Origin of the sequence: Dankookia sp. P2, from assembly GCF_050632255.1 — a bacterium.
In the GTDB taxonomy this organism is placed as follows: domain Bacteria; phylum Pseudomonadota; class Alphaproteobacteria; order Acetobacterales; family Acetobacteraceae; genus Paracraurococcus.
The window spans coordinates 1,465,685-1,517,596 of sequence record NZ_CP192581.1 but is presented as its reverse complement, the minus strand read 5'-3'; the positions used below and the strand labels follow the sequence as shown (position 1 = coordinate 1,517,596).

Sequence of the window (51,912 nt, the reverse complement as noted above, 5' to 3'; positions counted from 1 at the left end):
CTGGACTGCAACGCCACCTGCACCAGCTGCGCCGATGCCTACCTGGCCGAGTCGATGGTGGCGGACCTCGTGCCCTGCATCCGGCTGGACCTGGACTGCGCCGATATCTGCGGCGCGACCGGCCGGGTCATCGGCCGCCTGACCAAGCCGAACAAGGCGGCGACCGCCGCCGTGCTGCAGGCCTGCATCGCCGCCTGCGAGGCCTGCGCCGCCGAATGCAGCAAGCATGCCGGGATGCATGCCCACTGCCGCATCTGCGCCGAGGCCTGCCGCGAGTGCGCCGAGGCCTGCCAGGCGCTGCTCGACGTGATGCCGTAACGGGAGGCGAGGATGGCGAAGGAGACCAAGGCGCAGCGCGAGACGGTCGAGCGCGTCATGCGCGAGTGGAAGGAAGGGAGCTGGAGACCAGCCGGGGCACCCCGGTGAAGTCCCAGCGCCAAGCGGTGGCGATCGCGCTGCACGAGGCCGGCGCGTCCCGCGACGAGACGCCGGCGAAGAACCGCAGGAACCTGCGGGTGACCAAGGCGCGCGAGCGGAAGTCGGAGGAGACGCGGGCGTCGCTTTATGCCGAGGCGACGCAGCGCGGCGATCGCCGGACGGTCACGCATGACCAAGGCGGAGCTGGTACGGGCGCTGCGGCCGCACTAAAGCGCGGCCGCAACCTGCCGGGTCAGCCGCGGGCGATCCAGGGCATCTTGGACGCGGCGATGGTGACGAACTGAATGTTCGCGTCCAGCGGCAGGTTCGCCATCATGACGATGGTGTTGCCGACATGGGCGACGTCGAAGGTGGGCTCCACCTTCATCTCGCCGTTGGCCTGCTTGACCCCCTTCGCCATGCGGGCGGTCATTGGCGTCGCGGCATTGCCGATATCGACCTGGCCGGAGACGATGTCGAACTCCCGCCCGTCCAGCGCCAGGGTCTTGGTCAAGCCGGTGATGGCGTGCTTCGTGCTGGTATAGGCGACGCTGTTCGGCCGCGGCACATGCGCGCTGATGCTGCCGTTGTTGACGATGCGGCCGCCGATCGGCGACTGGTTCTTCATGATTCGGAACGCCGCCTGGGCGCAGAGGAAGGAGCCGGTCAGGTTCACCTGCACCACCCGCGCCCAATCCTCGTATTTCAGGTCCTCGATCGGCCCGGCCGGGACATTGCCCCCGGCATTGTTGAACAGGAAGTCGAGCCGACCCCAGTCGGCCTTCAGCTTGTCGAAGAGCGCATTGACCGAGGCGGGGTCGCCCACATCGGTCGACACCGGGACGGCGCGCGGCCCGGCATTGCCGGCGAGGCCCACGGTCTCGGCCAGCGCATCGGCGCGGCGGCCGGCCAGCGCCACGGTCCAGCCATCGGCGAGGAGCGCGAGGGCGGCGGCGCGGCCGACGCCGGAACCGGCGCCGGTGACAACGGCATATTTGGTCATCGAGAAGTCTCCTTCAGGAATTCGGCCCGCGACCCATGCCGATGGGCTGCCAGCGGCGCAAGGCGGTATCCTGCAGCACGGCGGGGTTGACGCAGCTCATCGGCCATTTGCCGGACAGCACCAGGGCGAGCTCGTGGCCGACTCGGCGCTTCCGCGCCTCGTCGAACCGGGCGGAGGCGCTGGCGACATGCGCCGTGAGGGTTACGTTGTCCATTCGCAGCAGCGGGTTGTTGTGGCTGGGCGGCTCGACTTCCAGCACGTCCAGCGCGGCATGGGCGATCCAGCCTTCCTGCAGCGCCTTGATCAGCGACTCCTCGTGCACGGTCGGGCCGCGGCCGACATTGACGAAGATGCTGCTGGGCTTCATCAGCCGGAAGTGCTCTTCCCGCAACATATGCGTGCATTCGGGGCGCGCGGGCGCGTGCATGGAGACGAAGTCGGACTGCGACATCACCTCGTTCAGGGTCGCCGGCAGCACGCCGTGGTCGGAGATGGTCATCTCCTCGACGAAGGGGTCGTAGGCGATCATCCGCAGGCCGAAGGGGGCGGCACGCTTGGCGACGGCGCGGGCGACGCGGCCGAAGGATATGAAGCCGAGCGTCATCCCCATCAGCCGAGGGATCTTCAGCAGCGCCGGGCGGCCTTCCTTCCAGCGGCCCTCGCGCACCATGCGGTCCTGCTCCAGCAGGCGGCGGAAGCCGGCCAGCAGCAGCATCATCGCGTGGTCGGCGACCTCCTCGATGAAGGTGTCCGGCACGTTGGTCACCGGGATGCCGCGTGCTGTCGCCGCCTTCACGTCGACGCTGTCGACGCCGACGGAGCCGAGGGAGATGACCTTGCAGTTCTCCAGCGCGTCGATGATCTCCTTGGTGATGGCGATGCCCTTGCCGTAGATCGCATCGGCGGTCCTCGCCGCGGCGATGAAGCCGGCGGTGTCGGTCGGCGCCTCGACGATCTCGGCATCCATGCCGGCCAGCGCCTCGCTTTCCAGCGCATAGCCGCCGCCGGCCGTGGTGAAGCTGGCGCCGGCGGGCGTGACGATCCTGTACTTGGCCATGGTTGGACCTTCCCTCTTACTTCTACTTCGGCGGCCGCGCGCGGATCGCGGCCTCGTTGACCTCGACACCCCAGCCCGGCCCGGTCGGCATGACCAGTTCGCCATTCTCGATCACCGGCGGGGGCGTGAACTCGTCCCGCCACGCGACGCTGTCGATATCGATCTCCATGACCCGGAAATTCGGGATGCAGGCGGAGAAGGTGGCGCTGATTGCGCTGCACAGGTTGCCGTAGAAATTGTGCGGCGCGCAGTTGACCTCGTAGACGTCGCAGAGTGAGGCGATCTTCATCGATTCGCCCAGCCCGTTCCAGATGACGTCGACGATGCCGACATCTATCGAGTACTGCTCGAGATAGGGCCGGAAGTCGCGCCTTCCGTGCAGCGTCTCGGCCGAGGCGATCGGGCAAGGGGCCATGCGCTTGATGGTGCCGAGCGCCTGCGGGTCGTGAATGTCGATCTCCAGCCAGGTCAGGTCGAAGGGCGCGACCGCCTCCGCCACCCGCTGGAAGCCCTCGGTCTTGAAGTGGAAATTGGTGTCGAGGTGTATGCCCATCTCCGGCCCGACCGCATCGCGGATGCTGCGGAGATGCGCGCGCAGTTCGGCCAGCAGCCGGTTGTCCCAGTTCAGCTCGGGCCAGCCGGCATGGCGGCCGAAGCCGGGGAATACTGGAACAGGTTGCCGTCCGGCCCAGGCACCAGGATGTTGGTCTTCAGCGCCTTGAAGCCGCGATCCTTCACCTCCGCCGCGTGACGGGCGACATCGGCGCGGCTGCGGACAGCGGGCACGCCGATATGCGCCGCGTTGCGGACGCGGTAGCTGGCGAAGTGCGACCAATAGACCGGGATGCGCTCCCGGATCGGCCCGCCGAACAGGGCGGCGACCGAGATGCCGCGGGCCCGGGCGGCGATGTCGAGCAGCGCATTCTCGATCGCCGCGATCGCCTGCTGGTTCAGCCCGCCGCGCGACTGCCGGGTCATCACCTGCAGCCAGGCCGTCACCTCCTCCCACCGCGTCGGGTCGCGGCCGATGATGAGCGGCGAGAGCGCGTCGATGACCGAGGAGAGGCCGGCAGAGCCGAAGCTCTCGCTGTATTCCGACCAGCCGACCAGCCCGTCATCGGTGGTGACCTTGAGGAAGGAGAACAGCCGCCAGCCGGCGTCCGCGCGCAGCGTCTCCACCCGGGCGATCTTCATCGCTTCCTCCGTCCGTTTCCCGGTCGGAAACCAAGCATGCCGTCCGCCTATCCACAAGCCGCCGCAAGGGCGGTACCGTTCCCCGGCACGCATAGGAGGGGACCATGGGGGAAGCTGGACGGCAAGATCGCCTGGGTGACGGGCGCCGGCAGCGGCATCGGCGAGGCGGTGGCGGAACGCTTCGGCGCCGAGGGGGCGACGGTGGTGGTGACCGGCCGCCGGCAGGACCGGCTGGAGCAGGTGGCGCAGCGCATCCGCGCCAAGGGCGGCACCGCGCATGTGCAGGCGGCCGACCTGATGCAGGCGACCGAGGTACAGCGGGTGGCCGACTGGATCGGCGCGACGCTGAAGCGGCTGGACGTGCTGGTCAGCAATGCCGGGTTGAACGTGACCGAGCGTCGCTGGGACAACCTGACCCCGGAGGGCATCGACCAACTGATCCAGTGGCAACCTGTCCTCGGCCTTCTATGTCGCGCGGTCGGTGCTGCCGATCATGCGGGCGCAAGGTGGCGGGGTGATGATCCACACCGCGTCCATGGCCGGGCGGAATGTCGGGCCGATGAGCGGCGCCGGCTACAACGCCGCAAAGCACGGCGTCGTGGCGATGAGCCACAGCCTCAACATGGAGGAATGCGTCAACAACATCCGCAGCACCGCCTTCTGCCCGGGCGAGGTCAACACCGAGATCCTGAAGAAGCGGCCGAACCCGCTGAGCCAGGCGGACCTGGACCGGATGCTGCAGCCGGAGGATTGCGCCGAGCTGATCCTCTATGCGGCGACGCTGCCGGCGAGCGTCACGATGAACGAGGTCTGGCTGACGCCGACCCACAACCGCGCCTATGTCGCGGCGCTGGGGCGGAAGCTGTAGCTTCCGCCCCGACCGGGGTGGCCTATTCCTTGACCGCCCCGGTCAGCGAGGAGACGTAGTAGTCGACGAAGAACGAATAGAAGATCGCCACCGGCAGGCTGCCCAGCAAGCTGCCGGCCATCAGCGCGCCCCACTGGTAGACGTCGCCCGAGACGAGCTCGGTCAGGATCGCCACCGGCACCGTCTTGCTCTCGCTGCTCTGGATGAAGGCCAGGGCGTAGATGAACTCGTTCCAGGACAGGGTGAAGCTGAAGATGCCGGCCGAGATCAGGCCGGGGACGGCCAGCGGCAGGGTGATCTTCATTAGGATCTGGATGCGGGTGGCGCCGTCGATCAGCGCGCATTCCTCGAGCTCATAGGGGATCGACTTGAAGTAGCCGATCAGCAGCCAGGTGCAGAAGGGGATCAGGAAGGTCGGGTAGGTCAGGATCAGCGCCATCGGTGTGTCGAACAGCCCGAGCTGGAACACCATCGTCGCCAAGGGAATGAACAGGATGCTGGGCGGCACCAGGTAGGCCAGGTAGATCGCCAGCCCGACATACTGGCTGCCGCGGAAGCGCAGGCGCTGGATCGCATAGGCCGCCAGCGTGCTGGCGAACAGCGACAGCACGGTGGCGCAGATCGACACCGTCATCGTCGTTACCAGCCAGCGTGGATAGGCGGTGTTGAACAGCAGGTGCTTGATGTGGTCGAGCGTCGGCGAGCCGATCCAGAACGGGTTGTAGGTCTTGTAGTCGTAGAGCTCGGCATTGGGTTTGAAGGCGGTGATTGCCATCCAGTAGAAGGGAAACAGCAGGATCAGCACGAAGCAGGCCAACGGCACGTACAGCATGACCAGGCGGCGGGTCTTGCTGTCCCATGACATCGCCTCGGGCTGCGCGGTCGCGGCATTCCCCTGGATCAGGGCGACGGTGGCGGCGGCATCAGTCATTGGACTCTCCCTGCTGCCACTTGCGCCGGGCGAGGGCGAAATAGCTGAACAGCGTGGCGGCGACGAGGAAGGGGATCATGGAGACCGCGATTGCGGCGCCCTCGCCAAGCTGGCCGCCGGGGATGCCACGCTGGAAGGCCAGCGTCGCCAGCAGGTGGGTGGAGTTCACCGGCCCGCCGCGGGTGATGGCATAGACCAGCTGGAAGTCGGTGAAGGTGAAGATGATGCTGAAGGTCATGACGATCGCCAGGATCGGCAGCAGCATGGGGAAGGTGATGAAGCGGAAGCGCTGCCAGGCGGTCGAGCCGTCGAGCAGCGCGGCCTCATAGAGGCTGGGCGAGATGGTCTGCAGCCCGGCCAGCAGCGAGATCGCCACGAAGGGTATGCCGCGCCAGATATTCGCGGCGATGAGCGAGAAGCGAGCCGGCCAGGCGCTGCCGATGAAGTCGATATTGGTGGTGCGCCAGCCCAGCACGTCCACGAACAGGTAGGAGATGATGCTGAACTGCGGGTCGTAGATCCACCAGAAGGCAATCGCCGACAGCACGGTGGGCACAATCCAGGGCAGCAGGATGATGGCCCGCAGCAACGACTTGAAGGGCACGTGGTTGTTCAGCAGCAGCGCCAGCCATAGCCCGAGGCCGAATTTCCCGATCGTGGCGACGGCCGTGTAGAATATGCTGAAGAAGACCGCGTTCCACCAGAGCTTGTCCTCCAGCAGGTATTCGAAGTTCTCGAGCCCCACCCAGACGCCGCTGCGGCCGATGGTGGTGTCGGTGAAGGCCAGGTAGATGCCGAGACCCAGGGGGTAGGTCAGGAATACCAGCAGCAGCCCCACCGCCGGCAGCAGGCAGGCGAAGACGAGAAAGGGCTTGTAGTCGAACAGCCGGGCGAGCCAGTTCGGCTCGGCGCGGCGGCGGACCCAGTCCGAGGCGGTCGTGACGGACATGCGGTGTTCCTTGGCTGCGGCGGCGCCTTTGGCGGGCGCCGCCGGTCGGCGTCAGCGGCGGAAGATGCGGCGGGCGCGGCGCTCGGCCTCGCGTGCCGCTTCCTGCGGCGTCGATTGTCCGGACGCGACGGCGGCGTACATTTGCACCGTCACGTATTCCGCGCTCGCCTGGCCGGAGGCTTCCGAGATCGGCCCCTTGTAGCCGTTCCAGAACTTGTTGTTCATGCTGTCGCGGAAGATGGCGATCTTCGGATCGCTGGTCCACACCGCGGCGTCCCGGTAGGCCGCCAGCGGATGCGCCCAGTAGCCGAGATTGGCGTTCAGCCAGGGCTCGTACTGCTCCTGCTCCAGCATGAACTGCAGGAAAGCCTTCGACGCATTGGGGTAGCGGCTGTGCTTGAACACCATGGCGTTCAGCGTCAGCGGCGCGCTCGGCCAGCTGCCGGCGAGCCCTGCCGGCATCGGCGTGTGCTCGGTATCGGCCGCGATCGCCGACGTCGCCGGGTCGTTCTTCAGCGAGAAGTACAAGGAGACGCCGTTCGAGGTGACGGACAGCTCGTTCGCCGCATAGGCGCGGTTGTTGCTGATGTCGCCCCAGGCCAGCGTGCCGGGCACGAAGGTCGGGTACAGCTCCTTCAGATAGGCCAGCGAGGCGACCGTCTGCGGGCTGTTGATCGAGACCTTGCCCTCCTCGTCGATGATCGAGCCGCCATGCGACCAGAGCAGCCAATTGGCGGTGCCGTTGCCGTCGCCCACCGCATTGCCGAGCGCGAAGCCGGCCGGTTTGCCCGCCGCCTTCAGCTTCTTGCACATATCGAGGAAGCCCGGCAGGTCGGAGGGCGGCGTCTCGTAGCCGACCGCGTTCACCGCCGACTTGCGCCAGACCAGCGGGCCGGCGGTGCCGCCGAAGGGCAGGCCGATCCAATTGTTGGTACCGTGCCGCTTGCCGTACTTCTCGCCGACGAACATCCAGCCGCCATACTTCTTGCCGAGGTACTCGGCGACATCGGACAACTCGACCAGCTTGTCGGCATAGATGTGCGGCGCGTCGCCGAAGCCGATGATCATGTCCGGGCCAGCGCCGGTATTGGCGGTGACCGCGGTCTGCTGGGTGATGTCCTCCCAGCCGACGAAGTCGACGCGGACCTCGACCCCGGTCGCCTTGGTGAAGGCGGCAGCACCGGCGCGGAAGATGTCCTCGTCCGGCTGCACGAAGCGTACCGGGCGCAGCATGCGCAGCGTGGCGCCTTTCTCGATCGGCAGGCTTGGCGGGGTGGCGCTGGCAGCGGTGACGCGGCTCTGGGCAAAGGCACCGGTGGCGGACAGCGCCGCGGCGCCGACGCCGAGCTGGAGCGCGTTGCGGCGGGTGATGAGGGTCATTCCTTGGTCTCCCGGAGGATCGTGGGCCTTATTGGCTGATGCGGCGGCCGCTGCCGCCGTCGAACAGGTGCACCAGCGGGATGTCGGGCATGATGCGGATGGTGTCGCCCGGCCCGGCGGTGACGCGCTCGCGGAAGGTGCAGTGGATCGGCGTGTCGCCCAGCCGTGCCATCACCTGGGTCTCCGACCCGGTCGGCTCGACCAGCGTCACCGTCGCCTCCAGCCCGCCATTCGGCGTCAGCATGATGTGCTCCGGCCGGATGCCGTAGACGCCGGCATTGCCGCCCGCGCCGGGCGGCAGCGGCAGCAGCGCGCCGCCCTCCGCCTCGAAACCCCTGTGCCGATGCGGCCGCGGATGAGGTTCATCGCCGGGCTGCCGATGAAGCCGGCGACGAAGAGGTTGGCCGGGCGGTCATAGAGCTCGAGCGGCGGGCCGGCCTGTTCCACGTTGCCGCCGTTCATCACCACGATCTTGTCGGCCATGGTCATGGCCTCGATCTGGTCGTGGGTGACGTAGACGGTGGTCACCTTCAACCGTTGGTGCAGCTCCTTGATCTCGGCCCGCATCTGCACCCGCAGCTTGGCGTCGAGGTTGGAGAGCGGCTCGTCGAACAGGAAGACCTGCGGATGGCGGACGATGGCGCGGCCCATCGCCACGCGCTGGCGCTGGCCGCCGGAGAGCTGCCGCGGATAGCGGTCGAGCAGCTCGCCGAGGCCGAGGATGGCGGCGGCGCGCTGCACCTCGCCTTCCATTACCGCGGCCGGGGCCTTGGCCAGCTTCATGGAGAAGGCCATATTCTGCCGCACGGTCATATGCGGGTAGAGCGCGTAGTTCTGGAAGACCATGGCGATGTCGCGGTCCTTCGGCGGGACCAGGTTCACCACCCGGCCGCCGATCGCGATCTCGCCCGCGCTGATGTTCTCGAGCCCCGCCAGCATCCGCAGCAGGGTCGACTTCCCGCAGCCCGACGGCCCCACCAGCACCACGAACTCGCCGTCCGAGATGTCGACGCTCACCCCATGCAGCACTTCGAAATTGCCGAAGGACTTGCGGACATTCCGGATGTCGACCGTCGCCATTCTGCCTCCCTGATCGGGCGCGCCGCATCGGCCGCCCGTCCTGCCTGTCGTGTTGACCGTCGCGGCTAGAGGCGCGAGACGGCGGTTTCCTTGGAGGTGATGAACTCCAGCAGCACCGGGATGCCCGCCTTGGTCTTCTCGATCCCGCGCCGGATGGCGGGGATGATCTCGGCCGGGTCGGTCACCCGCTCGCCATGGCCGCCGAAGGCGCGTGCCATGGCGGCATAGTCGCCGGAGATGTCGGTGCTGCGGTATTTCTCCGTGCTGACCGGCATGACCTTCAGCTCGATCGCCATGGAGAAATTGTTCAGCAGGATGGACATGATCGGGATGCGCTCGCGCACGCAGGTCTCGAAGTCCATGCCGGTGAAGCCGATGGCCGCGTCGCCCCAGACATTGATGCAGAGCTTGTCCGGCGCGGCGAGCTTGGCCCCCATGGCAAGGCCGAGCCCGTAGCCGAGCTGCGTTGTCTTGCCCCAGCCGAGATAGGATAGCGGGGTCGTCGCCTTCCAGAAGGGCGAGAAGCTGGTCGCGCGGGCTGCCGGCATCATGGGTGATGATGGTGTTGTCGCGATCCACCGTGTGCTGCAGGTCCCAGAGCACGCGATAGGGATTGATCGGCGCATCCTTGCTGGTCAGCTTCGGCATCCACTGCGCCAGCCAGGGCTCCCGCTGTGCCTGGATCTCGGCCGCAACCGGCGCCGCATCGCGCGGCGTCGGCACCAGTGCGGCAAGCTCGGCCAGCAGCGCATCCAGCGTCAGCGCCGCGTCGCCGATCAGGCCGAGCTCGGCCCGGACGTCCTTGTTCAGGTGCATCGGGTCGAGCGTGGCGTGGATGATCTTCGGGCCTTTCGGCATCTTCACGCCGAAATTTGTTTCGGTGAAGCTGCAGCCGATCCCGAAGATCACATCGGCCTTGTCGAGGAAGTGCCGCACAGGCTGCGGGATGGCGAGGCCGCCGGAGCCGAGGCTGAGCGGATGGTCCTCATTGAAGGACGACTTGCCGCCGAGGCTGGTGGTGACCGGCGCCGCCAGCAGCTCGGCCAGCGCCTTCAGCTGTGGCCATGCCTGCGACCAGTGGATGCCGGTGCCGGCATAGATCACCGGCCGCTTGGCCGCAGCCAGCATCGCCGCGGCGCGCTTCACCTCCGCCGGGTCGGGGCCGTAGCGCGTCGCCATGACGGGCACGTAGTCGAGCGGCTCCGGCACCTCCTCGTTCCACATGTCGGTCGGGATCTCGACCAGCACGGGGCCGCCGCGGCCGTTGCGCAGCCGCGTGAAGGCGCGGCGCAGGATATTCGGCACCTCGGCCGCCAGCACGATCGGCTCGGCTGACTTCGTGATGCCGCGCATCGCGATGGTCGAGTTGAAATTCGGGTCGATATGGGCGATGCGCCGGGCATAGCCCATCGGCAGGACCAGGATCGGCACGCTCTCGCCATAGGCCTGGGCCACGCCGCCATAGGCATTCTCGCTGCCCGGCCCGTGCTGCATGCAGAAGGCGCCGATCTTGCGGCCGGAGGTGACGCGGGAGATCGCGTCGGCCATGTGCAGGCCGATGCGTTCCTGCCGTACCATCACGGGCCGAATGTCGGCGGCGGCGGCATGCTCGATGAGATGGTTCACCGGATAGCCGGTGAGGATCTCGATGCCCTCGCGCTTCATGATCTCAGCGATGGCTTCGCCCAGTTTCATGGATTGCTTTCCCCGCCCGGGCTTTGCGCGCCCGATTGCATGCAGCCGGCTGGCCCGGTCCGCATCCGTTTCCATCTCCAGCCTACCCTTCGTCGCGCATCGCACGCAACCGGGCGGCTTTCCGCGGCTTCCCGGCGCGGCAGATCCCTCCATACTGCGCTGCATCATCCGCCGATGGGGAATGCGATGCCGCCCGAGACCACCCGAGACGAGTTCGACGCGCTGGTCGCGCGTGCCGGCATCCCGCTCTCCCCGGCGCAACGGGCGGGCATCCATGCCGCCTGGGGCGGCGTCGAGGCGATGCAGCGCCTGGTGCGCTCCCCTGCGCCGGCGCCCGAGGCGGAGCCGGCCACCACCTTCTCGACGGAAGCCAACCGGTGAGCGCGATCCCGACCATCGCCGAGGCCGCCGCCGCCATCGCCGCGAAGGCCCTCTCGCCGGTCGAGCTGACCGAGGCCTGCCTGGCCCGGACCGAGGCGATGGACAGCACCCTGCACGCCTTCATCCGGCTGGATGCCGAAGGCGCCCGTGCCCAGGCCAGGGCGGCCGAGGCGCGCATCATGCGTGACGGTCCGCGCGGCCCGCTGGACGGCATCCCCTTCGCCCACAAGGATATCTACTGCACCGCCGGGGTCCCCACCACGGCGCATTCCAGGGTCTTGCAGGATCATGTGCCGACGGAGGACGCCACAACCGTCCGCCTGCTGGCCGAGGCCGGCGTGGTCATGCTCGGCAAGCTCGCCACCCACGAATTCGCCTTCGGGGGCCCAAGCTTCGACCTGCCCTGGCCGCCGGCGCGCAACCCCTGGAACCCCGACCACTTCCCCGCCGGGTCCTCGAGCGGCACGGGGGCTGCCGTCGCCTCTGGCATGGTGCTCGGCGGCACGGGCTCCGATACCGGCGGATCGATCCGCGGCCCGGCGGCGCTCTGCGGCATCACCGGCATCAAGCCGACCTATGGGCGATGCTCGCGCGCCGGGGTGCTGCCGCTGGCGCAATCGCTCGACCATACCGGGCCGATGGCCTGGACGGTTGAGGACTGCGCCATCCTGCTGCAGGCGATGGCGGGGCACGACCGGGCCGACCCGGCCAGCGCCGATGTCTCGGTGCCGGATTTCCGCGCCAGGCTGGGCCGCGGCGTGAAGGGACTCCGCATCGGCCTGGTCCGCCACTTCCACGAGGTGGACAACCCGGTCAGCCCGGCGACCCTGGCGGGCATCGAGGCCGCCGTCGCCTTCTACCAGGCCGAGGGGCGGAGGTCCGCGACGTGACCCTGCCCTCGCTGGCCGAATACAACGCCCCCGGCTGGCTGATCCTGCTGGCCGAGGCCTGGTCGGTGCACGAGCGATGGATGCGCCGCGACCCAGGCCTCTACGGCAAGCTGCTGCGCGACCGGCTGGTGGCGGGCGGGCTGCTCTCGGCCGGCGACTACCTGGCAGCGCAGAAGATGCGGCGACGGCTGATCGCCGCGACCGAGGCGGCGACCGCCGGTTTCGACCTCCTGCTGACCGCCTCGGCGCAGGGCGAGGCGCCGCGGATCGACGCCGTGCCGAAATGGGCCTTCCTGGAGAAGCCGACCTTCACCATGCCCTTCAACGTCACCGGCTGGCCGGCCATTACGCTCTGCACCGGCTTCGGCGAGGGTGGGCTGCCTGTGGCCATGCAACTGGTGGCCAAGCCCTTCGCCGAGCCGCTGCTGTTCGGCGCGGCGGCGGCCTACGAGGCCGCGCATGGCTGGCGTTCGAAACGGCCCGCCCTCGTGGCATAAGGCGGCCCATGGCGGGGCAGGGGGAGTGGGAGGCCTGGATGGTCGCGGCGCAGGCCGGCGACGCCCGCGCCTATGACGCCCTGCTGCGCGCTGCCCTGCCCTTGCTGCGCGGCGTCGCCCGCCGCCGCATTCGCGACGCGGCGGAGGCCGAGGATGCGGTGCAGGACGCGCTCCTGACCATCCACCAGCTGCGCCATACCTATGACCCGGCGCGGCCGATCCGCCCCTGGCTGGTGGCGATCTGCGAGCGCCGCGCGATCGACCGGCTGCGCCGCAGCGGTCGCCGCCAGGGCCGCGAGACGCCGATCGACGATTTCGGTGAAACCTTGGCGGCGCCCGGGACGAACCAGGGGAGGCGAGGGTGGCCTCGGCCAGGTGCGGGCTGCGGTCGCCGAAGCTGCCGCAGGCGCAGCGCACCGCGCTCGGCTTGGCGAAGCTGGAGGACCTGCCCTTGGCGGAGGCGAGCGCGCGGTCCGGCATGTCGGTCGGGGCGCTGAAGGTGGCGACCCACCGGGCGGTGAAGGCCTTGCGGAAACGCCTGGGCGCGGAGGACTGAGTGGAGAGCGAGCAGCTGATCGACCGGCTGGCGACCGGGCTGCCCCCGGTCCGCCGCCTGCCGCCGCCCGGGCTGCAGGCGCTGCTGTGGTGCGCGTTGGCGGTGCTGCTGATCGGCTTGGCGGTGGCGGTGGAAGGGCTGCGGCATGATCTGGCCCAGCGCATGGCCCTGCCGCAGGAGTTGGCGCAGTTCCTCGCATCCATCGCCACCGGCCTGGCCGCGGCGCTGGCGGCGGCGATGCTGGCGCGGCCGGATCGCGCGGCGGCCTGGGCGCTGCTGCCCGTCGTGCCGCTGGTGCTCTGGCTGGGCGGGCTCGGCTGGGGCTGCTTCGCCGACCTCGGGCGGATGGGACCGGAGGCCTGGGCGATGGGCACCAGCTGGGGCTGCGTGCGGTTCATCCTGCTGATGGGCACGCCGCTGACCCTGGCGCTCTACCTGCTGCTGCGCCATGCCGGGCCGGTGCGGCCGCTGCCGGTGCTGCTGCTGGGCGGGCTGGCGTCAGCGGCGCTGTGCTCGGCAGGGCTGAGCCTGTTCCACCACCTGGATGCCATGCTGATGATCCTGGTCTGGCATGGCGGCGCGGTGGTGGTGCTGGTGGTGCTGGGCTGGGCGCTGGGGCGGCCGCTGCTGCTGCGGGCGCCCGCCCTCCGCCGCTGAAGCGGATCGCGGTAGGGCGTGAACGCCCGGACGCGTACATCTGCTCCGAAGATATTGCGCTACAGCGCGCCGAGCAGCAGCCGCCAAGCCGTCAGAGTGGCGAAGGACAGCGGCGTCCCGGTTCCGACCATGAGGTTGATCAGGGGCGGGTTGAGCCCGTGCTGGGTGGCGATGATGGAAGCGCCAATCTGCAGCGCCATCGCCGCCTCGAACAAGGTGACCTGCAGTGTCTCCGCTGCATGACCCAGCACGCCGGCATAGATCATCCTCCCTGTCGGCGCACTCGGCGGTAGGCGCCGTGGCGGCGGATGCGGCATAGCCGGGACATGAGGATCGCAGACCGCATCGCCGCGCTCGACTGGGCGCGCGTCCCGACCGAGCTGGACGGCTTCGGCGCCGCCACCACCGGCCCGCTGCTGACGCCGGCGGAATGCGCTGGCCTCGCCGCCCTTTATGGGCGGGAGGACGGCTTCCGCAGCCGCGTGGTCATGGCCCGGCACGGCTTCGGGCGCGGCGAGTACCGCTACTTCGCCTACCCGCTCCCCGCCTTGGTCGCGGGGCTGCGGGAGGCACTCTATGCGCGCCTGGCGCCGGTGGCGAATGGCTGGAATGCCAGGATGGGCCTGCCGCGCCGCTTCCCGCCCGAGCTGGCCGCCTTCACCTCGGAATGCCATGCCGCCGGCCAGCCTCGGCCGACGCCGCTGCTGCTGCGCTACGGCCCGGGCGACTACAACTGCCTGCACCAGGACCTCTACGGCGAGCAGGTCTTCCCGCTGCAGGTCGCCATCCTGCTGTCCGAGCCCGGCCGCGACTTCGCCGGCGGCGAATTCGTCCTGACCGAGCAGCGCCCGCGCATGCAGTCCCGCGCCGAGGTGGTGCCGCTGCGGCAGGGGGAGGCAGTGGTCTTCGCCGTGCACCACCGGCCCGTTCAGGGTGCCCGCGGGGTTTACCGGGTCATGCTGCGGCACGGCGTCAGCCGGATCCGGTCGGGCGAGCGTCTCACCCTCGGGGTGATCTTCCACGACGCGGCATGAGCGCGCCGCCCGTCAGCAGCCGGTGATCCGGCCCGAGGCTATGCAGTCCTGGTAGCTCATCGACCGCTGCAGCAGCGGGAACAGGAGATAGGCCCCGGCCAGCAGGCCGAGGATGACCGCGAGGCCGATGAGCCCGACCAGGTCCGGGCCGCGGCGCTTCTGTCTGTCCGGCACCCGTCCCCCTCGGCTGCGACGATCGCGGCATCATAGGTGTCCGGCCCGGCCCGGGCAAAGCCCGCCATCCCCGGCTTCCCCCTCCCGCCCGCGGTGCTACCCTCCCGCGAAACGCCGAGAGGGAACGCAATGCCGGATCACGCCGGACAGACCACCAACGCCACCGTGGCCCTTCGTCTCGCCGAGGCCTTCCGCCGCCATGGCGTGACGCTGACCTTCGGCCAATCCCTGCCCAGCGCCTTTCATTTGGCCTCGCCGCATGTCGGCATCGACCAGAAGGTCTACCGGCAGGAGAATGCCGGCGGGACCATGGCGGATGGCTATGCCCGGATCTCCCGCAAGGTCGGCGTGGTCACCGCGCAGAACGGCCCGGCCGCGACGCTGTTGGTGCCGCCGCTGGCGGAGGCGCTGAAGGCCAGTATCCCGGTCCTCGCCCTGGTGCAGGAGGTCACCCGCGACAGCTCCGACCGCAATGCCTTCCAGGAGTTGGACCACCTCAACATGTTCGCCCCGGTTGCGAAATGGGTGCGGCGGATCGACCGCGCCGACCGGCTGGACGACTATGTGGACATGGCCTTCACCGCCGCGACCTCCGGCCGGCCAGGCCCCGCCGTGCTGCTGGTGCCGGCCGACCTGCTGACCGATCCGGCCGCCTCGCTTTCCTCCCTGCTGCGGCCGCGGGCCATGTCGCTCGGCCAGGTGCCGCTCGACCGGGTGGTGGCCGACCCTGCCGCCATCGCCGCGGCGGCGGACATGCTGGCCGCGGCGCGGCACCCGCTGGTGGTCGCCGGCGGCGGCATCCACCTCTCGGGCGCCGCGGCCGGATTGGCCGCGCTGCAGGAAGCGGCGCACCTGCCCGTCGGCACCACCGTCATGGGCAAGGGCGGGGTGGATGAGACGCATCCGCTCAGCCTCGGCGTCATCGGCTATGTCATGGGGCAGGGGTCCCGCACCGGCGAGATGCGGCCGATCGTCGACCGCGCCGATGTCGTGCTGCTGGTCGGCAATCGCACCAACCAGAACGGCACGGACAGTTGGAAGCTGTTCTCGCCCAATACCCGCTTCATCCATCTCGACGCCGATCCGATGGAGGTCGGCCGCAATCATGAGGCGATGCGGCTGGTGGGCGATGCGAAGCTGACCCTGGCCGCGCTGGGCGAGGCCTTGAAGGCCCGCGACCTCTCGACCCGCGCCGCCGCCCGTCCCGGCCTCGAGGCCGAGATCGCCAGCGCCATCACGGGCTGGCGACGCACCATCGCCGACATCACCACCCGCGACGCGAAGCTGCCGCGGCCGGAGCGGCTGATGGCCGAGCTCGACGCGCTGCTTCGGCCGGAGGACATCGTCGTCGCCGATGCCTCCTATTCCTCGATCTGGATCGCCAACTACCTGACCGCGAAGCGGCCGGGCCAGCGCTTCCTGACCCCGCGCGGCATCGCCGGCCTCGGCTGGGGCCTGCCCATGGCGATCGGCGCCCGCATCGCGGCGGAGGAGGCAGGCTCCGGCGGCCGCGTCGTCTGCCTCTGCGGCGATGGCGGCTTCGGCCATTCCTGGGCCGAGCTCGAGACGCTGCGGCGGCTCGAGCTGCCGATCGTCACCATCGTCCTGAACAACGGCATCCTCGGCTATCAGAAGCATGCCGAGGAGGTGAAATCCGGCGAGCACACCAAGGCGGTGAACTTCACCGCCGTCGACCACGCCGCCATCGCCCGGGCCTGCGGCGTGCTCGGCGTGCGGCTGGAGCATAGCGGCGAGATCCGCGGCGCGCTGGAGACGGCGCTGGCCGCGGACCACCCGACGCTGATCGACATGGTGACCGACCCCGACGCCAAGCCGCCGATCTCCTTCTATGCCGGCCACTATCCGGAGCCCTTCTGATGCTGGCGCTGCGCAAGACGGCGGCCGCCTTCGGCCTCGAATTCCAGGACATCCCCGAGCCGCCGCCGCCCGGCCCGGCCGAGGTGGTGCTGCGGGTCGACGCGGTCGGCGTCTGCGGCTCCGACGTCCATGCCTATGAGTGGACCGCGGGCTACGACTTCATGGTCCCGCACCTGCCGCTGACCATGGGCCACGAATTCTGCGGCACCGTCATCCGCAACGGCACCGGCTCGGGCTTCGCCGAGGGCGATAGGGTCGCCGTCATCCCCTTCGTCTTCTGCGGCCATTGCGCCAATTGCCGGGCCGGCGACACGCGCAACTGCCTAAACCGCCAGGGCATCGGCCTGACGCGGGACGGCGGCTTCCAGGCCGAGGTCCGGGTGCCGTCGCGCTGCTGCGTCGCCCTGCCGAAGGGGCTGGACGCCGAGCTGGCGGCGCTGACCGAGCCGCTCGGCGTCGGCGCCGAGGCGGTGCTGACCGGCGAGGTCGGTCTCGGCGACACCGTGCTGGTGCTCGGCCCCGGGACCATCGGCCAGGCCATCGCCCTGTTCGCCCGGCTGGCCGGCGCCGCCCGGGTCATCGTCGCCGGCCGCGCCGATGCGCCGCGCTTCGACGTGCTGCGGGCGCTCGGCTTCACCGAGCTGGTCGATGTCGCGGAGGGCGCCCTGAAGGACCAGGTGATGGCGCTGACCGGCGGCCGCGCCGTCGACGTGGTGCTGGAGGCGACCGGCGTGCCGCAGACCCTTGTCGAGGGCATGTCCGTGCTGAAGAAGGGCGGCGTGATCGTCGCCGCCGGCATCCACGCCGCGCCGCTGACCCTGCCGCTGACCGACTTCGTCCGCATGCGCCACCAGCTCCGTGCCTCCCATGGCGCCGAGCGCCGCACCTGGGACCGCGTGCTGGCCCACCTCTCGCGCGACCCGGAGGGCTTCCGGCCGATGATCACCCACCGCATGTCGCTGGATCGTGGCATCGAGGGGTTCGAACTCGCCCGCCAGCGCGCCGCCAGCAAGGTGATCCTGACGCCATGAACGCCCCAGAGGACCGTCTCGCCCTCGTCACCGGCGCCGCCCGCGGCATCGGTGCCGGCATCGCCGCGAAACTTGCGGCGAACGGCCACCCCGTGGTGCTGGCCGACGTGATCGACGAGGTGGAGGCGACCGCCGCCGCGCTCCGGGCCCAGGGGCACGAGGCCCGCGCCATCCGGCTCGACGTGGCGGACGAGCAGGCGGTGGCCGCACTGCCGATTGCCCTCGGCGAGGATTGGCAACGGCTCGGCATCGTCGTGAACAATGCCGGCATCTCCCCCAAGGCGACGGATGGCCGGGCGCGGAAGATCCGCGACATGCCGGCCGAGGAATGGCGCCGGGTGCTGGCGGTGAACCTGACGGGGGCCTTCCTGGTCTCCCAGGCCTGCCTGCCGCCGCTGCGGGCCCGGCGCTGGGGCCGGATCATCATGCTGACCAGTCAGGCGGCGCGGGCCAAGAGCCAGATCGCCGGCGCCCATTACGCGGCGGCCAAGACCGGGCTGATGGGCTTCGCCCGCAGCCTCGCGGTCGAATGCGGCCCGGACGGGATCACGGTGAACTGCATCGCCCCCGGCCGGATCGACACGCCGATGGCGCGCGGCACCACCGACGCGGCCAATGCCGCCTTCCTGGCGCAGGTGCCGGTGGGCCGGGTCGGCACGCCGGCCGATGTGGCGGAGGTCGCCGCCTTCCTCGCCTCGGATGCCGCCGCCTACCTGACCGGCGGCACCATCGATGTCGGTGGCGGCAGCTTCATGCCGTGAGCGTAGCGGGATGCCCGAAACGGTCGGTTTCTTGACACCCTACCCCCCGGCAGGCTTCATCCCGGCGCCTGACGCGCCGACCCTGCCCGGGGACCGCCCCGCGGGCGCCCAACCCTGCGGTGGTTTCCTTGAGCACATCCATGGCGAAGAAGAAGTCCGGCGGCTGGCTGGAGAGCGTCAAGACGATGCTCTATGCCGGCTTGATCGCCATCGGCATCCGGACCATTGCTTTCGAACCGTTCAACATCCCGTCCGGCTCCATGATCCCGACCCTGCTGGTCGGCGACTATCTCTTCGTCTCAAAATACTCCTACGGCTATTCGCGCTACTCGATGCCCTTTGGGCCGAACCTGTTCTCCGGGCGGATCTTCGGGTCGCTGCCGAAGCGCGGCGACGTCGCCGTCTTCAAGCTGCCGCGCGACCCCAGCCAGGACTATATCAAGCGCATCGTCGGCCTGCCGGGCGACCGTATCCAGGTCCGCGGGGGCATCCTGCATGTCAACGGCCAGCCGGTGAAGCGGGAGCTGGTGGGCGATTCCGAGCTCGACCGCTGCTACCGCGAGCCGGCCAAGTATTACCGCGAAACGCTGCCTGAGGGCCGGGTGCACGGCATCCTCGAATGCACCGACCAGGGCAGCGCCGACAACACGATCGAATTCCGCATCCCCCCCAACCATGTCTTCGGCATGGGCGACAACCAGGACAACAGCCAGGACAGCCGCTACCTGGACGCGGTCGGTTTCATCCCGGTGGAGAACCTGGTGGGCCGGGCTGGATTCATCTTCTTTTCGCTCGACGGATCGCAGGCCAGCCTGTGGAAGCCCTGGACCTGGCCCATGGCCATCCGCTGGAACCGGCTGTTCTCCGGCGTCCGATGAGCCGGCCGTCATGAGCGACGAGGCGGGCCATGCCGCCCTTGCGGCCAGGCTCGGCCACGCCTTCGCGCGGCCGGAGCTGCTGCGGCAGGCGCTGACCCATTCCTCCGCCACCCAGGGGTCACGGCTGAGCTCGAACGAGCGGCTGGAATTCATCGGCGACCGGGTGCTCGGCCTGCTTATTGCCGAATGGCTGATCGAGCGCTTCCCGACCGAGCGCGAGGGCGACCTCGGCAAGCGGCTGTCCTTCCTGATATCGGCCGAAACGCTGGCCGGCATCGCCGAGCGGCTGGAGATCGCTGCGGCGCTGAAGATGCCGGAGAGCTACCGGCAGCAGGGCTTCCGCACCTGGGTGAACATCCTGTCGGATGCGCTGGAAGCGGTGCTCGGCGCGCTCTACCTGGATGCCGGGCTGGAGGCGGCGCGCAAGCTGGTGCGACAGGAATGGCTTGGCCTGCTGGAAGGCCACCACAAGCCGCCGCTTCCGGCAAAGAGCCGGCTGCAGGAATGGACGCTCGGACGTGGGCTCGGCCTGCCGGCCTATACCCTGACCTCGACCGAGGGGCCGCCGCACAGCCCGGTCTTCAAGGTAACCGTCGCGGCGGCGGGCCGGGACGCCGAGGGCACGGGGGCGACCAAGCGGGCCGCCGAGCAGGCGGCGGCGGAGGCCTGGCTTTTGGGGCTGCAACGGACATGAACGAGGACCAGGACCTGCCCCACCCTCCCGAGGAAAGCCGCCCGGCGCCGGTGGCCGGCCGCACGCGCTGCGGCCTGGTGGCCGTGGTCGGCGCGCCGAATGCCGGCAAGTCGACGCTGGTGAATGCGCTGGCCGGCAGCAAGGTGACGATCGTCTCGCCGAAGCCGCAGACCACCCGCTTCCGCATCCGCGCCGTGGTGATGCACGAAGGCACCCAGGGGCGGGCACAGATCATCCTGGTGGACACGCCCGGCATCTTCCAGCCGCGCCGGCGCCTCGACCGCGCCATGGTCGCCGCCGCCTGGGGCGGCGCGCAGGACGCCGACCGCACCCTGCTGATCGTCGATGCCCGGGCCGGGCTGACCGATGCGGTGCGCGCGATCGTGGAACGCCTGGCCAAGGCGGCCAAGCCGATCTGGCTGGCGCTCAACAAGGTGGACCTTGTGGAGCCGCCGCGGCTGCTGCCGCTGGCCGCCGAGCTGAACCAGATGCTGCCGATCGAGGAGACCTTCATGATCTCCGCCGAGAAATTCCGCGGGCTGGACCGCCTGCTGGAGAAGATGGCGGCGGACATGCCGCCCGGCCCCTACCTTTTCCCGGAGGACGAGCTCTCCGACCTGCCCAACCGCATGCTGGTGGCGGAGATCGTGCGCGAGCAGATCCTGCGCCAGACGCATGAGGAAGTGCCGCACCACGCGACGGTCGAGACCGAGAACTGGCAGGAGCGCAAGGACGGCAGCGTCCGCGTCGACTGCACCATCTATGTCGGCCGCGCCACCCAGAAGGCGATCCTGATCGGCGATGGCGGCGCCAAGGTGAAGGCGATTGGGCAGAGCGCGCGGCGGGAGCTCGAGGCGCTGCTGGAGCGCCGCGTGCACCTCTTCCTCAACGTGAAGGACCGCCCGGGCTGGGACGAGGAGCGCGGGCGGATCCGGGCGCTGGGGCTGGAAGACCTGGACTAGCTCCGCAGGAAAGCCAACAGGTCGGCGTTGAAGCGGTCCTTGTGGGTGCTGGCGAGGCCGTGCGGCGCGCCCTCATAGACCTTCAGCTCGGCATGCCGCAGCAGCTTCGCCGAGGCCCGGCCGGCGCGGTCGATCGGCACGATCTGGTCGTCGTCGCCGTGTACCACCAGCACCGGCTTGTCGATCCGCTTCAGGTCCGCGGTGAAGTCGGTTTCCGAGAAGGCCTTGATGCAGTCGAAGGCCGGCTTCAGCCCGGCCTGCATGCCCATCAGCCAAAAGGCATCGCGCAGCCCCTGGGAGACCTTCGCGCCCGGCCGGTTGGCGCCGTAGAAGGGGCCGCTGAGGTCCTGGTAGAACTGCGAGCGGTCCGCCATGACGCCGGCGCGGATGGCGTCGAAGACCTGCATCGGCAGGCCATCCGGGTTGGTCTCCGACTTGACCATCTGCGGCGGCACCGCGCCCAACAGCACCATGCGGCCGATCCGCCCGGTGCCGTGTCGGCCGGCATAGCGGGTGATCTCGCCGCCACCGGTCGAATGGCCGACCAGGCTGACATCCTGCAGCGCCAGCGTCTCGATCAGCGAGGCGAGGTCATCCGCGTATTCGTCCATGTCGTGCCCGGCCCAGCCCTGGTCGGACCTGCCATGGCCGCGGCGGTCATGCGCGATCGCGCGGAAGCCCTGGGAGGCGACGGCCATCATCTGCTCGTCCCAGGCATCCGAATTCAGCGGCCAGCCATGCGAGAAGACGACCGGTGGGCCGCTGCCCCAATCCTTGTAGAAGATCCGCGTGCCGTCCTTGGCGATGATGCTGGGCATGGGCGGGCTCCGTCCTCCGTGAGGTTGCGGTGCAACGCTGCGGCTTGCGCTAGCGTTCCACGAAGGGACGGGGCCGGCCCGGCGTCGCGGCTGCGGCTGGAGTGAAGCGGGTCCAGCCCGGGACCTGGGCGGCCAAGTCCACCTCGCGCCATTTCGGATGCCGCGGCGGTTGCAGGAAGGTGGGGAATTGGCGGTGAAGGCCTCGACGAAGCGGGCCACCTTGCGATGCCGCTCGGTTGCCGCCGGCCAGGCATAGACCGCCATGACGGCGCCGACCGCGATGGTCTCGACCGCGCCGCCCTCCGGCACCAGGCGGGGGTAGTCGGCGGGGCGGAATTCGGCGGGCAGGTAGGTCTGCAGCAGGGCCGGGCCGGCCGGCACCGGCAGCAGCTTCAGGCCACTCTCGGCCGGGATGCCGCCGAACAGCCGGGCCGGCTTGCCCGCGACATAGACCAGCGCCGCGATCTCGCCGCGCCGCAGCCGCTCGAGCGCGCTGTCCTGCGGGTCGTGCCTGGCATCGACCGCGATGCCGAGCGCATCGAAGACCAACGAGGCGGTCATCGCCGTGCCGCTGCCGCGGACATCGACATTCACCGGCTTGCCGGCCAGGTCCCGGATGCCGGCGATCTCCTGACGGGCAAGGACATGCACCTCTTCGTCATAGAGCTTGGCGACATACTGGATCAGGCTGTCGAGACCGGGCAGCAGCTTCTCCCGCCGCGCATAGGCCAGCACGTCCGACTGGACGATGCCGATATCGACGCCGCGCAGCACCAGGATATCGGCGATGTTCTGCAGCGAGCCCTTGCCGAGGATAGGCAGCACCCGCAGCCCGTCGGGATCGTCCAGCACCGCGGCCAGGTCGGCGGCAATGCGGACATAGGTGCCGTCCGCCCCGCCGGAGATGACGCCGACCGTCCCGGAGTTGGCCTTGGCCGCGAGCGCGTTGAGCGTCGGCGTGATGCCCTGCGCTAGGACCGGGCCGCCGAGGCCGGCGGTGGCGGCCCCGACCAGAAGACCGCGGCGGGCCATCGGGCGGAATGCAGTCATGGATGGTCCTGGATGTCGAGGCGCCGCGGCGCCACCGGAGGCCGGATCGGCAAGGAGGCGGCGATTTTGGGCAGGGCGGTGGCCTCCTCCCAACCGGCGGGACAGGCAGTATAGGCGGCGCCGTCCGGGCCGCGGCGGCGCCCCGGTTCAACCCTGGGCGAGGACCCGCCGCAGCGCCAGGCCGATCGGCACCATCGCCGGGATGACCTGGCGGGTGAAGGTGCCGAGCACGGCGAGCACGGCCGGGCCATGGCCGTTCGGCACCTCCCCCGCCAGCGCCAAGGCGGGACGCAGCGCATCGGCCTCGCGCTCCGCCAGCCGCCGGGCGGCGTCGCGTCCCGCGGCGATCGCCGCCGGGTCGAGCGCGGCGCCGAGCCAGCCGGGCAGCGCCGGCGGGATGCCTGGCCAGTGCGCGAGATGGAGGTAGAGGCTGGGGACAACGCCGGTATCGCCATGGCGTGCCGCCAGCGCCTGCACGGCGGCGGCGAGCGCCGGCGGCAGCGCCGCCAGCTTCGGCAGGGGCGGCGGCATCGGCAGCATGGCGGGCGGGGCGATCGCTGGCGGTGGCGGGCCGGGCTCGGCGGGCGTGCCTTCCAGCGCGCGGCGCAGCGCGGTCAGCAGGATCAGGTTGGTCAGGTTGCCGCGGTTGTAGGTCTCGGCCAGGGCCGCGACCTCCCGGCGCTCGGCAGCGCTGAGCGCGTTCTCCGGCAGCAGCGTGGCGGGCGGAAGCGGCACCGCCGCCGCCAGTCGATCGCGCGCCCCGGCCAGCCGGCCATCCTCCAGCGGCGGGCGGACCGCCTGCCAGACCCAGGGCAGCACGCCGGGCAGGGTGGCGAGGTGGCGGTGGATCAGGTTGACCAGCGGCACGCCGCTGGCCTCGCGCAGCGCCGCATAGATCGCGGCGATGTCGGGCGGCGCCTCCGCCTCGCGGATTTCGGGAAGCGCCGCTGCGGCCATCAGAGCACCGAGACGTTGGTCGGTGTCGCGTACCAGCCGAAGCCCTCGCCTTCCTTGACCACGCGGCCGACGCCCGGCCAGGGGAAATGATAGGAGAGTATCTGGTGCTTGTCGGTCGCCAAACGGTCGAGCATCCGGGTGCGGGTCTGCGCCGACAGCTTCGGGTCGCTGTCATAGGCGAACTCCCACATCGGCCGACGCAGCAGCAGCACCGGGTGGTGCGCGAGGTCGCCGGTGTTCACCATCGTGGCGTTGCCGGAGGTGATGGCATAGCAATGATGGCCCATCGTGTGGCCCGGGGTCGAGATGGCGACGACACCCGGCGCAACGGGTTGCCCATCCTTCACCATGATCATGCGGTCACGATAGGGCGCGAGGTTCTTCTTGGCGCCATCGACGAAGGTGACCATGAACTCGGCTCCCTTCTTGTTGGCGTCGTCGGTCCAGAACTTCAGGTCGGTCTCGCTGATGGCGACCTGGGCGTTCGGAAAGACGCGATTGCCGCTGGCATCCACCAATCCCCAGCAATGGTCGCAATGCGCGTGGGTCAGCACGACGAGGTCGATCTGCTCCGGCTCGATTCCCGCGGCGCGCATGTTCTGCAGCATGCGTCCCGAGGTGGGCCCGAACATCTTGCTTGCGGGTCCCATGCTCTCGCCCATGCCGGTGTCGAAGAGAATAAGCTGCCGGCCGGTATTCAGGATGAGAATGTTCTGCTCGAGCGGGGTTTCGTCGAGCGGCAGGAAGTTGCTCGAGAGTAGGTTGCGGAGGTCTGCCACCGGCGCGGTGGGAAAGGCCGGCTCCGGCTTGCCGATCGGCAGGAGGCCGTCGGACACCACGGTCGCCTCGAACTCCCCGATCTTGAAACGCTGCCAGGCGGGCGGCAGCACGTTGCGGAACGGCGCGGCGGCCATGGCGGGCAGGCCGGGCAGCAGGGATGCGGCCGCAGTTGCCACGCAGCCGCGCCGAGCAGGCCGCGGCGGCTGATGATGGACATTGGCATTCTCCTCCCCCCAATGGGCTCCCGCAGCGTGGTGCGGGCGCACAGCATGCCACAGCCGCAGCGTGTGTCCCGTGGGATTTCCACGTCAGGCCGACGCATTGACGCCCGGGGCATGCTGCCGCCACCCTGGCGGCAACAGGAGGATGCGGATGCCGCAACTGGCCACTTGGGCGGATCGCCAACCGGAAAAGATCGCCGCGTATTTTCCCGATACGGGCGAGGCGATCACCTATGGCCGGTTGTACACGCGGGCCCGGCAGGTGGCGCGTTGGCTCATCGGCCTCGGCCTGCGGCCCGGCGACGGCATCGCCCTGCTGCTGGAGAACCGGCCGGAATCCCTGGAGATCGCCGAGGCGACGCGGCTGGCCGGCCTGTACTACACGCCGCTCTCGATCCATCTGCGGCCGCATGAGGTCGCCTATGTGCTGCAGGACAGCGGCGCGACGCTGCTGATCGCCAGCCCGGCGCTGGCCGCGCTGGCGCAGGACTTGGTGGCGGAAGGCGCGGTCGGTGACCGGCCGCGCTACGCGCTGGCCGAGGGTATCCCCGGCTATGCCAGCTACGAGACCGGCGTCGCCGCGCAGGATCCCGCGGCGCCCTTGCCCGAGCGGCCGGTCGGCCGCGGATTCCTCTATTCCTCCGGCACCACGGGCCTGCCGAAAGGCATCCGCCGGCCGCTGGTTCCTTACGAGCAGCGCGACGCGCCGGAATGGGACATGACCTGGAAGGGCTTCTACGGCTTCGGCGAGGACACGGTCTATCTCTGCCCCGCGCCGCTCTACCACGCCGCGCCCAACCGGTATGTCTACCGCACGCTGACCGAGGGCGGCACCGTGGTGGTGCTGCGCAAATCCGACCCGGCGCAGTGCCTCGCCACCATCGAGCGGTTCCGCATCACCCATAGCCAATGGGTGCCGACGATGTTCGTCCGCATGCTGGCGCTGCCGGAGGCGGTGCGGCGCGGGCACGACCTGTCCTCCCATCGCACCGCCATTCATGCCGCGGCGCCCTGTCCGCCGGCGGTGAAGCGCGCCATCATCGATTGGTGGGGGCCGATCCTTTGGGAATACTATGCGGGGTCGGAAGGGATCGGCACCACGGTGATCTCGCCGCAGGACTGGCTGCGCAAGCCGGGCAGCGTCGGCCGCCCGGTGAACGGCGTGGCGGTGCACATCACCGGGGAGGATGGGGCGGAACTGCCCTCTGGGCAGACCGGCACCATCCGCTTCAGCGGCGCGCCGCGCTTCGCCTACCACAACGCGCCTGACAAGACGGCCGCCTGCTACGACGCGCGCGGCTGGGCGACGCTCGGCGATCTCGGCTGGCTGGACGAGGACGGCTTCCTGTTCCTGTCCGACCGCCGGGCCGACCTGATCCTCTCGGGCGGGGTCAATCTCTATCCGGCGGAGATCGAGGCGGTGCTGGCGCAGCACCCGGATGTCTCGGAAGTCGCGGTGGTCGGCGTCCCGCATGCGGAGATGGGGGAGCAGGTGCATGCTGTAGTGGTGCCGCGCGGCGGGGCGGCGCTGGAGGCCAAGGCGCTGGAGGACTGGTGCCGGGACCGGCTGGCCGGGCCGAAGCGCCCGCGCAGCTGGGAGGTGGCAGAGGAGTTGCCGCGGAGCGAGGCCGGCAAGCTGCTGCGGCGGATCCTGAAGGAGCGCTACCTGCCCGCCAGGTAGCGCCCCCGCGTCAGAAGCTGCTGAGGAAGACCAGGCGGGACAGGGCGAATTCCACCGCCGCCACGAAGCCGCCGAGATAGCCGAGGGCCAGCGCGACTGCGCCCACGTCTTCCCACTGATGCCGGTGCTGCTTGATGGCCTTGAACATCGTCTCTCTCCCGCATGGCATATTGCATGCAGGGGATATGCGCCGGTCGTGGCGCCACCGCTGTGGCGCGGCGCACAGGTCGCCGCTGCCGTTGAGAGCAAATGCCGAGCCGGCCGCATCACCGGGAAACGTCGTTTGCTCGCTTGAACGAAGGAGTGGATCGCTTGTCGTGAGTCAGGTCGAATGCGAGCCGCTTCAGCCGCCGCGCAGCCCGAGCCGTTCGACGCGCTTTTCCTCCAGGTCGATCGTATCGGCCATGTTGCGCGCGTAGTCGGCGCTGTTCAGGTACTCGACCGGCTGATCGAGCCGCGCGAGTACCGCAAGATGCGCCGGATCGTGCAGCGCGCGGCGGAAGCCATCATGCAGGACGGCGAGGATCGCCGGATCGAGCCCCGCCGGTGCCACCAGCCCATACGGCGAGGTGACCACCATGCCGGCATAGCCGAGTTCCAGTAGGGTCGGCACCTCGGGGAAGCGGGCCACGCGTTCCCGCGTCCAGACATTCAGGTAGCGGAGCTTGCCTTCGGCGACGAGCGGCGCCGCGCCGGTGCCGGCCGCCTGTGCCTCGATATGGCCGCCGAGCAGCGCGGTGGTGCCTTCCGATTCGCCACGGAAGGGAATGTGCTCGACATCGAGCTTCTCCTGCGCGGCCAGGTCGACCATGGCGAGATGTGGCGTGCCGTTGGCGCCGGTATTGCCCCAACGGTGCCGCCCGGGCCGCGCCCGCGCATCCGCAACCAGCTCCTGCCAGGTGGTCCAGGGGCTGTCGCCGCGTACCAGCACGCCGAAGGTATAGCCGGTGAGGTGCAGGATCGGCGTGAAGTCGCGCCGCGGGTCGTAGGGCATGCGCTGCATGAAGGGCAACCGCAGCGCCGGCAGCGTCATCTGCGAGACCAGATAGCCATCGGGTTTCGCGCGCGCGACCGCGGCGGGGCCCAGCGTGCTGCCGGCGCCGGGACGGTTCTCGGTCAGCACGGTCTGGCCGAAGGCGCGCGTCGCGGCTTCCGCCAGGCCGCGCATCTGCACATCGGTGGCGCCGCCGGGCGGGAAGGGGACCAGCACCGTGATGGGCCGGTCGGGAAAGCGTGGCTGGGCACGCAGGCTGACAGGGGCCGCGAGCGCGGCCGCCGCGCCCAGCAGGGCGCGGCGATGGGTCGGCATCAAGCTCTCTCCGTTACAGCGTGCGGCCGATGATCTCGCGCATGATCTCGCTGCTGCCGCCATAGATGCGGCCGACGCGCGCATCGGCCCAGGCGCGGCCGATCTCGTATTCGGCCATGTAGCCATAGCCGCCATGCAGTTGCAGGAAGTCGTCGAACAGCTTGTTCTGCATCTCGGCGCCCAGCAGCTTGGCCGCCGCGGCCAGCTCCACCGTCAGCTCGCCGCGTAGGTGCAGCGCCAGGCAGTGATCGGCGAAGACCCGGTACATCGCCGCCTGCGCCTTGGCATCGGCCAGCTTGAAGCGGTTGTGCTGGAAGTCGATGACCGGCTGGCCGAAGGCCTGGCGTTCCTTCACGTAGTCCACGGTCTTCTGCAGCATCACCTCCATGCCCATCGCGGCGCGCACGGCGATGACCAGGCGTTCCTGCGGCAGGTTGCGGATGAGGTAGGAAAAGCCCTTGTTCTCCTCGCCGAGCAGGTTCTCGACCGGCACCCGCACATCCTCGAAGAACAGCTCCGAGGTGTCCTGCGCATGCAGGCCGATCTTCTCGAGGTTGCGGCCCTTGGTGAAGCCGGGCGTGCCGGCGGGGACGCAGATCAGGCTGATGCCCTTGCGGCCCGCGGCGGGATCGGTCTTCGCGCAGAGGATGACGAGGTCGGCGAGCTGGCCGTTGCTGATGAAGGTCTTCGACCCGTTGATGACGTAGTGGTCGCCGTCGCGCTTCGCCGTGGTGCGCATGGCCTTCAGGTCGCTGCCCATGCCCGGCTCGGTCATTGCGATGGCGCCGATGATCTCGCCGGACGCCATCTTCGGCAGCCATTCGCGCTTCCGCTCGGGCCTCGCCAGGTCCTCGATATAGGGGACGACGATATCGGAATGCAGCGGGAAGCCGGGGCCGGTGCAATTGGTCCGGGCAATCTCCTCGATGACGATGGCGCTATAGCCAAAATCCGCACCGGCGCCGCCATACTCCTCGGACAGCATCGGGCAGAGGATGCCGGCCTCGCCCGCCTGCCGCCACACCTCGCGGGAGACGATGCCGTCGCGCTCCCACTGCCGGTGATGCGGCACCACATGCTTCTCGAAGAAGCGACGCACCGTGTCGCGAAAAGCCTCGTGGTCCGCGTTGTAGACGGTGCGCGGGCCGGTCAGGCGGGCGCTGCCCGTGGCGGGGATTGTGTCCATGGCGGTTCCTCCGGCGATCAGGTCGTTCAGGCGATGGCGCGGACGGCGCGAAGCGCGTCGATCTCGGCAGCCGAGAATCCGGCATCCCGCAGCACGGCCTCGGTATGCTCGCCGCGCAACGCGGGCGGGCTGCCGATCGCGGCCGGGGTCGCGCTGAAGCGCGGCGCCGGGCTCGGCTGCACCACGCCGTCCCGCACCGCGAAGGTGCCGCGCTCGGCATTGTGCGGATGGGCGGGCGCTTCCTCCATGTCCAGCACCGGCGCGACGCAGGCATCGGTGCCCGCGAAGAGCGCCGCCCAATCGTCCCGCGTGCGGGTCAGGAAGATGCCGGCAAGCTTTGCCTTCAGCCCCGGCCAGGTGGAGGGCGTCATTCGGTCGGGGAAATCCTTGGCGTCCAGGCCCAGCTTCTCGCAGAGCAGGGCGAAGAATTGCGGCTCGATCGGCCCGACCGAGAGCCAGCGGCCATCGGCGCAGGCATAGGTGTCGTACCAGGGGGCCGCGCCATCCAGCATGTTGACGCCGCGCTCGTTCCGCCAGCGGCCGCGCGCCTTCATGGCGTAGATCGGCGCCATCAGCAGCGCCGCGCCATCCACCATCGCGGCATCCACCACCTGGCCGCGGCCGGTGGATTTCGCGCTCAGCAGTGCCGCCAGCAGGCCGACCGCCAGCAGCATGCCGCCACCGCCGTAATCGCCGACGAGGTTGAGAGGCGGCACCGGACGTTCCCCCGGCCGGCCTATGGCCCAGAGTGCGCCGGTCAGCGCGATGTAGTTCATGTCATGGCCAGCGGATTGCGCCAGCGGCCCGTCCTGGCCCCAGCCGGTCATCCGGCCATAGACCAGGCGTGGGTTGCGCCCGAGGCAGGGATCTGGCCCGAGGCCGAGCCGCTCCATCACTCCGGGGCGGAAGCCCTCGATCAGTGCATCAGCGCTTTCGACGAGCCGCAGCGCCGCGTCGATCGCCGCCGGCGATTTAAGATCGAGCGCGATGGAGCGGCGGCCGCGGCCTGTGAAATCCTCCCGGCTGCCGGGTGGTCCCTCCGCCCGCTCGACCCGTACAACCTCGGCGCCCAGATCGGCCAGCACCATGCCGCAGAACGGCCCTGGCCCGATGCCGGCGAATCCCAGGATGCGCAGGCCGTTGAGCGGTCCCATTCGTTCCCTCCATTTGGAGGGAGACTAGCAGGCACCGCCCGCAATGCCAGCGCTCCTGCGTCAAGCCTCGCTGGTCTCGCCGCCGGCGGTGCGGGCACCGCCACGCTGCTGGCCGCCCAGCCGTCCCGCCTCGCTCGCCTTCCCGCGGTCATTGGCGAAGTTGGCCGGATTGTTCTGCCGGCCCTGATGCGTGCCGCCGATATGCCCAGCCTCACGCGCCTTCGCAGGATCATTGGCGAAATCTCGCCGGGTTGTTTCCCTTGCCCTGGTGCACGCCGCCGAGATGTCCGGCTTCGCGCGCCCGGTCGCGGTTGTTGGCGAAATTGCCTGGATTGCTTGCGGCCCCTTGCCGCGAGCCGCCTATCTGGCCTGCCCGCGAAGCTTTCTCCCGATTGTTGGCGAAGTTGCCCGGATTGTTGTTCCGGTTGCCGCCCTGCGGCGCATCGCCGCTGGAACCCGCCATGAAGCGTTCCTTCCTATTGCTCCTGATGCCGCCGGCTAGATGTCATGGCCGACAGCAATGCAACGCCCGTGGCATGCGCGGGATGCGTCGCCGCTTGTCCTCAGGCTGGAAGATGCGTGGCCGGATCAGCCTTGCCGTGCCTGCGGCGGCGGCATCTCGCGCGGGCCAGGCGGATTCTGCACCGGCAGTTCCGGGCCGGGCGTGGGCGCCGGTGGCAGCGGGCTCGGGCCGGGCGCGGGCGAGGGCGGGCCGGGCGGCATCGGCGGGATCTCGGGGCCGGGAAAGCCGGGCGGCGCGATCGGATCGGATGGTGGCATGAATGGATTTGCTCCGGATTGGTCCGGCCACAACGCGGGACCGGCCCGGCTGTTGCGCTACATCTTAACCCTTCAAGGCAGCGGACCGGGGCGCGGCTTCAACCACGACGCGCCAGGTGTCCCACGCGATGGCGCAAGGCCCACCTGTCGTGCGATAAGCGTTCCCCACCGCCTGATCCGGCGCTACGGGGAAGAGGCACCGTCGCATTGGTACAGCCGGCAGAACGGACTCCGCGATCCGAGCCTTTGGGCGCCCACCTGGCCTGCGCCGGCTGCGGCACCATGCTGGCGGCCACCGCGCGGTTCTGCAGCGAGTGCGGCTTGCGCCAGCAGGCTGGAGCATTGGCGCCACCGCTCGGCGTCCCGCGGCCGCGCGAGCTGCGGCCGATGACCGTGCTGTTCTGCGATGTCGTCGGCTCCGCAGCCATGGCGGCTGGCACTGACCCAGAGGAATCTGCCGAGGCGATCGCCCGCTTTTATCGGGCCACGGCTGAGGTGGTCGCGGCGCATGGCGGGCATCTCGGCCGGCTCGTCGGCGACGGCGTGCTGGTCTGCTTCGGCTACCCGGCCGCTCAGGAGAATGACGCGGAACGCGCGGTGCGCGCGGCGCTCGGCATCCTCGACGCGGTCGCGGCGCTGCCGCCGCGCTCGGGCCCGCGTCTGGCGGTGCGCATCGGCATCTCCACCGGCCTTGTCGTGGTCGCCGACGTGGCCGATACCGGCGACCCGCGCGACCTCGACATCTTCGGCGAGACGCCGAACCTCGCCGCCCGGCTACAGGCCCTGGCGGAGCCCGGCACCGCGCTGCTGTCGGACAGCGTGCGGCGCCAGGTCGGCGCGCTGTTCGATATCCGCGACCTCGGCCGGCACTTGGTCAAGGGTTGGCCGGACCCTGTCCCGGTCTGGCAGGTGCTCGGCGTCTCCCGCAGCCCCGACCGCTTCGCCGCCCGGGCCGCGGGCAGCATGCTGCCGATGCTCGGCCGCGGCGTCGCGCTCGACCGATTGCTGGCGCTGTGGCGCTCCGCCCAGGCCGGGCGGGGGCGCACGGTGCTGGTCACCGGCGAAGCCGGCATCGGCAAGTCGCGTCTGGTCGCGCAGCTACTGAAGGAGACCGAGAGCAGGACACTGGTCCGCTACTTCGCCGCACCGCATCAGCAGGGGATGCCGCTGCAACCGGTGCTGCAGCAGCTGGAACGCGACGGCCGCATGCATGCCTCGGACGGCCCGGCGCAGCGGATCGAGAAGCTGCGCGCCATGCTGCCCGACCTGCCGCCGACCGACTTCTCCCTGATCGCCGAGCAGATGTCGCTGCAAGGGCCGGGCCTCACCGCTATTCCGCCGATGTCGCCGCAGCGGCGGCGCGAACGGTTGCTGCAGGCCCTGGCGAGACGGGCTGGCCACCACCACGCGGCGGCGGCCGGTGCTGATGGTGCTGGAGGACGCGCACTGGGCGGATCCGACCACGCGCGAATTGCTGGCGCTCTGGGTCGAGCGCGTGCCGCGGCTGCCGGTGCTGGCGGTCATCACCGCGCGCCCCGAATCTGCCCCCGCCTGGCTCCGCGCGCCGGGGGTCGAGCGGCTGGCCCTGGCCCCCTGGCCGAGGCCGAGGCGGCCGAGCTGGTGCGCGGCATCGCTCGTGACGTCCCGCTGCCCGCGGCCATCGCCCGCGACATCCTGCGCCGCGCCGACGGTGTGCCGCTGTTCCTCGAGGAGCTGACCCGCGCGGTCACCGAGCAGATCGCCCAGGAGCGCGGCCTCGACCTCCGCCGCGCCGCAGCGAGCGCCGACGACGGACCGCGCGAGCGTGCCGGTCTCCCTGCACGCCTCGCTGTTGGCGCGACTTGACCGGTTGGGAGAGGCGCGGCGGGTGGCGGAGGTGGCGTCCGTCATCGGCCGGGAGTTCGACTCCGCACTGCTCGGCGCAGCACTGGAGCGCGAGAGGGAGTGCCTCGCTCCCATGCTGGAACGGCTGGTGGAGTCGCGCGTGCTGCAGCGGCGCGGCGGGCCTGGCGGCGAGATCTATCGGTTCAGCCATGCGCTGATCCAGGATGCCGCGCTCGGCATGCTGCCGCGCGAGCGCTACCGCGCACTGCATGCCCGGGTCGCCGCCATCATTGAGGAACGTTTCCCGGCGAGCGCCGCGGCGCAGCCGCAAGTCATCGCACATCACCGCACCGAGGCGATGCAGCCGGAGCAGGCGGCCGGCTGGTGGCAACGCGGCGCGCAGCAGGCGATGCGCCGCGGCGCGATGGAGGAGGCGCTGGTGCAGCTGCGCCGCGGCATCGCGCTGTTGCAGGCGCTGCCCGAAGACCCGGCCCATGCGCAGGCCGAGCTCGACATGCAGCTGCTGGCCGGCAGCGCGCTGCTGAGCTTGCGCGGGCACAGCGCGCTGGAGACCGGCCAGGCCTATGATCGCGCTCGCCACCTGGCCGAGCGGCTGCCGGGTCAGCCGCAGCTGCGGAACGCCATGCATGGCCAATGGAGCCATGCCTGGATGCGCGGCCATATCGGCCTCGCGCTCGAGCGGGCAGAGGCGCTGCTCGGCCAGGCCCAGGCCCGCGAGTCGCATGGCGGTCTGGCCATCGCCTGGAGCGCGATGGGACATTCGCAGTTCATCCTCGGCCGCTTCCCCGAGGCATTGGAAAGCCTGGAGCGCGGCCTGGAGTACGAGGCGAAGACCGAGCGCGACCGGCGCTACGGGCTTGCCCTGCAGGCCACGGTGATCAGCACGCGCTGCTACTCCGCTTGGGCGCGCACCTTCATGGGACGGCTGGCCGAGGCGCGCCGCGACCTGCTGGCGACGCTGGCGGCGGCCGAGACCGCCGCCTTCCCCTTCGCCGTCGCCAACGCGCATTACGCGCTGGGACGCTACGACTACGACACCGGCGCGGATGAGGCCTGCCTGGCCCGGCTCCGCACGACCGTCGCGCTCTGCGAGGAGCACGGCATCGAATACCTGGCAATGGCGGCGAAGGCGATCATCGGCCTGCTGCTCGGCCGCCACGGCGACCATGCCGGCGGCCTCGCCCTCGTGCGGGAGGCGGTGGCCTGGAACCGGGCGGCGGAGGCGCTGACCTTCGTGCCGAACTACCTCGGCATGGAAGCGAAGCTGACGGCGCGGGCCGGCGATCCCTGGGGCGCGCTGGACGGGATGTCGGAGGCCTTCGCGATGATGGCCGAGAGCGGCGCGCGCTGGGAGAGCTCCGTGCTGCTGCGGCAGCATGGCGAGATCCTCGGCCGCGCCGGGCGGGCGGAAGCGGCGGAGGCGCATTTGCGCGCCGCGGTAGCGACGGCGGAGGCGCAACAGGCGACGCTGTTCCGGCTTCATGCGGCGATCCCGCTGGCGGCGCTGCTCGCCCGGACCGGGCGCGGCGAGGCGGCGCGTGCGACGCTCGATGCGGCGCTGGCGCCCCTGGCCGTGGCGGAGGAGCCGGTGGTGCTGCGCGCCCGCGCGGCGCTGGCGGTGCTTCAGCCCTTGCCGTAGCTGATGCCCATGCCGGCCGAAGGATCGTTCTGGATGCCATAGGACGGGATGGGGTAGCGAATTCCGTTCTTCGCCAGCGCCTTCATCCCGTCCACCGCCTGCCGCAGATCGGCCGGCTTCAGCGCCATCAGCATCTCCTCGTCCGGCACGCCGCCGTAGCGCCGCTCGGCGAAGCAGGGCAGGGAAAGGCTCGGCTCACCGGTCGCCAGGGCACGGCCCCAGCTATCGGCACAGGCGGTCTCGCCCACCACGGACCATTCGAACTTGCGGTAGTTGCGATACTGCAGCCCATTGATGAGGATGATCATCTGCCCGGGCGTGGCATAAACCATGACGATGTCCGGCGGGTCGAGCCGGCCACTCTCGAGCGGGCTGACCGCCATGGCCTGGAAGCGGCCGTGCGGCACGCAGGTCAGCGCCTCCTGCCGCGCCTGCGCATCCTGCTGGGTGCCGTGCCAGACGCCGACATATTTCTCGCCGCGGCGCCAGTCCTCGTCCTGCGGCGCCAGGCCGATCACCGCCTGGCATTGCGCGCCGACCAGGTCGGCCGCCGTGATGCCCACGGTCCAGCCAAGCCGCGAAGCCATCGAGACGATCTGGTCCGTGGTGTGCTTCGTCTTCGGCCGGCGGATGCGCGGGATCGCCTCCATCTCCGCCACCGTCTCGAACAGCTTCATGCCGATGACCGTGGTCTTCAGCCGCAGCAGGGCGTTCGAGCTCTGGCCAGCAGGCGTTGCGTCTCGTTCGGTTCCGTCCCGGACATGCCGGCTTCTCCCTATTCCACGCGCAGGTTGGCGGCACGGATCACCGTGCCCCACTTGTCCAACTCCTCGCCGATCAGCGTCGCCATCGGCGCCGGCCCGCGGGTCCAGACCGTGGCGCCGGCACGCCGGATGCGCTCCGCCGTGTCGGGGCTCTCGGCGATGCGGATGATCGTCGCCGAGAGCCGGTCGCGGATCGGGGCGGGCAGCGCGGCCGGCCCTACGAAGCCGAACCAGACATAGACCTCGACGCCGGGGAAGCCGGCCTCCGCGAAGGTCGGCACGTCCGGGAGGGCCGGGTCGCGCTCGGTGCCGGTCACGGCAAGCGCTCGCATCCGGCCATCTTGCACATGCGGCAGGACATTCGGCAGATTGTCGACCGACAGGGTGATCCGGCCGCCCAGCAGGTCGGCCAGCCCCGGCGCGCTGCCGCGATAGGGCACATGCGTGATGTCAGTGCCGGTGCGCGCCTTGAAGAGCTCGGCCGCCAGGTGCGGGCTGCTGCCGGCGCCGGAGCTGGCGAAGCTGAGCTGCCCGGGCCGGGCCTTCGCCGCCGCCACCAGCTCCGCCACGCTGCGGATCGGGTTGTCGGCCCGCACCACCAGCGCATTCATCACCCGCGCCACCACCGCGATGGGCGAGATCCTTGCGCGAATCATATCCGGTATTGGCGAAGAGGAAGGGGTTCATGCAGAGGTTGGCGGTATTGGCGACGACGATGGTGCCGCCATCCGGCGCCGCCTGCGCCGTCGCTGCCAACGCGAGCGAGCCGCTGGCACCCGGCCGGTTCTCCACCAACCCGGGCTGGCCGAGCATGTCCTGGAAGCGTTCGCCGATCAACCGGCCGAGCGCGTCGTTGATCGCGCCCGGAGTGTAGGGGATCAGGATCCGCACCGGCTTGTCGGGCGTCCAGCTTCTGAGCGCGCGCCGGCAACGTAAGCAGGGCAGGGGCGGCGAGCAGCATGCGGCGGGCCAGGCGCATCGGTGGTATCCTCCCGGATTGTTGCCGGGCAGGCTACACCGATCGCAGCCGTTGCCGCAGTTCGAATTTCTGGATCTTGCCGGTGCTGGTTTTCGGCAAGGGCCCGAAGGTGACGCGCTTCGGGCATTTGAAATGCGCCAGCCGCTCGCGGCACCAGGCGATCACCTCGGTCTCGGTCGGCGGGGCCTTCTCCGGGGCGAGGGTGACGAAGGCGTGCGGCACCTCGCCCCATTTCTCGTCCGGCTGCGCCACCACCGCGGCTTCCATGATGGCCGGGTGGGCGTAGAGGACTTCCTCGACCTCGAGGGTCGAGACGTTCTCGCCGCCCGAGATGACGATGTCCTTGGCGCGGTCCTTGACCTCGATATAGCCGTCCGGGTGCATTACGCCGAGATCGCCGGTGTGGAACCAGCCGCCGGCGAAGGCCTCCCGGTTGGCGGCCGGATTGCGGAGGTAGCCCTTCATCACGGTGTTCCCGCGCAGCATCACCTCGCCCAGCGTGGTGCCGTCGCGCGCCACCGGCGCCATGGTGCCGGGGTCGAGCACCGTCGCTTCCTCGAGCATCGGGTGGTTGACGCCCTGTCGGGCCATGAAGGCGGCCCTGTCAGCCAGCGGCATCTCCTCGAACCCCGGCTGCCAGAGGCAGATGGTCGCCGGGCCGTAGCATTCGGTGAGGCCGTACAGATGCGTCACCGCAAATCCCATGCGCTCCATCTGCGCGATGACCGGGGAGGGCGGCGCGGCACCGCCGGTGGCGATGGCGACGGCCTCCGCCGGGCGCCGCTTCACCGCGTCCGGCGCGTGGATCAGCATGGTCAGCACCACGGGGGCAGCGCACATATGCGTCACGCCGTGCTCGGCAATGGCGGCGAAGATCGCCTCCGGCCGCACATTGCGCAGGCAGACATGCGTGCCGCCCTGTAGCGTGACGGCCCAGGTATAGGTCCAGCCGTTGCAGTGAAACATCGGCAGCGTCCAGAGATAGACGCTACGCGGGTTCAGCCCGAAGGCCAACGCATTGCCGCAGGCATTCAGGTAGGCGCCGCGATGATGCGTGACGACGCCCTTCGGGTTGCCCGTGGTGCCCGAGGTGTAGGAGAGCGCGATCGCCTCCCACTCGTCCTCCGGCAGGCGCGGAGGCCGATGCGGATCGGCGCCGGCGAGGAAGGCCTCGTAGTCGGTCGGGCCGAGTGGCGCGCCGGCGGGCGCTTCGGTGTCGACGATGTCGACCACGGGCGGCGGCGACTCCATCGCGGCCAGGGCCAGGCCGGCGACGCCGCTGTATTCGCGGTCCACCAGCAGCAGCTTCGCCCGGCTGTGCTGCAGGATGAAGCCGATCGCCGCGGCGTCGAGCCGGATGTTGATGGTCAGCAGGATCGCGCCGGCCATCGGCACGCCGTAATGCGCCTCCAGCATCTCCGGGATGTTCGGCGCCAGCACCGCGACGACGTCGCCGGGCATGATGCCGGCGCCATGCAGGGCCGCGGCAAGGCGGCGGCTGCGCTCCGCCATCTGCGCATAGGTGGTGCGCCGCGCGCCATGGATGATGGCGACGCGCTTCGGGTAGATCCGTACCGCCCGCTGCAGGAAGGAGATGGGCGAGAGCGGCACGTGGTTCGCGGCCAGTTGCGGCAGCGTGTTCGGATCGTCCATCGGTACTCTCCTAGCCCGCCTTGCCGAGCGCCCTGGGCGCGCTGACGCCGCAGCGCAGCCGGGTCAGCGCCAGCAGGGCGGCGGCCATCGAGGCATGGGTCGCCGTGCCGGGATCATGCGCGCCGGCGCGGATGTCGCGCGACAGGCGTCGCAGCAGGTCGTCCGCCTCTCCGGCGGGGGCGGCCATCGCCGCCCGCAGCGCGGCCAGGGCCGGCGCGGGGTCGGCCACCGCTTCGCGCCGGGCGACGGCCATGGCATTGGCGACCATCCGTGCGTGGAAGCGCTGCGCCTCCGGCAGATGCGGCAGCAGCTCCTTCAACAGGACCTCGCGCGCGGTGTCCAGCAGGTTGCCGCCATCCGGCCGTTCCAGCATCAGGCGATCCCCGTCATGCGCAGCACGTCCATCTCGAGCTCCGGCACGATATGGCCGGTCAGCGCGAGTTCCAGGCTGGTGTCGCCGGACAGGTGCCGCCCCGCCTGGTCGGCGGCGACGACGGCCCAGCGAATGGTCGCCGCCAGCTCCCACCACACCACGCGGTCATGCTGCACGGTGCGGCCGCTGGCCGCCTCGTAGCCTGCGTAGAAGGCGGCGCGCGGGCCGATGCCGCCGGCCTCCTGCGCCAGCGCGCCGAAGCGCCAGCAGGGCGCGCAGAACCAGCCATGGTCGGCATGCGGGTCGCCCCAGGCGGCGAATCCCAGTCGAGCACCGCCGAGACCCGGTCGCCCTGCGCCATGTAGTTGCCGGTGCGGAAGTCGTTGTGGTTCAGCACGGTCTCACCCGGTGGCGGCGCGGTGCGTTCCAGGTGCCGAAGCCCCCATTCCAGCACGGGCCGCGGCGTGCCCGCGGCATCCAGCGCGGCGCGCTGCGCGGCGATGAAGGCGGCATGCGCATCGGCCGGCGGGTCGCCGAGGAAGGGCAGGTCGGCGCGCGGCGGGTGGATGCTGTGGATGCGCGCCAGCTCGCGGCCGAGCGCCTCGGCCAGCGCCGTGCCCTGCGCGGCGCGGACCAGGCGATGGCCGGCGGCGATGCCCTCCACCCGCTGCATGACGAAGAAGGGCGCGCCGGTGACGTCCCGCGTGGTGCAGCAGAACAGCGGCGCCGGCACTGCGACGCCGGCGGCGTGCGCCGCCTGCAGCAACGCGAATTCCGCCGTGCGCGGATGCGAGACGGCGAGCACCGCGGCATTGTCGGTGCGCAGCACCCAGCGCTGCGGCGTGCCGCCGAGCGTCACGTCGAGCGCCCAGTTCTGCTGCACGGCGCCGCCCGAGAGCAGCCCCATGCCGGCGATGGAGACGGGCGCGCCGGCCGCGGCGCTCAACCAGGCGGCGAGGCGGGCACGGGCCGGCTCATCCACGCCCGGCGCCCCAGTTGAAGAAGTCCTTGCCCTGCCGGCGGAGGAAGTTGGTCAGCACCATGCGGTGTACCTCGGAGGCGCCATCGACCAGCCGGGCCTGGCGGGCATAGCGGTACATCCACTCGACCGGCGTGTCCTTGGAATAGCCGCGTGCGCCGAGCAGCTGCAGCGAGGTGTCGACCGCCTTGTGCAGCGCATCGGCTACCACGACCTTGGCCATGGAGATCTCCTTCCGCGCGAGACTCCCGTTGTCCAGCAGCCATGCGGCGCGCATGGTCAGCAACCTGCCTATATCGAGCTCCATCGCCGCCTGGCCGATCAGCTGCTGCACGCTTTCCTTGTCGATGAGCGTCGCGCCGAAGGCCTTGCGCGTCTCGATCCGCGCCATGGCAATCTCCAGCGCGCGGCGGCCCATGCCGGTCCAGCGCATACAGTGCGTAAGTCGCGCCGGGCCTAGCCGGATCTGTGTCGCGCGCAGCCCGTCGCCGACATTCATCAGCACGTTGTCGTCGGAGATCTCGAGCCCGTCGAATTCCAGCTCGCAATGGCCGCCATGCTCCTCCGGCCCCATGATCGGGATGCGGCGGATGATGCGCCAGCCCGGCTGGTCGGCATGGAACAGGAAGGCGGTCAGGCCGTTGCGGTCGTCCTTTCCGGTGCGGGCCATGAGGATGAAGTGCTTCGCCGATTCCGCCCCGGTGATGTAGTGCTTGCGGCCATAGATGCGCCAGCGGTCGCCGACGCGCTCAGCCCGCGTGTAGGTCATCGACGGGTCGCTGCCGCAGCCGTCGGGCTCGGTCATGGCGAAGGCGCTCTGCACCTTGCCGTCGATGATGGGCTGCAGCCAGCGCTCCTTCTGCGCCTCGGTTCCAACCATGTTCAGCAGGCGCATGTTGCCGTCATCCGGCGCCGCGCCGTGGAAGACCACGGGGCCGAAGATGCTGCGGTTCATCTCCTCGTAGCAGGCGGCGAGCGTCACCATGTTCTGTCCGCCGCCGCCGCGCTCCTGCGGCATGTTGAGCGCCCAGAGCCCCTTGGCCTTCACCTCGGCCCGCAGCGTCTCCAGCAGCGGCCTGGCGATGTTCTCGTGCTCGTCATAGCTCGCCGGATCGGCTTCCAGTGGGATGATCCGCTCCTCGACATAGGCGCGAATTCGCAGGCGGAGCTCGTCGGCTTCGGGCGAAAGGGCGAAATCCATCGGCGTAGTCCTAAAGCGGGTTCACGGAATGGCCGCCATCCACAACCAGCGTCGCGCCGGTCATGTGCGTGCCGGCAGCGGAGGCGAGGAGCAGCAGCGGCCCGGTCAGGTCCTGCGGCTGGCCGAGCCGGCGCTGCGGCACCCGTCGCACCACCGCCTGCCCGGCCTCGGAGGCGAAGAATTCGGTGTTGATCGGTGTCTCGACGTAACCGGGGCAAAGCGCATTCACGCGGATGCCGTAGCGGGCCAGTTCCACCGCCATCTGCTTCGTCATCTGCACCAGCCCGGCCTTGGAGGCGGTGTAGCCGACGACGCCCTGCAGGATGCGCAGGCCGCCGATCGAGGCGATGTTGACGATGCTGCCGCCGCGCTTCGCCACGACGAGACGGCGCGCGCCCTCGGTCGCCACCAGGAAGCAGCCGCGCAGGTTGACGTCCAGCACGTTGTCCCAGTCCTGCTCCGTCTGCTGCAGCAAAGGGCGGCTGACGGCGATACCGGCATTGTTGACAATGATGTCGCAGGGCGCGCCGAAGGCGGCTTCCGCCGCGTCATAGGCGCGGGCGACCGCGGCGCTGTCGGTGACGTCCAGCGCCACCGCGGCGGCTCGCGGCCCAAGCTCGGCGGCCAGTGCTTCCAGCGCCGCCGTCCGACGCGCCGCCAGCACGACGCTGGCGCCGGCGGCGTGCAGCACGCGGGCGAAATGCGCGCCAAGCGCGCCGGATGCTCCGGTAACGAGCGCCGTGGCGCCCTGAAGCGAGAAGATCTGCGCCGGATCGGTCATGCTGCCCGGGATGGCCGGTCTTCCCGCCGTCCCTTTCCTCCCAAGGAATGCCAGAGCCGCAATTGACCACCGCCCGGCCGGTGCGGCAAGCCGGGCTGGACGCGCATTCAGGATCGGGCCGTCGCCACTTCGCCTTCGATCGCGGCCAGCAGACGCGCCGGGAAATGGCGCGGGATCGGTCGCCGATCAGCACGATGCGGCTGCGGTGATCTCCGGCCGGCCAGGCGTCCAGCCACTCCAGCGGATGCACCATGTGCTGGATAGCGTGCAGCACGGCCGGCCGTTCCGGCTGCTCGGTGAGCGCGACCAGGCCCTTGAGACGCAGCAGGCGGGCGCCTGCATGTTCCGCCAGTCCCTGCAGCCAGAGCGTCAGCGCGAGCGCCGGGATCGGCGCCTCGCGCTCGATGACGCAGGAGGCCAGGCCGGTGGTATGGCGCGCCGCCCAGTCCGGCAACTCGGCCGGGCGCGGTGCCGGGGCGAAGAGCCATTCGGGGTCGGTCGCGCCCCGAATCGCCTGTCGCAGCGGCGCGGCAGGGTTAAGCGCGCGGATCGCGGCCTCGGGCGGCGCGGCCAGGTCCGGCTTGGTGACCAGGATGCGGTCGGCCAGCATCACCTGCCGCTGCGCCTCCGGGTGGCGCCCAAGCGTCGCCTCGCCATGCAGCGCATCGACCAATGCGACCACGCCGTGCAACGCATGCGTCGCGCCGAGGGCTTCGTTGGTCATCAACGCGTGCAGGATCGGGGCCGGGTCGGCCAGGCCCGAGGTCTCGATGAGAACCCGGGCATAGCGCGGCACCTCGCCGGCCTCTCGTCGCCGCAGCAGGTCCAGCAGCGTCTGCGTCAGGTCGTCCCGCACCACGCAGCAAAGGCAGCCGGTGGATGCGCTGATGAAGCTTTCCTCGCTGGCGGCGATCAGATCGTGGTCGAGCGGGATCTCGCCGGATCGTTGACGATGACGGCGCTGTCGGCCCAGGCGGGATCGCACAGGATGCGGCGCAGCAGGGTGGACTTCCCGACGCCGAGGAAGCCGGTGACGACCGAGATCGGGATCATGCGTCTGGTCGCGCCACACGCAGCCGCCGTGCCTCGCCCGCGCCGGCACCGACCGCATTGCGCAGCGTGCGCAGCAGGCCGAGCACCGAGGTGCAGGGGCGGCGCTGGCCGGGGCGTTCCAGCCACCAGCGGACCGGCAGGTCCGCGGCGGCGGCGGGGTGGACCGCTAGCGGGGTGCCGTCGGGAGCGGTGAGGGAAACGCCCACGCCGGCGACCTTCGGCCGCGCCGCGATCTCCCACAGGGTGAGCGCATCGGCCACCAGGTCGCGCAGTTCCGGCGGCGTCATGCGCTACAGCGCGGCGCCGGCGCGGATCTCGGCGGGGATGCGGCGTGGCAGCCAGGCGCCGCCCTTCGCATCACCCAGCCAGCGGTCGTTCTCCACCACGACCTTGCCGCGCAGGATGGTCATGCAGGGCCAGGCATCGACTTGGCGGCCTTCCCAGGGGCTGTAATCGGCCTCGTGCATCGCCTCGGCCCGGACCGTACGCTTGAGCGCGGGGTCTAGAATGCAGATATCCGCATCCGCCCCAGGCGCGATGGCGCCCTTGCGCGGATAGAGGCCCATCACCTGCGCCGCATTGGTCGAGACCGCGTTGACGAACTGCCGGAGTGTGAAGCCGCGCTTGCCGACCATCTCGGAATACATCAACGCGACGCGCGGCTCGACGCCGGGATTGCCGCCGGTGGTGTCGTCGATCCGGCTGCCCTGGGTCTTGACCGAGAGCGAGCAGCAAAGCTCGTCGGTGGCGATGCAGCCGATGGTGCCGTCCATCGCGCCGCGCCACAGCTCTTCCTGGTCGGCCTGCGACTTCAGCGACGGATAGGTGTGGTACATTTGGCCGTTCGGGCGCTTGTAGTCCTCCTGCGTGTAGAGCATGTACTGGTGCAGGCTTTCGCCGTAGACGGCCTGGTTCTTCGAGCGCGCCTCGCGGATCGCGCGTACGCCGTTGCCGGCCGAGACATGCAGCATGTACAGCGCGGTGCCCGGGACATGCTCGGCCAACTTCAGCACGCGGCGGAAGGACAGGTCCTCCGACAGGGTGTTGTGCACCTCGGCCATGTTCTCGAAGCCGGCGCGGCCTTCGCGGAACAGCTTGGCGTACATGTGCATGACGATGTCGTTGTCCTCGGCATGAATGACGCCGAGGCCGCCCTTCTTCGCCAGCACCTGGAAGACCTCCCAGATGTCGCCGAAGTCCACCATCCGCCCCTTGCGGGACGGCGTGATGTCGGTGGTGAAGATCTTGACCGAGGCATGGCCGGCCTCGATGGCCTCGCCCAATTGTCCGGGGATCTCCGGGCCGAGGTCGCCCTCCACCATCGTGTGCAGCGCCCAGTCGCAGGGGCAGCCGTCGCCGGTCCATGCGGCGATGCGCTGCTCAATCGCGCCCTGCACGGTCTGGCCATGCATGACGCGGGTGAAATCGATGATGGTGGTCGTGCCGCCGAACAGCGCCGCCTTGCCCACCACGGAGGGTCCCTGGGTCAGCGTCGGCTCGCCGCTCGGCACCACGACGGGCCAGAGGCAATGGGTATGCGGGTCGATTCCGCCGGGCATGACGATCTTGCCGGTCGCGTCCACCAGCCGGGCTCCGGCCGAGAGCGGGAAGGCCCCGCGTTCCGCCACCGCGACGACCCGGCCGCCGGCGATCGCCACGTCCGCCGGGCCGATGCTGTGCGGCGTAACCACGCAATCCCCGGTGATGACCAGATCGACCATTGCCCGTTCCCATCCCTCGCGCGCCGCGATGCTGCGACGCAAGCGGCGTCGGCGCAAGGCTTGCCGGGCCGCGAGGGGTTGGGGAATATGGACCATGGCACGCACGCTGTTCGACAAGATCTGGGATGCCCATGTGGTCGCCGATCTCGGCGAGGGCTGGGCCCTGCTGCATATCGACCGGGTGCTGCTGCACGACCTGTCCGGCGCGCGGGCGCTGTCGGAGGTCGTCGAGCGCGGCCATGCCCTGGCACGGCCGGATCTGGTCTTCGCCACGCCGGACCATGCCGTCTCCACCGCGCCGGGCCGGACCAGCGAGACCTTCGCGGGCGGCGCGCGGACCCTGGCGAGCCTGCGCAGGCGGGCGGCTGAGACCGGCATCCGGCTGTACGACCTCGGCCAGCCGGGCAACGGCATTGTCCATGTCATGGCACCGGAGCTTGCCATCGTCCTGCCCGGCGTGACGCTTGTCTGCGGCGACAGTCATACCTGCACCAATGGCGGCGTCGGCGCGCTGGCCTTCGGTGTCGGCGCCAGCAAGCTGACGCATGTGCTGGCGACGCAGACGCTGATTCAGCACCGGCCGCGCAACATGCGCATCCGCTTCGAGGGCAGTCTGCCGTCCGGTGTCACGGCGAAGGACATGATCCTTCACGCCATCGGCCGCTACGGCACCGCCGCCGGCACCGGCTATGCGGTGGAATATGCCGGCAGCGCGGTGCGGGCGCTGCCGCTCGAGGCGCGGCTGACGCTCTGCAACCTCTCGATCGAACTCGGCGCCAAGATGGGGCTGGTGGCGCCGGACGAGACGACCTTCGAGTTCATCGCGGGGCGGGAATTCGCGCCCAGGGGCCGCGCCTGGGACGCCGCGCTGGCCGACTGGCGCGCGCTGCCGAGTGACGCCGAGGCGCATTTCGACCGCGACCACCGGATCGAGGCAAGCGAGATCGCGCCGCAGGTCACCTGGGGCACCAGCCCGGAGCAGGTGGTGGCGGTGGGCGAAGCGGTGCCGCAGCCGCGCGATGCCGGCGAGCGCGCCGCGCTGGACTATATGGGGCTGGAAGCCGGCCGGCCGATCGCCGGGACGAAGGTCGATTGGGTCTTCATCGGCTCCTGCACCAACTCGCGCCTTTCGGACCTGCGCGATGCCGCCGCGGTGCTCGGCGGGCGGCGCATGGCGCCCGGCGTCACCGCCTGGGTGGTGCCGGGATCGGAAACCGTGAAGCGCGAGGCCGAGGCGGAAGGGCTGCATCGCCGCTTCCTCGAGGCGGGCTTCGAATGGCGCGAGCCGGGCTGTTCGCTCTGCGTCGCGGCGAACGGGGAATCGGTGCCGGCGGGCTCGCGCAGCGCTCTCCACCAGCAACCGCAATTTCGTCGGCCGCCAAGGCACCGGGGCGCGAACCCATCTGGCGAGCCCGGCCATGGCTGCCGCCGCGGCGCTGGCAGGCGCCATCGTCGATGTGCGGGAATGGGCGTGATGGAGAAGTTCGCCACCGTCACCGGCATCGCCGCGCCTTTGCTCTGGGCTAATGTCGACACCGACATGATCATCCCGGTGCAGCGCCTGGTCGGCAGCGGCCGCCAGGGGCTCGGCCAATACGGGTTCGAACGCTTTCGCGATCGGCCAGATTTTCCGTTGGACAAGCCGCCGTTCCAAGGCGCGCCGATCCTTTTGGCAGGCGAGAATTTCGGCTGCGGCTCTTCCCGCGAGGGCGCGGTCTGGACGCTGATGGGCATGGGCCTGCGCTGCGTCATCGCGCCGAGCTTCGGCGACATCTTCCACAACAACTGCTTCCAGAACGGGCTGCTGCCGGTGCGCCTGCCTATCGATATCATCCAGCGCATGGCGGCGGCGATGGAGGAGGGCCCCGGCAATGCCCGCGTCACTGTCGACCTGGAGAAGCGGGTGGTGGTGACGCCCTGGGGCGAGGCGGTCCCCTTCGCCGTCGATGCCCGCAAGCGGGAGGCGCTGTTGAGCGGCCTCGACGAGATTGCCCAGACCCTGCAGCGGGCGGCGGAGATCACTGCCTGGCAAGCGCGGGACAGGGCGGCGCGCGGTTGGGCCTGGGACAGCCTCGGCCGCGGTTGAGCCTCAGGCGACCGTGCGGCCCAGCTTCGCCGCATAGCGCTCCGCGAAGCGCGGGACCGCCGCGGGGTTGATGATCCGTGGCGGCAGCTTGCCCTTGGCGGCATCGGCGAAGGCCAGCGCGGCGATGCGGGTGATGTTCGCCCGGCTCTCATGCGTCACGCCCGCGGTGTGCTGGGTGACGATCACGTTGTTCATGTGCAGCAGCGGGTGGTCCGGGTTCGGCGGCTCCTGCTCCCATACGTCGAGCCCGGCGCCGGCCAGGGTGGCCGTTGCGCAGCGCCTCGTGCAGCGCCGGCTCGTCATGGATGTTGCCGCGGGCGGTGGTCACGAAGATCGCGCCCTTGCGCATCCGCGCGAAGCTGGTGCCGTTCAGCAGGCTGCGGCTCTCAGGCGACAGCGGCAGGTGCAGGCTGACCACGTCGCTCTCGGCCAGCAGCTCCGGCATCTCCACCTTGCGGGCGCCGCGCGCTTCGATGGTGGCGGCGTCCAAGTAAGGGTCGCAGGCCAGCACGGGGCAGGAGAAGGCGAGCCGGACGATCTCCGCCACCCGCGTCCCGACATTGCCGATGCCGACTAGCCCGACGGTGCGGTGCCGCAGCTCCCGGCCCATCAGCGCGTTGCGGTCGCGCGCCCGGCCCGCGCGCATCGCAGCACCCGCCTCCGGCATCCGCTTCAGCAGCGCCAGCATCATGCCGACCGCATGCTCCGCCACGCCCTCGGCATTGCCACCGGCCTGGTTCACCAGAAGCACCCCAGCTTCGGTGCAGGCCTTGGGATCGACCGGATCGTAGCCGGCGCCGGTGCTGCCGACCATGAGCAACCCCGGCAGCTGCGCCAGGAAGGCCGCGTTGACATGGAAGGGCTTCGGCAGCTCGTCGCGCGAGGCCATGCAGTAATAGGCGTCGACCCCGCGCAGCGCCTCCATCACGCCGGCCTCCGGCTGATCCAACGGGATGCGGACCACCTCCAGCTCCGGGTGCTGCGCCGCAGTCTCCAGGAAGGACGGGTGCGGCACGTGGGACAGGTAGCCGACTCGGAAGGCCATGCTTGCGTTTCCTTTGGAGGTTGGCCCGGTTGTATCCCGCGGCCCAGCCAGCGAAAAGTCGCGCAGGCGAGGAATCCATCGCCCTCCTGGCGCGTTGCGGCCCCGCATGCAGCGCGCCCTCCGCAGCCATCAGCAGCTCCTGGCCGGCGTGGTGGAGGCGATCGCGACCGGGCAGACCGACCTGCGCGACATCCTCGCCGCGGTGACCCCGGGCGGCGGCAAGAGCCTGCTGCCGGTGATCGCCGCGGCGCGGCTGATGGCGGCAGGCCTGGTCGAGCGGGTCTGCTGGATCGTCCCGCGCGACAGCCTGCGCCTGCAGGCGGAGGAAGCCTTCGCCGACCCCGCCTGGCGCGACGCGCTGAGCCACGCCGTCTCGGTCCGCGCCGCCGAGAATGCGCCCGACCCCTGCCGCGGGCTGCAGGGCTGGATCACCACGTACCAGGGCGTCGCCGCGGCGCCCGAGCTGCACTTGGCGGAGTTCCGTCGCCACCGCACGCTGCTGGTGGTGGACGAGGTGCACCACCTGCCGGCCGAGGCCGTCCCGGATGCGCCGGAGGAGGCCGCCTGGTCCCGCGCAATCCTGCCGCTGCTCGAGACCGCCGCGGTCCGCCTGCTGCTGTCGGGCACGCTGGAACGCGCGGATGGGCGGCCGATCCTCTGGCTGCCCTACCGCAAGGGCCAGGGAACGCGGACGCGGGAGGTCGACCTCGCCGCGCCCGGCTTCGCCGTCATCGGCTACAGCCGCGCCCAGGCGCTGGCGGAGAAGGCCGTGCTGCCGGTCGATTTCGGCGCCCTGGACGGGGAGGCCGAATGGCTGGACGAGGCGCGCCGCCGGACCGGACCGCACCCCGTCTCGGGCCCGCCCGAGGTCGGCCGCGCCGCGCTCTTCACTGCGCTGCGCACCGGCTTCGCCCGCGACCTGCTTAGGCGCGCCTTCGCCGCGACGCGCGACCTGCCGGGCCGAACGCCGAGCCCGGCTCGGCCTGCCGGCGGGCGAGACCGCGATGGGCCTCGGCAAGCTGCTGGTGGTGGCGCCGGACCAGGAGAATGCGCGGCAATACCTGGCTTGGCTGCGCGACTGGCTGCCGCGCGGCCAGGCGGAGACCGCGGCGCGCATCGCCACCTCCGACGAGCGCGACGCGCAGGAGGTGCTGGCCGCCTTCCGGTTGCGGCCCGAACCCAGCGTCCTCGTCACCGTCGCCATGGCCTATGAGGGGCTGGATGCGCCCAGCGTCTCGGTCTGCGCCGCGCTGACCCATATCCGCTCCCGCGCCTGGCTGGAGCAGATGATCGCCCGCGCCACCCGCGTGGACTTCGCCGCCGGACCGTACGAGAGCCAGCGTGCGGTGGTGCTGCACCCAGACGACCTGCTGTTCCGCCGCTTCCGCGAGCGGATCGAGCGTGAGCAGGGCACGCTGGCCCGGATGAAGGCGCCGCGACGGCAGGGGGAGCTGCCGATCGTCCCGGAAGGGGTGCGGGAGCCGGCGATCATCCCACTGGCGTCCAATGCCACGGCGCTGCACTGGCACCGGCTGGCGCCGGGGCCCGGACTCGCCGCCGCCAGACCGGAGCAGGCGCCGCCGGCGGAGACGCCCTCCGCCCGGGAGCGCGCGCTGCGCGGCCGCATCGCCCAGCTGGTCGCCGCCCAGGTGCTGGAGGACGAGGGCGGCCTCCGCATCCGCGCGCGGCGGCGTCGCCCAACACGCCTATGCCGCGGCGCTGAAGCGGATCATGGGCAAGGGGCGGGCGGAGATGTCGCTGGCCGAGCTGGAGGCGACGCTGGCCTGGCTGGAGCGCAACCGCATCGCCGATCATCTCCAGGTGCTGGAAGGGGATGCCCGCTACGGCTGGAGCGTGCGGCAGCGCCGCTTCGACTTCCGCTCGGGCCCCTAGCAACCACGGTGCCCGCTCCGGGTTCTTCCCGCACCGTTCCGGCCGGGCCGGAACCGCAGCGAGGAGGAAGCCCCATGCGCATCCCGAAAGCCGCCTTCGCCTGTTGCCTTGCCCTGCTGGCCGCACCCGCCTGGGCCCAGGAATTCCGGGGGGCCGGCCGCACAGGCGCCGAGCGGCGAGAATGTCCAGACCTCCCCGTCCGCCACCCCGGCGCCCGTCGCGGTGCCGGATGCGGCGCCGCCGGCGACCCGGCCGCGCGAGGCCGGCGCGGTGGTGCCGATCCCCACTTGGCTCGACCGCAACGGCAACCTGGTGGAGACGCATCCCAATACCTATGGCGATCCCGACCGGATGGATGCGGGCAAGCCCTTGACCCCGATGCCCTGGGGCTCGGTCGCCGGCACGGTGGCTGGGATGAATGCCGGCCCGGCCTACCGGCCACTGGCGCCCGGCGACATCGTGGCCACCCGGCCGCGGATGGGCGCAGGCAAGTCCTTCACCTGGCTGCCGGAAGGCGCGTTGCCCGGCCAAGTGCCCGGCATGCAGGCCGGGCCGGGGCAGGGGCCGCTCTCGCCGCCCGGCTAGACCTCCCGGGCGAAGCCGACCAGCGCCGATGCCGTCGCCGCCGGCTGTTCCGGCAGCAGGGCGTGCCCGGCATCGGCGACGACGGTCAGGGAGACCTGCTCGCCCAGCGCCTCCCGCAACTGCGCCAAGCTTGGCACGGGGGCGATGGTATCCTCGGCCGCAGCGACATAGAGCGTGCGGTGCCGCTCCGCTACGCGGCGCCAGCGCTGGTCGGTGGCCGCCGTCGCTGCCCGCTGCATGCGGGCGACGGGCGGGTGCCAGCCGGAGAGCCAGACGCTGGCGTCATGCCCCGGCGCGAAATAGCCGCGCTGCAGATGCGCCAGCCGCTCGGCCGCGGACAGGGCCGGGTCGAAGCTGCCGTCGATCGAGGCGCGGATCGCCGGGTCGAGATTGGTGGTCACCGAGGCAGCCAGCAGCGCCACCCTACGCACCAAATCAGGCCGGGCGGCCGAGAGCGCCCGCGCCACCCAATTGCCGAAGGCATGGCCCGCGACGATGGCGGGGCCGGTGCCCTCCGCCTCCAGCACCGCTGCCGCGTCCTCCGCCAGGTCATAGAGGGTCAAGCCTTCCATCGGCCCGCTCGACCGGCCGATGCCGCGTGGGTCGGGGCACAGCACGCGGAAGCCGGCCGTGGCGACCAGCGGCGCGACCTCGGCGAAATCCTCGGCGCCGCGGCCGAGCGAAGCCAGCAGCAGCATGGCCGGGCCCTGGCCCACCGCCCGGTAGCCGGTCCGCGCCGCCCCGCGCGGAACGATGCGCTCCTCCATCTTGGTCCCCCATACCTCATGCGGGGACTATCCCGCGCGGCCCGCCGGCGCGCTAGGCTGGCCGGAAAGGGAGGATCCCGCCGATGGACGGAGCCATGCCGCCAGACCGCTTCGACCCCTGGCCGCCCGGCATCGAGCCCGCAGTGCCGATCGAGGGCTATGCCAATACCTTCACCCATACCCCGGCTCTCGCGCCGATCCGCCGTCCGGCGACGCGGACCGAGATAACCGGCCCGACAGAGCTCTGGCGCAAGCTGCCTTGCGGCGACGACAACCTGGCGGTGGTCGGGCCCGGCCGCATGGCGCAGGGCCAGCTGATCCATATCGCAGGCCACATCCTGGACGAGGACGGCCGCCCGGTCCGCGGCGCGGTGGTCGAGCTCTGGCAGGCGAATGCCGCCGGCCGCTACTTTCACCCGAACGACCAGCGCGACGCGCCGCTCGACCCGAATTTCATCGGCAATGGCCGGATCCGCACGGACGGGGAGGGTCGCTACGGCTTCTTCACCATCAGGCCCGGCGCCTATCCGGTGCCGGCACCGGGTGTCTGGTGGCGGCCACCGCATGTGCATTTCTCGGTGCTCGGCCCGGCAACGTTGTCCCGGCTGGTGACGCAGATGTACTTCCCCGGGGATCCGCTGAACCCGCTGGACCGAGATCCTCATGTCGGTGCCGGACGCGGCGGCGCGGGAGCGGCTGGTGGCACGGCCGATCCCGCCCGTGGAGGTCGGCCTCGGCTGGCTCGGCTACCGCCATGACATCGTGCTGCGCGGCCGCGCCGCAACCCCGGTGCTGCCATGAGCCCGCGGCCCCCGACCTCGGCCCATACCATCGGGCCATTCTTCCCGCAGACCTTTTTCCGGGCGGGCGACAACGACCTGGCGCGGATGACCGCCGAGGCGGCGCCCACCACGCGCGGCGAGCGCATCCTGCTGCGCGGGCGGCTGCGGCGGGAGGGCGGGGTGCCCTGCGTCAACGCGATCCTGGAAGCCTGGCAGGCTGATGCGGCGGGCCGCTTCCGCCACCCGGCCGACCCCGAGGCCGCGCTGGCCGACCCGGATTTCCTCGGCTGGGGCCGCGCCTGGACGGATGCCAACGGGCGATATGAGTTCCGCAGCGTGCTGCCCGGCGGCTTCGCCGAGGGCAACCAGCGCCGCGCGCCGCATATTGACCTTTGGATCATGGCCAGCGGCCTGATGCGGCAGCTTCGCGACTACGGTCTACTTCGCCGATTTCGCCGCCGAGAACGCCGCCGACCCGGTACTGGCGCTGGTCCCGCCGGAGCGCCGGACGCGGCTGGTCGCGGTGGCGGATGGCGAGGCTGAGGGGATGCGGGTCTTCCGCTTCGACCTGCTGTTGCGCGGCGCGCCCGGGGCCGAGACGCCGTTTTTCGTGGAATAGGCGGGCCGGCGCCTATCCATCCACCCGTAGGATCTCGACCCCGGGGGGCGCCGTCAGCACCTCGCTGAAGGCATGCATCCAATCCTGCGCCTCGGTATCGCCGCCACGTTGGCGCAGTTGCTCAAGCTGGTCGAGGCTGGTCAGCTCGACCTCAAGTCGCAGGGCGGCGCCGCCCTGGCCACGGGTCAGCGGCACCAGCATCCGCGCCTTGAGGCCTCTGCCGGCCGCCGCCTCGACCTCGCGC

Annotated in this window: 59 protein-coding genes and 5 pseudogenes (2 of these 64 only partly in view); 27 read left to right on the top strand and 37 right to left on the bottom strand. The window is 70.6% G+C overall.

Features of this window, described 5'->3' with window-relative positions:
- Both ACQ86J_RS09065 and ACQ86J_RS09060 read left to right on the top strand, forming a co-directional pair.
- Window positions 1-318, top strand: the 3' portion of a protein-coding gene (locus ACQ86J_RS09065; protein WP_431270863.1) for a four-helix bundle copper-binding protein. It extends 87 nt beyond the left edge of the window; only the last 318 of its 405 coding nucleotides appear in the window; its start codon lies off the left edge, out of view; the stop codon is at window positions 316-318.
- Between the two features lie 104 nt (window positions 319-422).
- On the top strand, window positions 423-722 hold the full coding sequence (locus ACQ86J_RS09060) for a hypothetical protein (protein ID WP_431270862.1): 300 nt from the start codon (window positions 423-425) through the stop codon (window positions 720-722).
- On the opposite strand, the gene ACQ86J_RS09055 is transcribed toward ACQ86J_RS09060, so the two are convergent.
- The 4 genes from ACQ86J_RS09055 to ACQ86J_RS09040 form a co-directional block, all read right to left on the bottom strand.
- Window positions 671-1,420: an SDR family oxidoreductase gene (locus ACQ86J_RS09055; protein WP_431270861.1), complete on the bottom strand. Its 750-nt coding sequence runs from the start codon at window positions 1,418-1,420 to the stop codon at window positions 671-673. The genes ACQ86J_RS09060 and ACQ86J_RS09055 overlap by 52 nt on opposite strands.
- 13 nt (window positions 1,421-1,433) lie before the next feature.
- The gene (locus ACQ86J_RS09050; RefSeq protein ID WP_431270860.1) at window positions 1,434-2,477 is read right to left on the bottom strand and encodes a C-terminal binding protein; all 1,044 of its coding nucleotides are present in this window, start codon (window positions 2,475-2,477) and stop codon (window positions 1,434-1,436) included.
- A gap of 22 nt (window positions 2,478-2,499) precedes the next feature.
- A complete protein-coding gene (locus ACQ86J_RS09045) occupies window positions 2,500-3,030 on the bottom strand; it encodes an enolase C-terminal domain-like protein (protein WP_431270859.1) in 531 nt (176 codons plus the stop codon).
- Between the two features lie 71 nt (window positions 3,031-3,101).
- Window positions 3,102-3,671, bottom strand: coding sequence for a hypothetical protein (locus ACQ86J_RS09040; RefSeq protein WP_431270858.1), 570 nt, complete (start codon window positions 3,669-3,671; stop codon window positions 3,102-3,104).
- 36 nt (window positions 3,672-3,707) lie between these two features.
- On the opposite strand from ACQ86J_RS09040, the pseudogene ACQ86J_RS09035 reads away from it, so the two are divergent.
- Together ACQ86J_RS09035 and ACQ86J_RS09030 are read left to right on the top strand one after the other, a co-directional pair.
- A pseudogene (locus ACQ86J_RS09035) lies at window positions 3,708-4,055 on the top strand (SDR family NAD(P)-dependent oxidoreductase); the annotation flags it as partial.
- Between the two features lie 97 nt (window positions 4,056-4,152).
- Complete coding sequence (locus tag ACQ86J_RS09030) at window positions 4,153-4,539, top strand: SDR family oxidoreductase (protein ID WP_431270857.1); 387 nt, start codon at window positions 4,153-4,155, stop codon at window positions 4,537-4,539.
- A 22-nt stretch (window positions 4,540-4,561) separates the two neighbouring features.
- Here the strand turns inward: ACQ86J_RS09030 and ACQ86J_RS09025 are convergent, their stop codons facing one another.
- The 7 genes and pseudogenes from ACQ86J_RS09025 to ACQ86J_RS08995 form a co-directional block, all read right to left on the bottom strand.
- On the bottom strand, window positions 4,562-5,470 hold the full coding sequence (locus ACQ86J_RS09025; RefSeq protein WP_431270856.1) for a carbohydrate ABC transporter permease: 909 nt from the start codon (window positions 5,468-5,470) through the stop codon (window positions 4,562-4,564).
- Window positions 5,463-6,419 carry a carbohydrate ABC transporter permease gene (locus ACQ86J_RS09020; protein WP_431270855.1) on the bottom strand — a complete coding sequence of 319 codons (957 nt, stop codon included), beginning with the start codon at window positions 6,417-6,419 and terminating at the stop codon, window positions 5,463-5,465. Before ACQ86J_RS09020 ends, ACQ86J_RS09025 begins: the two co-directional genes overlap by 8 nt.
- Before the next feature lie 51 nt (window positions 6,420-6,470).
- Window positions 6,471-7,799 (bottom strand): ABC transporter substrate-binding protein, encoded by a 1,329-nt coding sequence (locus ACQ86J_RS09015; RefSeq protein WP_431270854.1) that lies wholly within the window; start codon window positions 7,797-7,799, stop codon window positions 6,471-6,473.
- A gap of 28 nt (window positions 7,800-7,827) precedes the next feature.
- Window positions 7,828-8,043 carry a TOBE domain-containing protein gene (locus ACQ86J_RS09010; RefSeq protein WP_431270853.1) on the bottom strand — a complete coding sequence of 72 codons (216 nt, stop codon included), beginning with the start codon at window positions 8,041-8,043 and terminating at the stop codon, window positions 7,828-7,830.
- Complete coding sequence (locus ACQ86J_RS09005; RefSeq protein ID WP_431272347.1) at window positions 8,037-8,879, bottom strand: ABC transporter ATP-binding protein; 843 nt, start codon at window positions 8,877-8,879, stop codon at window positions 8,037-8,039. Before ACQ86J_RS09005 ends, ACQ86J_RS09010 begins: the two co-directional genes overlap by 7 nt.
- Window positions 8,880-8,944: 65 nt before the next feature.
- Complete coding sequence (locus ACQ86J_RS09000) at window positions 8,945-9,427, bottom strand: thiamine pyrophosphate-dependent enzyme (RefSeq protein WP_431272346.1); 483 nt, start codon at window positions 9,425-9,427, stop codon at window positions 8,945-8,947.
- A 7-nt stretch (window positions 9,428-9,434) separates the two neighbouring features.
- A pseudogene (locus ACQ86J_RS08995) lies at window positions 9,435-10,574 on the bottom strand (thiamine pyrophosphate-binding protein); the annotation flags it as partial.
- 186 nt (window positions 10,575-10,760) lie between these two features.
- On the opposite strand from ACQ86J_RS08995, the gene ACQ86J_RS08990 reads away from it, so the two are divergent.
- Genes ACQ86J_RS08990 through ACQ86J_RS08965 form a run of 6 tightly spaced genes read left to right on the top strand, consistent with a single transcriptional unit; the run spans window position 10,761 to window position 13,555 of the window.
- Window positions 10,761-10,955, top strand: a complete 195-nt coding sequence (locus tag ACQ86J_RS08990; RefSeq protein WP_431270852.1) for a hypothetical protein — start codon at window positions 10,761-10,763, stop codon at window positions 10,953-10,955.
- Window positions 10,952-11,845, top strand: a complete 894-nt coding sequence (locus tag ACQ86J_RS08985) for an amidase (RefSeq protein WP_431270851.1) — start codon at window positions 10,952-10,954, stop codon at window positions 11,843-11,845. Before ACQ86J_RS08990 ends, ACQ86J_RS08985 begins: the two co-directional genes overlap by 4 nt.
- Window positions 11,842-12,342: an amidase family protein gene (locus tag ACQ86J_RS08980; protein ID WP_431270850.1), complete on the top strand. Its 501-nt coding sequence runs from the start codon at window positions 11,842-11,844 to the stop codon at window positions 12,340-12,342. The genes ACQ86J_RS08985 and ACQ86J_RS08980 overlap by 4 nt, the downstream gene beginning before the upstream one ends.
- Window positions 12,343-12,350: 8 nt before the next feature.
- Window positions 12,351-12,839: a sigma-70 family RNA polymerase sigma factor gene (locus ACQ86J_RS08975; RefSeq protein WP_431270849.1), complete on the top strand. Its 489-nt coding sequence runs from the start codon at window positions 12,351-12,353 to the stop codon at window positions 12,837-12,839.
- Window positions 12,794-12,898 (top strand): hypothetical protein, encoded by a 105-nt coding sequence (locus ACQ86J_RS08970; protein ID WP_431270848.1) that lies wholly within the window; start codon window positions 12,794-12,796, stop codon window positions 12,896-12,898. The genes ACQ86J_RS08975 and ACQ86J_RS08970 overlap by 46 nt, the downstream gene beginning before the upstream one ends.
- The gene (locus ACQ86J_RS08965) at window positions 12,899-13,555 is read left to right on the top strand and encodes an NrsF family protein (RefSeq protein ID WP_431270847.1); all 657 of its coding nucleotides are present in this window, start codon (window positions 12,899-12,901) and stop codon (window positions 13,553-13,555) included.
- 59 nt (window positions 13,556-13,614) lie between these two features.
- On the opposite strand, the gene ACQ86J_RS08960 is transcribed toward ACQ86J_RS08965, so the two are convergent.
- Window positions 13,615-13,821: a hypothetical protein gene (locus ACQ86J_RS08960; protein WP_431270846.1), complete on the bottom strand. Its 207-nt coding sequence runs from the start codon at window positions 13,819-13,821 to the stop codon at window positions 13,615-13,617.
- A gap of 60 nt (window positions 13,822-13,881) precedes the next feature.
- Here ACQ86J_RS08960 and ACQ86J_RS08955 point away from each other — a divergent pair, with 60 nt between their 5' ends.
- Complete coding sequence (locus tag ACQ86J_RS08955; RefSeq protein WP_431270845.1) at window positions 13,882-14,589, top strand: 2OG-Fe(II) oxygenase; 708 nt, start codon at window positions 13,882-13,884, stop codon at window positions 14,587-14,589.
- 12 nt (window positions 14,590-14,601) lie between these two features.
- Here the strand turns inward: ACQ86J_RS08955 and ACQ86J_RS08950 are convergent, their stop codons facing one another.
- Window positions 14,602-14,763 carry a hypothetical protein gene (locus tag ACQ86J_RS08950; RefSeq protein WP_431270844.1) on the bottom strand — a complete coding sequence of 54 codons (162 nt, stop codon included), beginning with the start codon at window positions 14,761-14,763 and terminating at the stop codon, window positions 14,602-14,604.
- A 129-nt stretch (window positions 14,764-14,892) separates the two neighbouring features.
- On the opposite strand from ACQ86J_RS08950, the gene ACQ86J_RS08945 reads away from it, so the two are divergent.
- From ACQ86J_RS08945 to era, 6 genes are all read left to right on the top strand, one after another.
- Complete coding sequence (locus ACQ86J_RS08945) at window positions 14,893-16,641, top strand: acetolactate synthase catalytic subunit (RefSeq protein ID WP_431270843.1); 1,749 nt, start codon at window positions 14,893-14,895, stop codon at window positions 16,639-16,641.
- Window positions 16,641-17,672: a zinc-dependent alcohol dehydrogenase gene (locus tag ACQ86J_RS08940; RefSeq protein WP_431270842.1), complete on the top strand. Its 1,032-nt coding sequence runs from the start codon at window positions 16,641-16,643 to the stop codon at window positions 17,670-17,672. Before ACQ86J_RS08945 ends, ACQ86J_RS08940 begins: the two co-directional genes overlap by 1 nt.
- On the top strand, window positions 17,669-18,433 hold the full coding sequence (locus ACQ86J_RS08935) for an SDR family oxidoreductase (protein ID WP_431270841.1): 765 nt from the start codon (window positions 17,669-17,671) through the stop codon (window positions 18,431-18,433). Before ACQ86J_RS08940 ends, ACQ86J_RS08935 begins: the two co-directional genes overlap by 4 nt.
- 140 nt (window positions 18,434-18,573) lie before the next feature.
- Window positions 18,574-19,311 carry a signal peptidase I gene (lepB, locus tag ACQ86J_RS08930; protein ID WP_431270840.1) on the top strand — a complete coding sequence of 246 codons (738 nt, stop codon included), beginning with the start codon at window positions 18,574-18,576 and terminating at the stop codon, window positions 19,309-19,311.
- Between the two features lie 10 nt (window positions 19,312-19,321).
- Window positions 19,322-20,005 (top strand): ribonuclease III, encoded by a 684-nt coding sequence (rnc, locus tag ACQ86J_RS08925; protein WP_431270839.1) that lies wholly within the window; start codon window positions 19,322-19,324, stop codon window positions 20,003-20,005.
- Complete coding sequence (era, locus tag ACQ86J_RS08920) at window positions 20,002-20,967, top strand: GTPase Era (RefSeq protein WP_431270838.1); 966 nt, start codon at window positions 20,002-20,004, stop codon at window positions 20,965-20,967. Before rnc ends, era begins: the two co-directional genes overlap by 4 nt.
- On the opposite strand, the gene ACQ86J_RS08915 is transcribed toward era, so the two are convergent.
- The 3 genes from ACQ86J_RS08915 to ACQ86J_RS08905 all read right to left on the bottom strand — a co-directional run bounded on the left by ACQ86J_RS08915 (window position 20,964) and on the right by ACQ86J_RS08905 (window position 24,706).
- Complete coding sequence (locus tag ACQ86J_RS08915; protein WP_431270837.1) at window positions 20,964-22,835, bottom strand: alpha/beta fold hydrolase; 1,872 nt, start codon at window positions 22,833-22,835, stop codon at window positions 20,964-20,966. The genes era and ACQ86J_RS08915 overlap by 4 nt on opposite strands.
- A gap of 147 nt (window positions 22,836-22,982) precedes the next feature.
- Window positions 22,983-23,792, bottom strand: coding sequence for a hypothetical protein (locus ACQ86J_RS08910; protein WP_431270836.1), 810 nt, complete (start codon window positions 23,790-23,792; stop codon window positions 22,983-22,985).
- Window positions 23,792-24,706: an MBL fold metallo-hydrolase gene (locus tag ACQ86J_RS08905; protein WP_431270835.1), complete on the bottom strand. Its 915-nt coding sequence runs from the start codon at window positions 24,704-24,706 to the stop codon at window positions 23,792-23,794. The genes ACQ86J_RS08910 and ACQ86J_RS08905 overlap by 1 nt, the downstream gene beginning before the upstream one ends.
- Window positions 24,707-24,944: 238 nt before the next feature.
- Between ACQ86J_RS08905 and ACQ86J_RS08900 the strand changes: the two genes are divergently transcribed.
- Window positions 24,945-26,474, top strand: a complete 1,530-nt coding sequence (locus ACQ86J_RS08900; RefSeq protein WP_431270834.1) for an AMP-binding protein — start codon at window positions 24,945-24,947, stop codon at window positions 26,472-26,474.
- Between the two features lie 10 nt (window positions 26,475-26,484).
- On the opposite strand, the gene ACQ86J_RS08895 is transcribed toward ACQ86J_RS08900, so the two are convergent.
- From ACQ86J_RS08895 to ACQ86J_RS08870, 6 genes are all read right to left on the bottom strand, one after another.
- Complete coding sequence (locus ACQ86J_RS08895) at window positions 26,485-26,622, bottom strand: hypothetical protein (protein WP_431270833.1); 138 nt, start codon at window positions 26,620-26,622, stop codon at window positions 26,485-26,487.
- A gap of 195 nt (window positions 26,623-26,817) precedes the next feature.
- Window positions 26,818-27,783 carry a tripartite tricarboxylate transporter substrate binding protein gene (locus ACQ86J_RS08890; protein ID WP_431270832.1) on the bottom strand — a complete coding sequence of 322 codons (966 nt, stop codon included), beginning with the start codon at window positions 27,781-27,783 and terminating at the stop codon, window positions 26,818-26,820.
- Between the two features lie 13 nt (window positions 27,784-27,796).
- Window positions 27,797-28,969, bottom strand: a complete 1,173-nt coding sequence (locus ACQ86J_RS08885) for an acyl-CoA dehydrogenase family protein (protein ID WP_431270831.1) — start codon at window positions 28,967-28,969, stop codon at window positions 27,797-27,799.
- Window positions 28,970-28,995: 26 nt separating this feature from the next.
- A complete protein-coding gene (locus tag ACQ86J_RS08880) occupies window positions 28,996-30,123 on the bottom strand; it encodes a CaiB/BaiF CoA transferase family protein (protein WP_431270830.1) in 1,128 nt (375 codons plus the stop codon).
- 229 nt (window positions 30,124-30,352) lie between these two features.
- Window positions 30,353-30,586, bottom strand: coding sequence for a hypothetical protein (locus ACQ86J_RS08875; RefSeq protein ID WP_431270829.1), 234 nt, complete (start codon window positions 30,584-30,586; stop codon window positions 30,353-30,355).
- Between the two features lie 125 nt (window positions 30,587-30,711).
- Window positions 30,712-30,903: a hypothetical protein gene (locus ACQ86J_RS08870; RefSeq protein WP_431270828.1), complete on the bottom strand. Its 192-nt coding sequence runs from the start codon at window positions 30,901-30,903 to the stop codon at window positions 30,712-30,714.
- A 282-nt stretch (window positions 30,904-31,185) separates the two neighbouring features.
- On the opposite strand from ACQ86J_RS08870, the gene ACQ86J_RS08865 reads away from it, so the two are divergent.
- Both ACQ86J_RS08865 and ACQ86J_RS08860 read left to right on the top strand, forming a co-directional pair.
- The gene (locus ACQ86J_RS08865) at window positions 31,186-32,748 is read left to right on the top strand and encodes an adenylate/guanylate cyclase domain-containing protein (protein WP_431270827.1); all 1,563 of its coding nucleotides are present in this window, start codon (window positions 31,186-31,188) and stop codon (window positions 32,746-32,748) included.
- Window positions 32,708-34,387: an ATP-binding protein gene (locus tag ACQ86J_RS08860; protein WP_431270826.1), complete on the top strand. Its 1,680-nt coding sequence runs from the start codon at window positions 32,708-32,710 to the stop codon at window positions 34,385-34,387. The genes ACQ86J_RS08865 and ACQ86J_RS08860 overlap by 41 nt, the downstream gene beginning before the upstream one ends.
- On the opposite strand, the gene ACQ86J_RS08855 is transcribed toward ACQ86J_RS08860, so the two are convergent.
- The 11 genes and pseudogenes from ACQ86J_RS08855 to ACQ86J_RS08805 form a co-directional block, all read right to left on the bottom strand.
- Window positions 34,372-35,064, bottom strand: coding sequence for a DUF169 domain-containing protein (locus ACQ86J_RS08855; protein ID WP_431270825.1), 693 nt, complete (start codon window positions 35,062-35,064; stop codon window positions 34,372-34,374). The genes ACQ86J_RS08860 and ACQ86J_RS08855 overlap by 16 nt on opposite strands.
- Before the next feature lie 98 nt (window positions 35,065-35,162).
- A pseudogene (locus ACQ86J_RS08850) lies at window positions 35,163-35,964 on the bottom strand (Bug family tripartite tricarboxylate transporter substrate binding protein).
- 199 nt (window positions 35,965-36,163) lie between these two features.
- Window positions 36,164-37,783 carry an acyl-CoA synthetase gene (locus ACQ86J_RS08845; protein WP_431270824.1) on the bottom strand — a complete coding sequence of 540 codons (1,620 nt, stop codon included), beginning with the start codon at window positions 37,781-37,783 and terminating at the stop codon, window positions 36,164-36,166.
- A 10-nt stretch (window positions 37,784-37,793) separates the two neighbouring features.
- Complete coding sequence (locus ACQ86J_RS08840) at window positions 37,794-38,156, bottom strand: DUF6285 domain-containing protein (protein WP_431270823.1); 363 nt, start codon at window positions 38,154-38,156, stop codon at window positions 37,794-37,796.
- A gap of 58 nt (window positions 38,157-38,214) precedes the next feature.
- Window positions 38,215-39,138: a phosphotransferase family protein gene (locus ACQ86J_RS08835; protein ID WP_431270822.1), complete on the bottom strand. Its 924-nt coding sequence runs from the start codon at window positions 39,136-39,138 to the stop codon at window positions 38,215-38,217.
- Window positions 39,131-40,336: an acyl-CoA dehydrogenase family protein gene (locus ACQ86J_RS08830; RefSeq protein ID WP_431270821.1), complete on the bottom strand. Its 1,206-nt coding sequence runs from the start codon at window positions 40,334-40,336 to the stop codon at window positions 39,131-39,133. The genes ACQ86J_RS08835 and ACQ86J_RS08830 overlap by 8 nt, the downstream gene beginning before the upstream one ends.
- A 10-nt stretch (window positions 40,337-40,346) precedes the next feature.
- Window positions 40,347-41,117, bottom strand: a complete 771-nt coding sequence (locus tag ACQ86J_RS08825) for an SDR family NAD(P)-dependent oxidoreductase (protein WP_431270820.1) — start codon at window positions 41,115-41,117, stop codon at window positions 40,347-40,349.
- A gap of 238 nt (window positions 41,118-41,355) precedes the next feature.
- Window positions 41,356-42,006: pseudogene (locus tag ACQ86J_RS08820) on the bottom strand (CobW family GTP-binding protein); the annotation flags it as partial.
- Window positions 42,007-42,029: 23 nt separating this feature from the next.
- Window positions 42,030-42,170, bottom strand: coding sequence for a GTP-binding protein (locus ACQ86J_RS08815; RefSeq protein ID WP_431270819.1), 141 nt, complete (start codon window positions 42,168-42,170; stop codon window positions 42,030-42,032).
- Window positions 42,167-42,457, bottom strand: coding sequence for a hypothetical protein (locus tag ACQ86J_RS08810; protein ID WP_431270818.1), 291 nt, complete (start codon window positions 42,455-42,457; stop codon window positions 42,167-42,169). Before ACQ86J_RS08810 ends, ACQ86J_RS08815 begins: the two co-directional genes overlap by 4 nt.
- Window positions 42,458-42,460: 3 nt before the next feature.
- Complete coding sequence (locus tag ACQ86J_RS08805) at window positions 42,461-43,891, bottom strand: amidohydrolase family protein (protein WP_431270817.1); 1,431 nt, start codon at window positions 43,889-43,891, stop codon at window positions 42,461-42,463.
- A gap of 94 nt (window positions 43,892-43,985) precedes the next feature.
- Here ACQ86J_RS08805 and leuC point away from each other — a divergent pair.
- Window positions 43,986-45,366: pseudogene (gene leuC, locus ACQ86J_RS08800) on the top strand (3-isopropylmalate dehydratase large subunit).
- Complete coding sequence (gene leuD / locus ACQ86J_RS08795) at window positions 45,357-45,977, top strand: 3-isopropylmalate dehydratase small subunit (protein ID WP_431270816.1); 621 nt, start codon at window positions 45,357-45,359, stop codon at window positions 45,975-45,977. Before leuC ends, leuD begins: the two are co-directional and overlap by 10 nt.
- 3 nt (window positions 45,978-45,980) lie before the next feature.
- Here the strand turns inward: leuD and ACQ86J_RS08790 are convergent, their stop codons facing one another.
- Both ACQ86J_RS08790 and ACQ86J_RS08785 read right to left on the bottom strand, forming a co-directional pair.
- Window positions 45,981-46,238, bottom strand: a complete 258-nt coding sequence (locus ACQ86J_RS08790) for an NAD(P)-dependent oxidoreductase (protein ID WP_431272345.1) — start codon at window positions 46,236-46,238, stop codon at window positions 45,981-45,983.
- Window positions 46,126-47,022 (bottom strand): NAD(P)-dependent oxidoreductase, encoded by an 897-nt coding sequence (locus tag ACQ86J_RS08785; protein WP_431270815.1) that lies wholly within the window; start codon window positions 47,020-47,022, stop codon window positions 46,126-46,128. Before ACQ86J_RS08785 ends, ACQ86J_RS08790 begins: the two co-directional genes overlap by 113 nt.
- Before the next feature lie 106 nt (window positions 47,023-47,128).
- On the opposite strand from ACQ86J_RS08785, the gene ACQ86J_RS08780 reads away from it, so the two are divergent.
- From ACQ86J_RS08780 to ACQ86J_RS08770, 3 genes are all read left to right on the top strand, one after another.
- The gene (locus tag ACQ86J_RS08780; protein ID WP_431270814.1) at window positions 47,129-48,235 is read left to right on the top strand and encodes a DEAD/DEAH box helicase; all 1,107 of its coding nucleotides are present in this window, start codon (window positions 47,129-47,131) and stop codon (window positions 48,233-48,235) included.
- A 518-nt stretch (window positions 48,236-48,753) separates the two neighbouring features.
- A complete protein-coding gene (locus ACQ86J_RS08775) occupies window positions 48,754-48,915 on the top strand; it encodes a hypothetical protein (RefSeq protein ID WP_431270813.1) in 162 nt (53 codons plus the stop codon).
- A 222-nt stretch (window positions 48,916-49,137) separates the two neighbouring features.
- Window positions 49,138-49,500 carry a hypothetical protein gene (locus ACQ86J_RS08770; protein WP_431270812.1) on the top strand — a complete coding sequence of 121 codons (363 nt, stop codon included), beginning with the start codon at window positions 49,138-49,140 and terminating at the stop codon, window positions 49,498-49,500.
- On the opposite strand, the gene ACQ86J_RS08765 is transcribed toward ACQ86J_RS08770, so the two are convergent.
- Entirely contained in the window at window positions 49,497-50,267 is a 771-nt protein-coding gene (locus ACQ86J_RS08765; RefSeq protein ID WP_431270811.1) for an alpha/beta fold hydrolase, read from the bottom strand. The genes ACQ86J_RS08770 and ACQ86J_RS08765 overlap by 4 nt on opposite strands.
- Before the next feature lie 83 nt (window positions 50,268-50,350).
- On the opposite strand from ACQ86J_RS08765, the gene ACQ86J_RS08760 reads away from it, so the two are divergent.
- On the top strand, window positions 50,351-51,025 hold the full coding sequence (locus tag ACQ86J_RS08760) for a protocatechuate 3,4-dioxygenase subunit beta (RefSeq protein ID WP_431270810.1): 675 nt from the start codon (window positions 50,351-50,353) through the stop codon (window positions 51,023-51,025).
- A gap of 39 nt (window positions 51,026-51,064) precedes the next feature.
- Window positions 51,065-51,592, top strand: coding sequence for a hypothetical protein (locus ACQ86J_RS08755; protein ID WP_431270809.1), 528 nt, complete (start codon window positions 51,065-51,067; stop codon window positions 51,590-51,592).
- A gap of 88 nt (window positions 51,593-51,680) precedes the next feature.
- On the opposite strand, the gene ACQ86J_RS08750 is transcribed toward ACQ86J_RS08755, so the two are convergent.
- Window positions 51,681-51,912 carry the 3' portion of a hypothetical protein gene (locus tag ACQ86J_RS08750; RefSeq protein ID WP_431270808.1) on the bottom strand. It continues 68 nt past the right edge of the window, so 232 of the gene's 300 nt are visible here — the last part of the coding sequence; its start codon lies beyond the right edge, outside the window; it ends in the stop codon at window positions 51,681-51,683.

Excerpts from the sequence above, each read along its gene's own strand:
- ACQ86J_RS09020 (WP_431270855.1), bottom strand. The coding sequence starts at position 6,419 with ATGTCCGTCACGACCGCCTCGGACTGGGTCCGCCGCCGCGCCGAGCCG.
- ACQ86J_RS08910 (WP_431270836.1), bottom strand. The coding sequence starts at position 23,792 with ATGGCCGCAGCGGCGCTTCCCGAAATCCGCGAGGCGGAGGCGCCGCCC.
- ACQ86J_RS08900 (WP_431270834.1), top strand. The coding sequence starts at position 24,945 with ATGCCGCAACTGGCCACTTGGGCGGATCGCCAACCGGAAAAGATCGCC.
- ACQ86J_RS08805 (WP_431270817.1), bottom strand. The coding sequence starts at position 43,891 with ATGGTCGATCTGGTCATCACCGGGGATTGCGTGGTTACGCCGCACAGC.
- ACQ86J_RS08830 (WP_431270821.1), bottom strand. The coding sequence starts at position 40,336 with ATGGATTTCGCCCTTTCGCCCGAAGCCGACGAGCTCCGCCTGCGAATT.
- ACQ86J_RS08775 (WP_431270813.1), top strand. The coding sequence starts at position 48,754 with ATGGGCAAGGGGCGGGCGGAGATGTCGCTGGCCGAGCTGGAGGCGACG.
- ACQ86J_RS08815 (WP_431270819.1), bottom strand. The coding sequence starts at position 42,170 with ATGATCCCGATCTCGGTCGTCACCGGCTTCCTCGGCGTCGGGAAGTCC.
- ACQ86J_RS08935 (WP_431270841.1), top strand. The coding sequence starts at position 17,669 with ATGAACGCCCCAGAGGACCGTCTCGCCCTCGTCACCGGCGCCGCCCGC.
- ACQ86J_RS08955 (WP_431270845.1), top strand. The coding sequence starts at position 13,882 with ATGAGGATCGCAGACCGCATCGCCGCGCTCGACTGGGCGCGCGTCCCG.
- ACQ86J_RS08875 (WP_431270829.1), bottom strand. The coding sequence starts at position 30,586 with ATGGCGGGTTCCAGCGGCGATGCGCCGCAGGGCGGCAACCGGAACAAC.
- ACQ86J_RS08765 (WP_431270811.1), bottom strand. The coding sequence starts at position 50,267 with ATGGAGGAGCGCATCGTTCCGCGCGGGGCGGCGCGGACCGGCTACCGG.
- ACQ86J_RS09040 (WP_431270858.1), bottom strand. The coding sequence starts at position 3,671 with ATGAAGATCGCCCGGGTGGAGACGCTGCGCGCGGACGCCGGCTGGCGG.
- ACQ86J_RS09050 (WP_431270860.1), bottom strand. The coding sequence starts at position 2,477 with ATGGCCAAGTACAGGATCGTCACGCCCGCCGGCGCCAGCTTCACCACG.
- ACQ86J_RS08780 (WP_431270814.1), top strand. The coding sequence starts at position 47,129 with ATGCAGCGCGCCCTCCGCAGCCATCAGCAGCTCCTGGCCGGCGTGGTG.
- ACQ86J_RS09025 (WP_431270856.1), bottom strand. The coding sequence starts at position 5,470 with ATGACTGATGCCGCCGCCACCGTCGCCCTGATCCAGGGGAATGCCGCG.
- ACQ86J_RS08855 (WP_431270825.1), bottom strand. The coding sequence starts at position 35,064 with ATGAAGCTGTTCGAGACGGTGGCGGAGATGGAGGCGATCCCGCGCATC.
- ACQ86J_RS09015 (WP_431270854.1), bottom strand. The coding sequence starts at position 7,799 with ATGACCCTCATCACCCGCCGCAACGCGCTCCAGCTCGGCGTCGGCGCC.
- ACQ86J_RS08975 (WP_431270849.1), top strand. The coding sequence starts at position 12,351 with ATGGCGGGGCAGGGGGAGTGGGAGGCCTGGATGGTCGCGGCGCAGGCC.
- era (WP_431270838.1), top strand. The coding sequence starts at position 20,002 with ATGAACGAGGACCAGGACCTGCCCCACCCTCCCGAGGAAAGCCGCCCG.
- ACQ86J_RS08760 (WP_431270810.1), top strand. The coding sequence starts at position 50,351 with ATGGACGGAGCCATGCCGCCAGACCGCTTCGACCCCTGGCCGCCCGGC.
- lepB (WP_431270840.1), top strand. The coding sequence starts at position 18,574 with ATGGCGAAGAAGAAGTCCGGCGGCTGGCTGGAGAGCGTCAAGACGATG.
- rnc (WP_431270839.1), top strand. The coding sequence starts at position 19,322 with ATGAGCGACGAGGCGGGCCATGCCGCCCTTGCGGCCAGGCTCGGCCAC.
- ACQ86J_RS08785 (WP_431270815.1), bottom strand. The coding sequence starts at position 47,022 with ATGGCCTTCCGAGTCGGCTACCTGTCCCACGTGCCGCACCCGTCCTTC.
- ACQ86J_RS08885 (WP_431270831.1), bottom strand. The coding sequence starts at position 28,969 with ATGGACACAATCCCCGCCACGGGCAGCGCCCGCCTGACCGGCCCGCGC.
- ACQ86J_RS08890 (WP_431270832.1), bottom strand. The coding sequence starts at position 27,783 with ATGCCGACCCATCGCCGCGCCCTGCTGGGCGCGGCGGCCGCGCTCGCG.
- ACQ86J_RS08940 (WP_431270842.1), top strand. The coding sequence starts at position 16,641 with ATGCTGGCGCTGCGCAAGACGGCGGCCGCCTTCGGCCTCGAATTCCAG.
- ACQ86J_RS08915 (WP_431270837.1), bottom strand. The coding sequence starts at position 22,835 with ATGACTGCATTCCGCCCGATGGCCCGCCGCGGTCTTCTGGTCGGGGCC.
- ACQ86J_RS09000 (WP_431272346.1), bottom strand. The coding sequence starts at position 9,427 with ATGCCGGCAGCCCGCGCGACCAGCTTCTCGCCCTTCTGGAAGGCGACG.
- ACQ86J_RS08990 (WP_431270852.1), top strand. The coding sequence starts at position 10,761 with ATGCCGCCCGAGACCACCCGAGACGAGTTCGACGCGCTGGTCGCGCGT.
- ACQ86J_RS08840 (WP_431270823.1), bottom strand. The coding sequence starts at position 38,156 with ATGCTGGAACGGCCGGATGGCGGCAACCTGCTGGACACCGCGCGCGAG.
- ACQ86J_RS08825 (WP_431270820.1), bottom strand. The coding sequence starts at position 41,117 with ATGACCGATCCGGCGCAGATCTTCTCGCTTCAGGGCGCCACGGCGCTC.
- ACQ86J_RS09010 (WP_431270853.1), bottom strand. The coding sequence starts at position 8,043 with ATGCTGACGCCGAATGGCGGGCTGGAGGCGACGGTGACGCTGGTCGAG.
- ACQ86J_RS08960 (WP_431270846.1), bottom strand. The coding sequence starts at position 13,821 with ATGATCTATGCCGGCGTGCTGGGTCATGCAGCGGAGACACTGCAGGTC.
- ACQ86J_RS08905 (WP_431270835.1), bottom strand. The coding sequence starts at position 24,706 with ATGGCCGCCGCGCCGTTCCGCAACGTGCTGCCGCCCGCCTGGCAGCGT.
- ACQ86J_RS08810 (WP_431270818.1), bottom strand. The coding sequence starts at position 42,457 with ATGACGCCGCCGGAACTGCGCGACCTGGTGGCCGATGCGCTCACCCTG.
- ACQ86J_RS09045 (WP_431270859.1), bottom strand. The coding sequence starts at position 3,030 with ATGGGCATACACCTCGACACCAATTTCCACTTCAAGACCGAGGGCTTC.
- ACQ86J_RS08880 (WP_431270830.1), bottom strand. The coding sequence starts at position 30,123 with ATGGGACCGCTCAACGGCCTGCGCATCCTGGGATTCGCCGGCATCGGG.
- ACQ86J_RS08845 (WP_431270824.1), bottom strand. The coding sequence starts at position 37,783 with ATGGACGATCCGAACACGCTGCCGCAACTGGCCGCGAACCACGTGCCG.
- ACQ86J_RS09055 (WP_431270861.1), bottom strand. The coding sequence starts at position 1,420 with ATGACCAAATATGCCGTTGTCACCGGCGCCGGTTCCGGCGTCGGCCGC.
- ACQ86J_RS08895 (WP_431270833.1), bottom strand. The coding sequence starts at position 26,622 with ATGTTCAAGGCCATCAAGCAGCACCGGCATCAGTGGGAAGACGTGGGC.
- ACQ86J_RS08945 (WP_431270843.1), top strand. The coding sequence starts at position 14,893 with ATGCCGGATCACGCCGGACAGACCACCAACGCCACCGTGGCCCTTCGT.
- ACQ86J_RS08755 (WP_431270809.1), top strand. The coding sequence starts at position 51,065 with ATGAGCCCGCGGCCCCCGACCTCGGCCCATACCATCGGGCCATTCTTC.
- ACQ86J_RS08870 (WP_431270828.1), bottom strand. The coding sequence starts at position 30,903 with ATGCCACCATCCGATCCGATCGCGCCGCCCGGCTTTCCCGGCCCCGAG.
- leuD (WP_431270816.1), top strand. The coding sequence starts at position 45,357 with ATGGGCGTGATGGAGAAGTTCGCCACCGTCACCGGCATCGCCGCGCCT.
- ACQ86J_RS08865 (WP_431270827.1), top strand. The coding sequence starts at position 31,186 with ATGCTGGCGGCCACCGCGCGGTTCTGCAGCGAGTGCGGCTTGCGCCAG.
- ACQ86J_RS09005 (WP_431272347.1), bottom strand. The coding sequence starts at position 8,879 with ATGGCGACGGTCGACATCCGGAATGTCCGCAAGTCCTTCGGCAATTTC.